This is a genomic window from Pseudomonas sp. SDO55104_S430, from assembly GCF_054070595.1.
The window spans coordinates 1-43,368 of the sequence record NZ_JBSVXG010000030.1; the positions used below are offsets into that span (position 1 = coordinate 1).

32 protein-coding genes and 1 riboswitch are annotated in these 43,368 nt (G+C 61.2%); of the genes, 21 read left to right on the top strand and 11 right to left on the bottom strand.

Annotation, left to right across the window (positions count from 1 at the left end; genetic code table 11):
* Window positions 1-45: 45 nt before the first annotated feature.
* The 5 genes from msrA to aceE all read right to left on the bottom strand — a co-directional run bounded on the left by msrA (window position 46) and on the right by aceE (window position 10,093).
* Window positions 46-696, bottom strand: a complete 651-nt coding sequence (gene msrA, locus ACW9JE_RS08290; RefSeq protein WP_457432478.1) for a peptide-methionine (S)-S-oxide reductase MsrA — start codon at window positions 694-696, stop codon at window positions 46-48.
* A gap of 205 nt (window positions 697-901) precedes the next feature.
* Window positions 902-3,595: a sensor domain-containing phosphodiesterase gene (locus ACW9JE_RS08295; protein ID WP_457432479.1), complete on the bottom strand. Its 2,694-nt coding sequence runs from the start codon at window positions 3,593-3,595 to the stop codon at window positions 902-904.
* A gap of 260 nt (window positions 3,596-3,855) precedes the next feature.
* The gene (locus tag ACW9JE_RS08300; protein WP_457432480.1) at window positions 3,856-5,235 is read right to left on the bottom strand and encodes an alkaline phosphatase D family protein; all 1,380 of its coding nucleotides are present in this window, start codon (window positions 5,233-5,235) and stop codon (window positions 3,856-3,858) included.
* A 239-nt stretch (window positions 5,236-5,474) separates the two neighbouring features.
* Complete coding sequence (gene aceF, locus ACW9JE_RS08305) at window positions 5,475-7,436, bottom strand: dihydrolipoyllysine-residue acetyltransferase (RefSeq protein ID WP_224533841.1); 1,962 nt, start codon at window positions 7,434-7,436, stop codon at window positions 5,475-5,477.
* A gap of 11 nt (window positions 7,437-7,447) precedes the next feature.
* The gene (gene aceE / locus ACW9JE_RS08310; protein ID WP_224533842.1) at window positions 7,448-10,093 is read right to left on the bottom strand and encodes a pyruvate dehydrogenase (acetyl-transferring), homodimeric type; all 2,646 of its coding nucleotides are present in this window, start codon (window positions 10,091-10,093) and stop codon (window positions 7,448-7,450) included.
* A 384-nt stretch (window positions 10,094-10,477) separates the two neighbouring features.
* On the opposite strand from aceE, the gene glnE reads away from it, so the two are divergent.
* The 16 genes from glnE (at window position 10,478) to ACW9JE_RS08390 (ending at window position 29,370) form a co-directional block, all read left to right on the top strand.
* Window positions 10,478-13,417 (top strand): bifunctional [glutamate--ammonia ligase]-adenylyl-L-tyrosine phosphorylase/[glutamate--ammonia-ligase] adenylyltransferase, encoded by a 2,940-nt coding sequence (gene glnE, locus ACW9JE_RS08315; RefSeq protein WP_457432481.1) that lies wholly within the window; start codon window positions 10,478-10,480, stop codon window positions 13,415-13,417.
* A 193-nt stretch (window positions 13,418-13,610) separates the two neighbouring features.
* Window positions 13,611-14,645 carry a lipopolysaccharide heptosyltransferase II gene (waaF, locus tag ACW9JE_RS08320; RefSeq protein WP_457432482.1) on the top strand — a complete coding sequence of 345 codons (1,035 nt, stop codon included), beginning with the start codon at window positions 13,611-13,613 and terminating at the stop codon, window positions 14,643-14,645.
* Between the two features lies 1 nt (window position 14,646).
* Window positions 14,647-15,708 (top strand): lipopolysaccharide heptosyltransferase I, encoded by a 1,062-nt coding sequence (waaC, locus tag ACW9JE_RS08325; protein WP_175375400.1) that lies wholly within the window; start codon window positions 14,647-14,649, stop codon window positions 15,706-15,708.
* Window positions 15,708-16,829: a glycosyltransferase family 4 protein gene (locus ACW9JE_RS08330; protein ID WP_457432483.1), complete on the top strand. Its 1,122-nt coding sequence runs from the start codon at window positions 15,708-15,710 to the stop codon at window positions 16,827-16,829. The genes waaC and ACW9JE_RS08330 overlap by 1 nt, the downstream gene beginning before the upstream one ends.
* Window positions 16,830-17,636, top strand: coding sequence for a lipopolysaccharide core heptose(I) kinase RfaP (gene rfaP / locus ACW9JE_RS08335; protein ID WP_457432484.1), 807 nt, complete (start codon window positions 16,830-16,832; stop codon window positions 17,634-17,636).
* The gene (locus tag ACW9JE_RS08340) at window positions 17,636-18,370 is read left to right on the top strand and encodes a lipopolysaccharide kinase InaA family protein (protein ID WP_175375403.1); all 735 of its coding nucleotides are present in this window, start codon (window positions 17,636-17,638) and stop codon (window positions 18,368-18,370) included. Before rfaP ends, ACW9JE_RS08340 begins: the two co-directional genes overlap by 1 nt.
* A complete protein-coding gene (locus ACW9JE_RS08345; RefSeq protein WP_224533847.1) occupies window positions 18,367-19,119 on the top strand; it encodes a lipopolysaccharide kinase InaA family protein in 753 nt (250 codons plus the stop codon). Before ACW9JE_RS08340 ends, ACW9JE_RS08345 begins: the two co-directional genes overlap by 4 nt.
* The gene (locus ACW9JE_RS08350) at window positions 19,119-20,570 is read left to right on the top strand and encodes a lipopolysaccharide kinase InaA family protein (RefSeq protein ID WP_457432485.1); all 1,452 of its coding nucleotides are present in this window, start codon (window positions 19,119-19,121) and stop codon (window positions 20,568-20,570) included. The genes ACW9JE_RS08345 and ACW9JE_RS08350 overlap by 1 nt, the downstream gene beginning before the upstream one ends.
* A gap of 170 nt (window positions 20,571-20,740) precedes the next feature.
* Window positions 20,741-21,076 (top strand): YceK/YidQ family lipoprotein, encoded by a 336-nt coding sequence (locus ACW9JE_RS08355; RefSeq protein WP_457432486.1) that lies wholly within the window; start codon window positions 20,741-20,743, stop codon window positions 21,074-21,076.
* A 165-nt stretch (window positions 21,077-21,241) separates the two neighbouring features.
* Window positions 21,242-22,999, top strand: coding sequence for a carbamoyltransferase family protein (locus ACW9JE_RS08360; RefSeq protein ID WP_224533850.1), 1,758 nt, complete (start codon window positions 21,242-21,244; stop codon window positions 22,997-22,999).
* Window positions 22,983-24,113, top strand: coding sequence for a glycosyltransferase (locus ACW9JE_RS08365; RefSeq protein ID WP_457432487.1), 1,131 nt, complete (start codon window positions 22,983-22,985; stop codon window positions 24,111-24,113). Before ACW9JE_RS08360 ends, ACW9JE_RS08365 begins: the two co-directional genes overlap by 17 nt.
* Window positions 24,113-25,009, top strand: a complete 897-nt coding sequence (locus ACW9JE_RS08370; RefSeq protein ID WP_457432488.1) for an antimicrobial resistance protein Mig-14 — start codon at window positions 24,113-24,115, stop codon at window positions 25,007-25,009. Before ACW9JE_RS08365 ends, ACW9JE_RS08370 begins: the two co-directional genes overlap by 1 nt.
* 8 nt (window positions 25,010-25,017) lie before the next feature.
* Window positions 25,018-26,448, top strand: a complete 1,431-nt coding sequence (locus tag ACW9JE_RS08375) for a PIG-L deacetylase family protein (RefSeq protein ID WP_457432489.1) — start codon at window positions 25,018-25,020, stop codon at window positions 26,446-26,448.
* Window positions 26,445-27,401 (top strand): glycosyltransferase family protein, encoded by a 957-nt coding sequence (locus tag ACW9JE_RS08380; protein ID WP_457432490.1) that lies wholly within the window; start codon window positions 26,445-26,447, stop codon window positions 27,399-27,401. Before ACW9JE_RS08375 ends, ACW9JE_RS08380 begins: the two co-directional genes overlap by 4 nt.
* A gap of 39 nt (window positions 27,402-27,440) precedes the next feature.
* On the top strand, window positions 27,441-28,208 hold the full coding sequence (locus ACW9JE_RS08385; protein ID WP_457432491.1) for a glycosyltransferase family 2 protein: 768 nt from the start codon (window positions 27,441-27,443) through the stop codon (window positions 28,206-28,208).
* Between the two features lie 4 nt (window positions 28,209-28,212).
* Window positions 28,213-29,370: an O-antigen ligase family protein gene (locus ACW9JE_RS08390; protein ID WP_457432492.1), complete on the top strand. Its 1,158-nt coding sequence runs from the start codon at window positions 28,213-28,215 to the stop codon at window positions 29,368-29,370.
* 35 nt (window positions 29,371-29,405) lie between these two features.
* On the opposite strand, the gene ACW9JE_RS08395 is transcribed toward ACW9JE_RS08390, so the two are convergent.
* Window positions 29,406-30,047, bottom strand: a complete 642-nt coding sequence (locus ACW9JE_RS08395; RefSeq protein WP_457432493.1) for a toluene tolerance protein — start codon at window positions 30,045-30,047, stop codon at window positions 29,406-29,408.
* A 116-nt stretch (window positions 30,048-30,163) separates the two neighbouring features.
* Here ACW9JE_RS08395 and msbA point away from each other — a divergent pair, with 116 nt between their 5' ends.
* Window positions 30,164-31,963 (top strand): lipid A export permease/ATP-binding protein MsbA, encoded by a 1,800-nt coding sequence (gene msbA, locus ACW9JE_RS08400; RefSeq protein ID WP_457432494.1) that lies wholly within the window; start codon window positions 30,164-30,166, stop codon window positions 31,961-31,963.
* Between the two features lie 174 nt (window positions 31,964-32,137).
* Window positions 32,138-33,562 (top strand): bifunctional D-glycero-beta-D-manno-heptose-7-phosphate kinase/D-glycero-beta-D-manno-heptose 1-phosphate adenylyltransferase HldE, encoded by a 1,425-nt coding sequence (gene hldE, locus ACW9JE_RS08405; protein WP_224533859.1) that lies wholly within the window; start codon window positions 32,138-32,140, stop codon window positions 33,560-33,562.
* A gap of 98 nt (window positions 33,563-33,660) precedes the next feature.
* On the opposite strand, the gene ACW9JE_RS08410 is transcribed toward hldE, so the two are convergent.
* The 4 genes from ACW9JE_RS08410 to ACW9JE_RS08425 form a co-directional block, all read right to left on the bottom strand.
* A complete protein-coding gene (locus tag ACW9JE_RS08410; protein WP_224533860.1) occupies window positions 33,661-34,629 on the bottom strand; it encodes a metal ABC transporter ATPase in 969 nt (322 codons plus the stop codon).
* Between the two features lie 33 nt (window positions 34,630-34,662).
* The gene (locus ACW9JE_RS08415) at window positions 34,663-35,475 is read right to left on the bottom strand and encodes an aldo/keto reductase (RefSeq protein ID WP_224533861.1); all 813 of its coding nucleotides are present in this window, start codon (window positions 35,473-35,475) and stop codon (window positions 34,663-34,665) included.
* Window positions 35,472-36,647 (bottom strand): NAD(P)/FAD-dependent oxidoreductase, encoded by a 1,176-nt coding sequence (locus ACW9JE_RS08420; RefSeq protein ID WP_224533862.1) that lies wholly within the window; start codon window positions 36,645-36,647, stop codon window positions 35,472-35,474. Before ACW9JE_RS08420 ends, ACW9JE_RS08415 begins: the two co-directional genes overlap by 4 nt.
* Window positions 36,648-36,773: 126 nt before the next feature.
* On the bottom strand, window positions 36,774-37,106 hold the full coding sequence (locus ACW9JE_RS08425; protein ID WP_224533863.1) for a DMT family transporter: 333 nt from the start codon (window positions 37,104-37,106) through the stop codon (window positions 36,774-36,776).
* A 101-nt stretch (window positions 37,107-37,207) separates the two neighbouring features.
* Between ACW9JE_RS08425 and ACW9JE_RS08430 the strand changes: the two genes are divergently transcribed.
* Together ACW9JE_RS08430 and waaA are read left to right on the top strand one after the other, a co-directional pair.
* Window positions 37,208-38,128 (top strand): LysR family transcriptional regulator, encoded by a 921-nt coding sequence (locus tag ACW9JE_RS08430; RefSeq protein ID WP_224533864.1) that lies wholly within the window; start codon window positions 37,208-37,210, stop codon window positions 38,126-38,128.
* Window positions 38,121-39,398: a lipid IV(A) 3-deoxy-D-manno-octulosonic acid transferase gene (gene waaA, locus ACW9JE_RS08435; protein WP_224533865.1), complete on the top strand. Its 1,278-nt coding sequence runs from the start codon at window positions 38,121-38,123 to the stop codon at window positions 39,396-39,398. The genes ACW9JE_RS08430 and waaA overlap by 8 nt, the downstream gene beginning before the upstream one ends.
* A gap of 114 nt (window positions 39,399-39,512) precedes the next feature.
* Here the strand turns inward: waaA and ACW9JE_RS08440 are convergent, their stop codons facing one another.
* Window positions 39,513-40,946: a TolC family outer membrane protein gene (locus tag ACW9JE_RS08440; protein ID WP_457432495.1), complete on the bottom strand. Its 1,434-nt coding sequence runs from the start codon at window positions 40,944-40,946 to the stop codon at window positions 39,513-39,515.
* A gap of 193 nt (window positions 40,947-41,139) precedes the next feature.
* A riboswitch (TPP riboswitch) is annotated at window positions 41,140-41,245 on the top strand.
* Window positions 41,246-41,406: 161 nt separating this feature from the next.
* On the opposite strand from ACW9JE_RS08440, the gene thiC reads away from it, so the two are divergent.
* A complete protein-coding gene (gene thiC, locus ACW9JE_RS08445; RefSeq protein WP_224533867.1) occupies window positions 41,407-43,296 on the top strand; it encodes a phosphomethylpyrimidine synthase ThiC in 1,890 nt (629 codons plus the stop codon).
* Window positions 43,297-43,368: the final 72 nt, after the last annotated feature.

The following is a 43,368-nucleotide window of genomic DNA, read 5'->3' on the forward strand; positions in this document are numbered from 1 at the left end:
TACGTGTAGGAGCTGCCGCAGGCTGCGATCTTTTGCTTTGGGCGATTAAATCGGGCAGGTCACGCCGGTGCCGCCGATCCCGCAGTAGCCTTCCGGGTTCTTGGCCAGATACTGCTGGTGATAGGTCTCGGCAAAGTACACGGTCGGTGCCTGTTCGACTTCGGTGGTGATTTCACCGAAACCGGACTTGTTCAGTTCGGCCTGGAACGCCTGCTTGCTGGCCAGGGCTTTATCCAGATGCTCAGGGCTGGTGCAGTAGATGGTCGAACGGTACTGGGTGCCGATGTCGTTGCCCTGGCGCATGCCCTGGGTCGGGTTGTGCAGTTCCCAGAACATCTTCAGCAGCTCGTCGTAGCTGACCTTGTCCTTGTCATACACCACCAGCACCACCTCGGCGTGGCCGGTCAGGCCCGAGCAGACTTCTTCGTAGGTCGGGTTCGGGGTAAAGCCGCCGGCGTAACCGACCACGGTGCTCACCACGCCTTCACGCTGCCAGAACTTGCGTTCGGCGCCCCAGAAGCAGCCCAGGCCGAAAATCGCGAAATCGACGTCCTGAAAGAACGGGCCCAGCAGCGGGGTGTCTTCGAAAACGAAGTGTTTCTCGGGCAGAACCATCGGGGTTTCGCGGCCAGGCAGAGCTTGTTCTTTGGTAGGGAGCACGTTTTTGTTCACCAGAATTTCCGAGCGCAGAACCATTATCAGTCCTCAGTCAGGATGGGATTTAAGTAAGCAGGTCGTCAGTGTGCCCAATGCCCGCGAGTTACGCACTACCCATTGTGGGAGCGGGCTTGCTCGCGAAGGCGGTGTGTCAGTCAGCGATGATGTCGACTGATACGACGCTTTCGCGAGCAAGCCCGCTCCCACAGGGTTTGTGCAGTCAGGCAATCAGGCAATCAGGCAATCAGGCAATCGGGCCGCGCGGGTAGCGCTTGAGTTTCTCGATCAGGTCGGCGCCCGGGATCGGCTGGTCGAACAGGTAGCCCTGGCCGACGTCGCAGCGGTGGCGGCGCAGGAAGGACAGCTGCTCGGCGGTCTCGATGCCTTCAGCCACGACCTTGAGTTTCAGGTTGTGGGCCATGGCGATCACCGCGGAGGTGATTTCCATGTCGTCCTGGTTGTCCGGGATTTCGTGGATGAAGCTTCGGTCGATCTTGATGATGTCGATGGGGAATTTTTTCAAGTAACTGAGCGACGAGTAACCGGTGCCGAAGTCGTCCATCGCCAGAGTCAGGCCCAGGCGCTTGAGCTGGTCGAGTTGCAGGTGGGTGTCTTCGGTGGCTTCCAGCAGCAGGCCTTCGGTCAGTTCCAGCTCCAGCAGGTGTGCCGGCAGGGCTTCTTCCTTGAGGATGTTGGTGATCGAGGCGACCAGGTCCGGGTCGGAGAACTGTTTGGGCGACAGGTTGATCGCCACCTGCAGATTGCCTAGCCCGGCGGCGGTCAGCGCCTTGCTCATGCGGCAGGCCTGGCGGGCGATCCATTTGCCGATCGGAATGATCAGGCCGGTTTCCTCGGCGACGCTGATGAACTGGTCCGGGCGGATCATGCCTTTTTCCGGATGATCCCAGCGCAGCAAGGCCTCCATGCCCAGCAGGCGACCGCTGCGCAGGCAGAGCTTGGGCTGATAGAACACGTCCAGCTCGTTCTGGGTCAGGGCGCGGCGCAGGTTGTTCTCGACGAACAGCTTGTAGCTGGCCTCGGCGTTCAACGCTTCGGTGAAGACCTGCACCTGATGTTTGCCGTTGGCCTTGGCCTTGTGCAGCGCCAGACCTGCGTTGCGCATCAGAGTCTGCGGGTCGCGGCCATGCAGCGGCGCGCAGGCCAGGCCCACCGAGCCGGTCACGCTGATCAACTGGTTGTCGACGAACATCGGCTTGTCGAGGGTGGTCAGCAGCTGGCTGGCGATCTGCTGGCCGGTGTGCAGGTCGGTATTGTCCAGCAGCACCGCGAACTCGTTACTGGCGAATCGCGCCAGGCTGCCGCTCGGGCTCAGGCTGTTGCGCAGGCGCCGAGCCAGGCTGATCAGCAACTTGTCGCCGGTCTGGTGGCCGAGGCTGTCGTTGATCCGCTTGAAGTTGTCGATGTCCACCAGCAGCAGGCTGATCGGCGCATCGCTGTCCCGGGCAAAGCGCTCGTCGAGGTTGCGGATGAACGCCGGGCGGTTGCCCAGGTTGGTCAGGTTGTCGGTGTACGCCAGGCGCTCGATACGTTGCTGAGCGAGCTTGGTATGGGTGATGTCTTCGTAGATGCCGATGTAATGGGTCAGTTCGCGGTTATCGCCATAGACCTTGGAGATCGACAACTGGCCCCAGTAGGGTTCGAGGTTCTTGCGGCGGCTCTTGAATTCGCCCTGCCAGCTGTTGCTCTTGGCCAGCGCCGAGGGCGCATCGAACAGCAGCTCGCTGAGGTTTTCCAGGGCCGGCAGCTCAGACAGGCGCTGGCCGTGAACTTCTTCGGTGCTGTACTGGGTGATCGCGGTGAAGCTCGGGTTGACGTATTCCACCACGCCATCGCAATTGACCAGCAGAAAGGCGTTGGCGCTTTGCTCGACCGCACGCTGGAACAGGTGCAGGGCGCTGGTGGCGGTGCGGCGGTTGTGGTTGCTGATGACCTGGGCGAACTGGTCCGCCAGCTCGCCGGCAAAGGCGATTTCATCCGACTGCCAGGCGCGGGTGGCGCCGGTCTGCTCAAGGCACAGCACACCGACCACCTGGCCATCGACGCGGATACTGGCGTCGAGCATGGCGTTGACGTCGCGCGGGCGCAGGGCTTCGGCGATTTCCCGGGTCCGTGGATCGCGCATGGCATTGTGCGCATCGATGGCGCGACCGGTGTGCAGGGCGTCGAGATAGTCGGGAAAGCTGCTCGCGTCGATCGGTTGCGGCAGCACGTATTCCTGGCTGGCGCGGTGGAAGGCCGAGATCGGCACCAGCGTCGAGCCTTCAAGGTTCCACAGGCTGGCGCAGTCGATTTCGTAGATCTCGCAGGCGCTGCGGGTAATCAGTTCGGCCGCTTCTTGCAGGGAGTTGCCGCTGCTATAGCGCTGGCGGGTCAGCAACAGGATCAGATCCTGCTGCGCGCGCACACGGTCCAGATGCTGCAGTTGTTCCTGCTGGGCGCGCTGGTTGAGCTCCAGGGCGATTTGCAGGCGCGAGTTCTGGGTTTCCAGATCGAGGGCGGGCAGCAGCGGGTCATCCTCGAACAGGCCGTCGATGACCAGCAAGTAGCCGCGCAACAGGTGCCGATTGTGCTGTTTGTAGGCTTCGCCCAGCTCCAGCAGGTTCAAGGAGCCGGTGGCGGTGTGCAGGGTGTAGCGGATCAGGTAATGCGAGCCTTCGCTCAGTTGCAACTGAATCGCGTCGTGCAGCTCATAGCGCGCTTCAGGCTCCATCAGGCTGGCGTAGGGCGAGCCGACCAGGGCGCAGAGCTCCACGGCCGGCAAGCCGAACTGTCGTTCGCAATTGGGATCGAGAAACAGCAGCGCCCAGCTTGGTTCATTCAGCCGCTCGAAACGCAGCATGCCGAGCCGCGAGGGCACAGGCAACTGCGTCACTACCTCGGCCACCATTCGGCTGGCGGCATCGGGTTGGCTTTTCATATGAAGGAAAACTCGCTTCGAATTTGCTGAACGCGCCGGGCTTACGCCCTCTTACTGTTGCCTGCGGCAAGGTTGCATCATTGCGCTACCGACTGACAAGAGAGATGAAGGCCAAGTGCTATAAGAATATGTCGGCAGCAGACAAGTTTTCTGCAATTTTTAAACTGTAGGAGCGAGCATGCTCGCGATGGACTCAAAGACACCGCTGGGTGTCAGGCCGCCAGCGTCATCGTTGACGACCATCGCGAGCGTGCTCGCTCCTACAGGGTTAAAGCAATACTGGTCGATTGCAGCAGGGTGCCATCGCGATCATGAAAACGCACATGAATCTGTTCGGTATCGACGATGACGTGGGCGAAATTGTCCTGGCTGATCACGCCGCTGGTGAGTTCATGCCGGTAGTCCCCGGCGGCGGTTCGCACCAGCGGTTGGTCGAGAATGAAGGTGGAGGCCTTGGCATAGGGCAGCAGCCTGCTGTTGCACAGGGGCGAGGAAACGATGGTGTGGACGTCGAAGTCCGGGGCTTCGCTGTGGGTCAGGCGGCTGGTCAATGAGCCGTGGACGTCGCCCGAGACAAAGACCACGTTTTTGATCCTGTGAGTCCGGATGGTTTCCAGCAGTCGCAATCGCTGCTCCGGAAAAGCCTTCCAGGCGTCATCCGGCAGGCTTTTGCGGTCGGGATAGAACATCACGCTGGTGACCACGAATTTGACCCTGGCGGGGCTTTGGACCAGCCAGTCGCGCAATGCCTGTTCCTGCTCGAGATCGAGCATGCGCGGTTCAGGCGATGCCAGGTCGCGTCGAGTGCGACTGTCGGTGACGAACCATTCGATATCGCCATGGCTGAATTGATACCAGTATCGATCCAGCGGTTGCCCGAGGCTTTTCCCCACGCCGGTGGGTCCATGGCTTGCCTGATACAGCTCGTAGGCGCGCATGGCGTTGTCATAGAGGTGCTCGTCGCCCCGGCTCTTGTTGACCGGCCAGTTGTCCTCGATTTCATGGTCGTCGAGGATCATGTAGGTCGGTGTGCCGGACATCAGGGCTGCGATATGCGGCTGGGAAAACGCCGTGCGGTATTTGGCGAGGATGTCCTCGTACTCCCGGTCGGGAGCGATGAAATTCAGATCATCGATGTAAACCTGGTCACCGGTCATCAGCAGGGCGCTGATCGGCGGATTGGCATTTCGGGCCAGCGTGTTGATCGAGGCGAAGATCCGGTCGCCCAACTGTGGAGCCCAGGGCACGCCGGCGGTCATCTGCAAGTAGCGGCACGAGCCGACGATGTAGGCCCGCGGGGAAGTGACATCACTGGATTGCGTGCGAAAGCGGTATAGGGGCTCGGGCCATTGCAGCGGCAATTCGCGCAATGTTTCCAGGCCGAGCGTCGAGCTGAACCAGCCTGCCTGATATTCGTATTCGGCATCGGCGACAAGGCCCTGAAGGTCAATCACTGCAGCCCCGTCATTCGCCTCCGACAGCGGGGTGAAAATCGCTTTGTTCCAGTGTTCCTCACCGGCTCTTCGACAGCGAACAGCGGCGAATGCCTGAGTGCCTTTCTGCCAGCCGCCACGCAGAAACAGGCGGGTTTGGTGCGATGTCGTATGGCCGACGATCGGTCCTACAGTAGGTTTCAACATATTCTTCGATTCCGTGAAGGTTACGTGTGAGTCCTTTCGAATCGAGCCTACTGTTCTGGGCGGGAAAAAAAGCGCGGCAGAGTGCGACGCAGGTTGTGGGGGATATCAGCCACAAACGTAGGAAGGTTTTTCTTGCAGGCAAAAAAAGCCCCGCCAAATTGGCGGGGTTGAGGTACGAGCGTGGCGCTCGGAAACGTGAAACGCAAAAGGCCCTCCGGTGAGGGAGGGCCTTTCGGGAGTTACAGCAAGATGGTGCGGATGTCCGCCAGCAGATCGCTCAGACGCTTGGTGAAGCGTGCAGCAGCGGCGCCGTTGATCACACGGTGATCGTAGGACAGCGACAGAGGCAGCATCAGCTTCGGCTGGAAGGCTTTGCCGTCCCAGACTGGCTGCATGGTTGCCTTGGAAACACCGAGGATCGCCACTTCCGGCGCGTTGACGATCGGCGTGAAGCCGGTGCCGCCAATGTGGCCGAGGCTGGAAATGGTGAAGCAGGCGCCCTGCATCTCGTCCGACGAGAGCTTCTTGGTTCGGGCTTTTTCGGCCAGGGAAGCGGCCTCGGCGGCCAGTTGCAGCAGGCTCTTCTGGTCGACGTTCTTGATGACCGGTACCAGCAGGCCATCCGGAGTGTCGACGGCGAAGCCGATGTTCACGTATTTCTTGCGGATGATCGCCTTGCCGCTTGGTGCCAGCGAGCTGTTGAAGTCCGGCAGTTCCTTGAGCAGGTGCGCGCAGGACTTGAGCAGCAGCGGCAGGATGGTCAGCTTGACGCCGGCCTTCTCTGCGACGGCTTTCTGGGCGTTACGGAACGCTTCGAGTTCGGTGATATCCGCCGAGTCGAATTGCGTCACGTGCGGCACGTTCAGCCAGCTGCGGTGCAGGTTGGCGGCGCCGACCTGCATCAGGCGGGTCATCGGCACTTCTTCGATTTCACCGAAGCGGCTGAAGTCCACGACCGGAATCGGCGGGATGCCTGCGCCACCGGTTGCACCGGCCGCAGCGGCTGGAGCTTCCTTGGCCTTCTGCATCATCGCCTTGACGTAAGCCTGCACGTCTTCCTTGAGGATGCGACCGTGCGGGCCGCTGGCGCCGACAGCGCTCAGCTCGACGCCGAACTCGCGGGCCAGTTGGCGCACGGCTGGGCCGGCGTGAACTTTCGCGCCTGGCTTGGCTGGTGCAGCAACCGGAGCAGCGGCAGGCGCGGCAGCCGGAGCGGCAGCAGGTGCAGCAGCGGCAGCAGGAGCGCTCGCAGCAGCAGCCGGTGCAGGGGCTGCAGCAGGCGCTGCGCCTTTGACTTTCAGCTTGAGGATCAGGTCGCCGGTGCCGACTTCATCGTCGAGCTTGATGGAAACGCTTTCCACCACGCCAGCGGCAGGCGATGGAATCTCCATGCTCGCCTTGTCGGATTCCAGGGTGATCAGCGACTGGTCGGCTTCGACGCTGTCGCCGGCCTTGACCAGCACTTCGATGATCTTGGCCTTGCCCGCCGAACCGATGTCCGGAACGTGGATGTCCTGAACGCTGTCGGCAACCGGAGCTGCCGGTGCGGCGGCCGCAGCTGGCGCCGCGGCTGGTGCAGGGGCTGCAGCCTGGGCTGGCGCGGCAGCGGCAGGCGCCGCGGCACCCGCCACTTCCAGGTCCAGAATCAGGTCGCCGGTGCCGACTTCGTCGTTGAGCTTGACGCTGATGGCCTTGACCACGCCAGCGGCAGGCGACGGGATTTCCATGCTCGCCTTGTCGGATTCCAGGGTGATCAGCGATTGATCAGCCTCGACGGTGTCGCCGACCTTGACCTGGATTTCGATGATCTGGGCCTTGCCCGACGAACCGATGTCCGGCACGTGCACTTGCTGAACCGAAGCGGCTGCTGGGGCAGCGGCTGGCGCGGCGGCAGCAGGTGCGGCGGCCGGAGCCGGCGCAGCTTTGGCCTGCGGAGCAGCGGCAGGCGCAGGAGCCGCAGCTGCGGCGCCCTCGACTTCCAGCTCCAGCAGTTCGTCGCCTTCTTTCAGGCGATCGCCCAGCTTCACTTTCAGGCTCTTGATGATACCGGCCTTCGGCGCAGGCACTTCCATGCTCGCCTTGTCCGATTCCAGGGTCAGGATGCTCTGGTCGGCTTCGATGCGGTCGCCGACCTTCACAAACAGTTCAATTACTTCACCTTCACCGCTGCCGATGTCAGGTACTCGAATGAGTTCGCTCACAGAAACTCTCCTCAGCAGTCCAGTGGGTTGCGTTTTTCCGGGTCGATCCCGAACTTGGCGATGGCTTCGGACACCACCTTAGGTTCGATATCACCACGGTCAGCCAGTGCTTCAAGGGCTGCCAACACCACGAAATGACGGTCGACTTCGAAGAAATGACGCAGTTTCTTGCGGCTGTCGCTGCGGCCGAAACCGTCGGTGCCCAGGACTTTGAATTCCTTGGATGGTACCCACTGACGGATCTGCTCGGCGAACAGTTTCATGTAGTCGGTAGAGGCGATGACCGGACCCTTACGGCCGTTCAGGCACTCTTCAACATAGCTGCGCTGAGGCTTCTGGCCTGGGTGCAGACGGTTGCTGCGCTCTACGGCCAGGCCGTCGCGACGCAGTTCGTTGAAGCTGGTAACGCTCCACACGTCAGCGCCGACGTTGAATTGCTCGCGCAGGATCTTCGCCGCTTCACGGACTTCACGCAGGATGGTGCCGGAGCCCATCAGCTGAACGTGGTGCGCCGCTTCGCGGGTGTCTTCCTCAAGCAGGTACATGCCTTTCTTGATGCCTTCCTCGGCACCGGCCGGCATGGCTGGCTGCTGGTAGGACTCGTTCATCACGGTGATGTAGTAGAAGACGTCCTGTTGCTCTTCGGTCATCTTCTTCATGCCGTCCTGAATGATCACCGCCAGCTCGTAGCCGTAGGTTGGATCGTAGGTGCGGCAGTTCGGGATGGTGGCAGCCAGCAGGTGGCTGTGACCGTCTTCGTGCTGCAGGCCTTCACCGTTGAGGGTGGTACGGCCGGCGGTGCCGCCGATCAGGAAGCCACGGGTACGGCTGTCGCCAGCGGCCCAGGCCAGGTCGCCGATACGCTGGAAGCCGAACATCGAGTAGAAGATGTAGAACGGCAGCATTGGCTGGTTGTGGCTGGAGTACGAAGTACCGGCAGCGATGAAGGAGCTCATGGCGCCTGCTTCGTTGATGCCTTCTTCGAGAATCTGGCCTTTCTTGTCTTCCTTGTAGAACATCACCTGGTCTTTATCGACTGGCTCGTAGAGCTGGCCGACGGACGAGTAGATGCCCAACTGACGGAACATGCCTTCCATACCGAAGGTACGGGCTTCGTCCGGGATGATCGGAACGATGCGCGGGCCGATTTCCTTGTCCTTGACCAGTTGCGCGAGGATCCGCACGAACGCCATGGTGGTGGAAATTTCACGGTCGCCCGAACCGTCCAGGATAGCCTTGAGGGTATCGAGTGGCGGAGTCGGGATGTTGAAGCTTTGCGCGCGGCGCTGAGGCACGAAACCGCCCAGTGCATTGCGACGCTCGCTCAGGTAGCGGGCTTCGGCGCTGTTCGGCTCCGGCTTGAAGAACGGCAGGTTCTCCAGGTCTTCATCCTTGACCGGGATGTCGAAGCGGTCACGGAACAACTTCAGGCTGTCGACGTCGACTTTCTTGGTGTTGTGCGCGGTGTTCTTCGCTTCGCCGGCACCGGTGCCATAACCCTTGATGGTCTTGGCCAGGATGACGGTAGGCTGGTCTTTGTGGTTGACCGCCTGGTGGTAGGCCGCATAGACCTTGTACGGGTCGTGGCCGCCACGGTTGAGTTTCCAGATCTCGTCGTCGGACAGGTCTGCAACCATCGCCTTGAGTTCTGGCGAGTTGAAGAAGTGTTCACGTACGAACGCGCCGTCTTTGGCCTTGTAGTTCTGGTATTCGCCGTCGATGACTTCGTCCATGCGACGTTGCAGGATGCCGTCGACGTCCTTGGCCAGCAGCGGGTCCCAGAAACGGCCCCAGATGACTTTGGATACGTTCCACTGAGCACCGCGGAACACGCCTTCGAGTTCCTGGATGATCTTGCCGTTGCCGCGAACCGGGCCGTCGAGGCGCTGCAGGTTGCAGTTGATGACGAAGATCAGGTTGTCGAGCTTCTCGCGGCCAGCCAGCGAGATCGCGCCCAGGGATTCCGGCTCGTCGCACTCGCCGTCGCCCAGGAAGCACCAGACTTTCTGCTTGCCTTCCGGAATGAAACCACGGGCTTCCAGGTACTTCATAAAGCGTGCCTGGTAAATCGCCTGGATCGGACCCAGACCCATGGATACGGTCGGGAACTGCCAGAAATCAGGCATCAGCCAAGGGTGCGGGTAGGACGACAGGCCCTGACCGTCCACTTCCTGGCGGAAGTTGTTCATCTGGTCTTCGCTGATGCGGCCTTCCATGAACGCACGGGCATAAACGCCTGGGGAGGTGTGGCCCTGGAAGTAGATCAGGTCGCCGCCGTGTTCGTCGGTCGGAGCCTGGAAGAAATAGTTGAAGCCGATGTCATACAGGGTCGCACTGGAAGCGAAGCTGGAGATGTGACCACCCAGGTCAGAATCTTTCAGGTTCGTACGCATTACCATGGCCATCGCGTTCCAACGCACGAGCGAGCGGATGCGGCGTTCCATGAACAGGTCGCCTGGCATGCGTGCTTCGTGGGTAACAGGGATGGTGTTGCGGTAAGGCGTGGTGATGGCGTAAGGCAGTTGCGAGCCGCTGCGGGTCGCGAGTTCGCCCATACGGGTCATCAGATAGTGAGCACGGTCTTCGCCTTCTTTGTCGAGAACCGATTCCAGGGCGTCCAGCCATTCCTGGGTTTCGACGGGATCGAGGTCTTGCATGGCTTGCTCCAGGGCGGAAAGGCTACCAGAATCGGTTGCCTGAGTTAGCGACTGGCCTTGTGGGCAGACGTTATGAATTCTTGGATTGCCGAGAGGTAGGTTCCGGCGGCGTGTAGTTTTACTACAAATCATCGGGCATTTCAGCTATCCGAATGTATATACGAGTAGTAAAACTACAGATGATTGGCTTATAGCCTCCAACTGGGTTGTGAGAATAATCGTTAAGGTTGGTCTTTTTCCAATAAGGAAAGGTGAAACTTTGATGTTGGCTGCCAAAAATAAAGAAATTTCAGCTATTTCTAACTTTTGTTCGACAGTCCTTTTGGTAGTGCATTCGTACAAATCACTACATTTGGCTGATAACTCGCCGATCAAGGATAGACCATGAGCCTTCCTTTGCTTGCCCAGCTCCCCACTGTCCTGCTGCCGTTTGTCACCCGCGCCGAGCAGTCGTTCCGCGCCGCGGTGGAGGCATTGGATGACGATCATGGGCTGTCTGCGTGGACGCCCGAGCGCTGGGGACAATTTGCCCGGGTGACCGCCGCCAGCGACTTCGTGACCGAACAATGTGTGCGTGATCCGGTGATGCTGCTGGAGCTGGTGCGCTCAGGCGAACTGGATCGCGCTTATGCCCCCGGCGAGCTGTGCGCCCAGATCGCCGCCGCGGCGAGCGTCGCCGAAACCGACGATCTGCTGGGCCGTGCCCTGCGCCGGCAGCGCGCGCGTCATCAAGTGCGGATCATCTGGCGTGACCTGACGCGCCAGGCCGATCTGATCCAGACTTGCCGCGATCTTTCCGACATGGCCGATGCCAGCATCGATCAGGCCTATCAATGGTTGTACGCGCGGCATTGCCAGCAATTCGGCGTGCCCACCGGCCACCGCAGCGGCGAGCCGCAGCAGATGGTCGTGCTCGGCATGGGCAAGCTCGGCGCGGTGGAGCTCAATCTGTCGTCCGACATCGATCTGATCTTCGCCTACCCCGAAGGCGGCGAAACCGTGGGGGTGAAACGGGCGCTGGATAACCAGGAGTTCTTCATCCGTCTCGGCCAGCGCCTGATCAAGGCCCTGGACCCGATGACCGTTGACGGTTTCGTGTTCCGCGTCGACATGCGCCTGCGGCCTTATGGCTCGTCCGGCGCGCTGGTCCTGAGTTTCAACGCGCTGGAGCAGTACTACCAGGATCAGGGCCGCGACTGGGAACGCTACGCGATGATCAAGTCGCGGGTGGTCGCTGGCGATCAGGTGGCTGGCGCGCAACTGCAAGAGATGTTGCGGCCCTTCGTTTACCGGCGTTACCTGGACTTCTCCGCCATCGAAGCGCTGCGCACCATGAAGCAGCTGATCCAGCAGGAAGTGCGGCGCAAGGGCATGGCCGACAACATCAAGCTGGGCTCCGGCGGCATCCGCGAGGTGGAGTTCATCGCCCAGGCCTTCCAGCTGATACACGGCGGTCGTGATCTGAGCCTGCAGCAGCGTCCTCTATTGAAAGTGCTGAGCACTCTGGAAGGTCAGGGCTACCTGCCGCCGGCGGTGGTCAGCGAGCTGCGCGAAGGCTATGAATTTTTGCGTTACACCGAACATGCGATCCAGGCGATTGCCGACCGCCAAACCCAGATGCTGCCGGTTGGCGCTGAGGATCAGGCGCGTATTGCCTTTATGCTGGGCTTCGACGACTGGGCGTCCTTCCATGAAAAACTGATGTTCTGGCGCGGTCGTATCGCCTGGCACTTCGCCCAGGTCATTGCCGATCCTGATGAAGAGCAAGGCGCTGAAAGCGAAGTGGTGGTCGGCGGTGAATGGCTGCCGTTGTGGGAAGAAGCTCAGGATGAAGAAGCGGCCTGCCGGCAATTGCAGGAAGGCGGTTTCACCGACGCGCCGAAAGCCCTGAGGGCACTGGCCGGCCTGCGCAGCAGCCCGCAGTTGCGCGCGATGCAGCGTCTGGGGCGCGAGCGTCTCGATGCCTTTATTCCACGTTTGTTGGCGCAGGCGGTGGAACACGCCAACCCGGATCTGGTGCTGGAGCGGGTGCTGCCACTGGTGGAAGCCGTGGCGCGTCGTTCGGCTTATCTGGTGTTGCTGACCGAAAACCCGGGTGCGCTGCGCCGCCTGCTGACCTTGTGCGCGGCCAGCCCGTGGATCGCCGAACAGATCACTCGTTTCCCGCTGCTGCTTGATGAGCTGCTTAACGAAGGACGGCTGTTCAAGCCGCCGCTGGCGCCGGAGTTGGCCGCCGAGTTGCGCGAACGCCTGACGCGGATTCCCGAGGACGACCTCGAACAGCAGATGGAAGCGCTGCGCCATTTCAAGCTGGCGCACCGCCTGCGGGTTGCCGCATCGGAAATCGCCGGGCACCTGCCGCTGATGAAAGTCAGCGACTACCTGACCTGGCTCGCCGAGGCGATTCTGGAGCAAGTGCTGGCCCTGGCCTGGCGCCAGACCGTGGCCAAGTACGGCACGCCGCTGCGCACCGACGGCACCTTGTGCGATCCCGGCTTCATCATTGTCGGTTATGGGAAAGTCGGCGGCCTGGAACTGGGGCATGGTTCGGACCTGGATCTGGTGTTCATCCATGATGGCGACCCGCAGGCGGAAACCGACGGGCCGAAATCCATCGATGGCGCGCAATTTTTCACCCGTCTTGGGCAGCGAATCATTCATTTGCTAACGGCACAGACCAATTCCGGGCAATTGTATGAAGTGGACATGCGCCTGCGGCCGTCCGGTGCGGCGGGGTTGCTGGTGAGTTCGCTGGGGGCGTTTTCCCGTTATCAGGAGGGCGAAGCCTGGACCTGGGAGCATCAGGCGCTGGTGCGGGCGCGGGTGCTGGTGGGCAGCGAAGATGTGGGGCGTGCGTTCGAGCAGGTGCGGGCGGCGATCCTGGGCAAGGCGCGGGATCTGTCGAAGCTGCGCCAGGAAGTCAGCGAGATGCGCGCCAAGATGCGCGATAACCTGGGCAGCAAGAGCACGGCGGCCGGCACCGGGGCAAATGCCTTTGAGGCCACGGCGCCGTTCGATCTCAAGCAGGATGCCGGTGGTATCGTCGATATTGAATTTATGGTGCAATACGCGGCTCTGGCGTGGTCGGAAACACATCCGCCATTGCTGCGCTGGACCGACAATATCCGCATTCTGGAAGAGCTGGAACACGAAGGGCTGATGCCCGCCGAAGATGCCAGCCTGCTGCGCGAAGCCTATAAAGCTTACCGCTCCGCCGCTCACCGACAGGCCTTGCAGAAGGATCCGGGAGTGATACCGGGCGATCAGTTTGCGGACGAACGGCGACAGGTCATGCGGATCTGGCGAGAGCTGGGGCTAAGCTGAACGGGGTATCGGCTACACCCGAACCCCTGTGTGGGAGCGAGCCTGCTCGCGATGAGGACGTCACATCCAGCCTATATGCTGACTGTCACGCCGCTATCGCGAGCAGGCTCGCTCCCACAGTAGATCTGCAGTGTTTTGTAGAATTATCGAGGCGGGGAGGCGTATGCCTCCCCGGTTCGTTTATGGAAGCCACATGAATATTCTGATCGTTGGGCCCAGTTGGGTCGGTGACATGGTGATGGCGCAGACACTGTTTCAGTGCCTCAAACAGCGCCACCCGCAATGCGAAATCGACGTGCTGGCCCCCGAGTGGAGCCGGCCGATTCTTGAGCGCATGCCCGAAGTCCGCCAGGCCTTGAGCTTTCCGCTCGGCCACGGCGCGCTGGAGCTGGCGACGCGTCGGCGCATCGGCAAATCCCTGGCCGGCCAGTACGACCAGGCGATCCTCCTGCCCAACTCCCTGAAGTCGGCGCTGGTGCCGTTCTTCGCCGGCATCCCCAAGCGCACCGGTTGGCGTGGCGAGTTCCGCTACGGCCTGCTCAACGATGTGCGCACGCTGGACAAAGAACGTTACCCGCTGATGATCGAGCGTTTCATGGCCTTGGCCTACGAGCCGGGCGCGGAGCTGCCCAAGCCTTATCCTCGCCCGAGTTTGCAGATCGACCCGGTGACCCGCGAAGCGACACTGGCCAAATTCGGCCTGGAACTCGACCGTCCGGTGCTGGCGCTGTGTCCCGGTGCCGAGTTCGGCGAGGCCAAGCGCTGGCCGTCCGAGCATTACGCCAAGGTCGCCGAGGCGAAGATCCGCGAAGGCTGGCAAGTCTGGCTGTTCGGCTCGAAAAACGATCATGCGGTGGGCGAAGACATCCGCTCGCGGCTGATCCCCGGGCTGCGTGAAGAATCGATGAACCTCAGTGGCGGCACCTCCCTGGCCGAGGCGATCGACCTGCTGTCCTGCGCCGATTCGGTGGTGTCCAACGATTCGGGCCTGATGCACGTCGCCGCCGCATTGAATCGCCCGCTGGTGGCGATCTACGGTTCGACATCGCCGGGCTTCACGCCGCCGCTGGCCGAGCAGGTGGAGATCGTGCGCCTGGGCATCGAATGCAGCCCGTGCTTCGATCGCACGTGCCGCTTCGGTCATTACAACTGCCTGCGCCAATTGATGCCGCAAGCGGTGAACGAAGCCTTGCAGCGGTTGCAGGGCACTGTGGTCGAGGTTCAATAGTTTGCGGGTACTGCTGATCAAGACTTCATCGCTGGGCGACGTGATTCACGCGTTGCCGGCGTTGACCGACGCGGCGCGGGCGATTCCCGGCATCACCTTCGACTGGGTGGTGGAAGAAGGTTTCGCCGAAATTCCCACCTGGCATCCGGCCGTTGGCAAGGTGATCCCGGTGGCGATCCGCCGCTGGCGCAAGAACATCTGGCAAACCATCAAGAGCGGCGAGTGGAAGCGCTTCAAGCAAAGTCTGCGCGCCACGAAATACGATCTGGTCATCGATGCCCAAGGCCTTTTGAAAAGCGCCCTGCTGACGCGCTACGTCAAAGCCCCGGTCGCCGGGCTCGACAAGGATTCCGCCCGCGAGCCGATCGCCGCGCGCTTCTATTCCCGTCGCCTGGCCGTGGCCCGTGGGCAGCATGCGGTGGAGCGGGTGCGCCAACTGTTCGCCGTGGCCCTGGGTTACGACTTGCCCAAAGGCCTGGGCGACTACGGCCTGAACGTCGAGCGCCTGGTGGAATTGCCGCGCAAGAACCCGTACGTGCTGTTCCTGCACGGCACCACCTGGGACACCAAGCACTGGCCCGAAGCCTATTGGCGCGAACTGGCCGAGCGTGTCGGTTACCTGGGGGTCGGGGTGAAGCTGCCTTGGGGCAATGCGGTCGAGAAGGCCCGTGCCGAACGCATCGCCAAGGACATGAAGCACGTTGAAGTGCTACCCAAGCTGAATCTGGCCGGTGTCGGCAAGGTGCTGGCCGGCGCTCAGGCCTGCGTGGCGGTGGATACCGGCCTCGGCCATCTGGCCGCGGCGCTGGACGTGCCGACCCTGTCGCTGTTCGGCCCGACCAACCCCGGGCTGACCGGTGCCTACGGCAAGTCGCAGATCCATCTGGCCAGCGATTTCCCTTGCGCGCCCTGCATGTCGAAGAAATGCACCTATCAACCGACGGCCGAAGACGCCCGCCGGTTCGACCTCAAACGCGAGTGGCCGTTGTGCTTCACCCGCGTGAATCCCGAACGCGTCGCCAGCCGGCTGAGCACGTTGTTACTCACCGAGGAGCTGCGCTGATGCAATTGGCATTTGTCCTTTACAAGTATTTTCCCTTCGGCGGTTTGCAGCGTGACTTCATGCGCATTGCCCTGGAGTGCCAGAAGCGCGGCCACCAGATTCGCGTATACACGCTGATCTGGGAAGGCGATGTGCCGCCGGGCTTCGAAGTGCTGGTGGCGCCGGTCAAGGCATTCTTCAATCATCGGCGCAATGAAAAACTCAGCGAATGGATGGAGGCGGACCTGGCCAAGCGCCCGGTGGACCGCCTGATCGGCTTCAACAAGATGCCGGGGCTGGACGTCTACTACGCCGCCGACGGCTGTTTCGAAGACAAGGCGCAGAACCTGCGCAACTCGCTGTACCGTCGCTGGGGCCGCTATCGCCACTTCGCCGAGTACGAGCGGGCGGTGTTCGCCAAAGACGCCAAGACCGAAGTGCTGATGATTTCCGAAGTGCAGCAGCCGCTGTTCATCAAGCATTACGACACACCGCTCAAGCGCTTCCACCTGCTGCCGCCGGGCATCGCCCAAGACCGCCGCCGGCCTGCGGATGCCGAGCAGATTCGCGCCGGCTTTCGCGCCGAATTCAACCTCAAGGACGACGAACTGCTGTTGGTGCAGATCGGCTCCGGGTTCAAGACCAAGGGCGTGGATCGCAGTCTGAAGGCGCTGGCGGCGTTGCCCGCCGATCTGAAGAAACGCACCCGGCTATTTGTAATCGGCCAGGATGACCCCAAATTGTTCCAGATGCAGAGCGCCACACTGGGCCTGGGCGATAACGTGACCTTCCTCAAGGGGCGTAGCGATATCCCGCGTTTCCTGCTTGGCGCCGATCTGTTGATCCACCCGGCTTACAACGAAAACACCGGCACCGTGCTGCTTGAAGCGCTGGTGGCCGGTCTGCCGGTGCTGGTCAGCGCGGTCTGCGGTTACGCCCATTACATTGCCGAGGCCGATGCCGGCCTGGTGCTGGACGAGCCGTTCGATCAGGGGCAGTTGACCCAATACCTGACCGGCATGTTGAACGACGATCAAGCACGGGCGGCCTGGAGCCGCAACGGTCTGGCCTTTGCCGAAACGGCCGACCTCTACAGCATGCCGCAGCACGCGGCCGATGTGATTCTGGCGGAGCACGCTTAAATGAAGTTGATGCTGGCTGAACCGTTCAAGAGCCTTTGGGCCGGACGCGATGCGTTCACCGAAGTCGAAGGCTTGCAGGGCGAGGTTTACCGCGAACTGGAAGCGCGCCGGACCCTGCGCACCGAAGTGGACGGCAATGGTTTTTTCGTGAAAATCCACCGTGGCATCGGTTGGGGCGAGATCTTCAAGAACCTGCTGACCGCCAAGTTGCCGGTGCTCGGCGCAGGCCAGGAATGGAAAGCCATCCAGCGCCTGCAGGAAGTCGGTGTGCCGACCATGACCGCCGTGGCTTACGGCGAGAAGGGCAGCAATCCGGCGGACCAGCATTCGTTCATCGTCACCGAAGAGCTGGCGCCGACCGTCAGCCTTGAAGACTTCAGCATCAACTGGCTCAAGCAGCCGCCGGAGCCGAGGCTCAAACGCGCGCTGATCGCCGAAGTGGCGCGCATGACCGGCATGATGCACCGCGCCGGGGTCAACCATCGTGACTGCTACATCTGCCATTTCCTGCTGCACACCGACAAACCGGTGACGGCAGACGATTTCAAACTCTCGGTGATCGACCTGCACCGCGCCCAGACACGCCCGGCCATTACCTCGCGCTGGCGCAACAAGGATCTGGCGGCGCTGTACTTTTCGGCCCTGGATATCGGCCTGACCCGTCGCGACAAACTGCGCTTTCTCAAGGGCTACTTCCAGCGGCCGCTGCGGCAGATCCTCAGTGAAGAAGCCGGTTTGCTGAGCTGGCTCGAAGGCAAGGCCGACAAGCTTTACGACCGCAAGCAGCGCTACGGGGATGCGCTCTGATGGCGGGTTGGACACTGGAGCCGGCCTACAGCGATCTGGCAGAAGATTTCGGCAGCCTCGATGCGGTGTTTGCGCTGCAGGGCGAGCGCCTGACCCGCGACCCGCTGTCCGAGGTCATCCGCGTGCAGCGCAACGGCGTCAACTATTACGTCAAGCGCTACTCGGGGGCCGGCAAGGGCTTGCGTCGTTATCTGGGCAAACCCCGGGTAAAAATGGAATGGCAGAACCTCAAGCGCTTCGCCAAGTGGGGCATTCCCACGGCCGAGGTGGTGGCCTGGGGTCTGGAGCGGCGCGGGGCGGCCTATGATCGCGGGGCGATGATCACCCGCGAGCTGCCGCATACCGAGGATCTGTCCGCGCTGGCCGAGCGGCACGACCCGAAACTGGCGGATCGCGCCTGGGTCGACCAGGTCAGCCGTCAGTTGGCCAGCCACACCCGGACCATGCACGAGCATCGTTTTACCCATAACGATCTGAAGTGGCGCAACCTGCTGATCGACGATCAGGCCAAACTGTTCCTGATCGATTGCCCCAACGGTGATTTCTGGAGCGGTTTCTGGCTCAAGTACCGCATCACCAAGGACCTGGCCTGCCTGGACAAGGTCGCCAAGTATCAATTGTCGGCCACCCAGCGCCTGCGCTTTTACCTGCAATACCGCCAACGGGACCGGCTCAACGACGCCGACAAGAAACGGATCCGGCACGTGGTGAGATTTTTCGAGGGACGCGAATGACTGATTTTCTGGCTGCCGAAGACCGTGCGCTGCTCGAGCGCCACGGCTTGGGCACTTTCGACGCACTCTGGGCCCGGCAACTCGACGCCGTGGATGAACCCAACACCATTCGTGGTGGCTGGAGCAGCGTGTTTCGACTGGATCTGGAGGGTCAGGGCTTCTACCTCAAGCGTCAGAGCAACTACATGATGCACACGTTGCACGCGCCCTTTGGCGAGCCGAGCTTCGCCCGTGAATTCCGCAACATCAGCCGCTATGAAAAACTCGGTATTCCGGCGCTGAAAGCGGCGTTCTTTGGTGAACGCAAGGTCGACGGCGAAGTCCGGGCGATTCTGCTGACCCGCGCCCTGGACGGCTGGGATGACCTGGATTCGCTGCTGCAGCGCTGGTCTGACCTGGGCGAGGCGCAACATGTCGCGATTCTTCAAGCCTGTGGAAAACTGGCGCGGCGCCTGCACGGCGTGCGTCAGGTGCACGGCTGCTTTTACCCCAAGCATATTTTCCTCTGCGCCACCGGTGACGGCTACCAGGCGCAGTTGATCGATCTGGAAAAGACCCGGCCGCTGCTGTTAGGTCAACGTGATCGGGTCAAGGATCTGGAGCCGCTGTTGCGCCGGGCGCCGGAGTGGAGTGACGCGCAGTTGCGCATTCTGCTGGGCGCCTATCTGGACCAGCCTCAAAACAGCACGCTGATCGACAGCTGGCTGACGCGCCTGACCGCGCGACGCAGCCATAAGGAGAAGCGCTGATGCGTTTGTCCGAACTGAAAAATGCCGGTCGCAGCCCGACCTTGCCGCTGAGTGTTTCGTTGGCCGATGCCGCCGGTCCCGCGGACTTGCAGCTGCTGAGTCTGTTGCGGGTTTTGCCGGGGCAGCGCTACGTCGGCGCTGGCATCTGGCGCGGTCGTCCGGTGCTGGCCAAGTTGCTGGTCGGCGGCAAGGCGGCGCGGCATTTCCAGCGTGAGCTGGACGGTGTGCGCCTGCTGGCGGCGCAAGGCTTGACCACGCCACTGCTGTTGGCCGACGGACTCAAGGACGGCGAGGGCGGCTGGTTGCTGTTCGAGTTTCTCGAAGAGTCCGCGAGCCTGGGCGATGCCTGGAAGCAGGTCGAACACCTGCCGGCGCTGGCCGATGAACAATCGGCGGTGCTGGCCGAAGCCCTGGGCGCGATCGGGCAGATGCACCGCAAAGGCCTGTGGCAGGAAGATCTGCACCTGGACAACCTGCTGCGCCAGGGCAGTCGCCTGTATTTGATCGACGGCGCCGGGATTCGCGCCGAAACCCCGGGCCAGCCGCTGTCGCGGCAGAAAGTCCTGGAAAACCTCGGGGTGTTTTTCGCCCAGTTGCCCCAGGCGCTGGAGCCGTTCACCGAAGAGTTGCTGGTGTACTACCTGCTGAGCAACGGCGAGCATGCCTTGCCGATGGAAGCCTTGCAGAAGCAGATCGACAAGGTGCGCAGCTGGCGCCTCAAGGATTACCTGATCAAGGTCGGGCGCGAGTGCACGCTGTTCAGCGTCCAGCGCGGTGCGTTCGGCTTGCGCGCGATCCGGCGTGAAGAAGAGGCTTCGATGCTGCCGGTTCTGGATCGGGCCGATGCGTTGCTCGATCAAGGTCACCTTTATAAAACCGGTGGCGCGGCGAGCGTCGGCAAGGTCGAGGTAGATGGCCGCACGCTGGTGATCAAGCGCTACAACATCAAAGGTTTTGCCCACTGGCTCAAGCGCTTCTGGCGTCCGAGTCGCGCCTGGCGCTCGTGGCACGAAGGCAATCGCCTGGCGTTTCTCGGCATTGCCACGCCCAAACCCCTGGCGCTGCTGGAAAAGCGTTTTCTCTGGCTGCGCGGTCGGGCTTACCTGATCACCGAGCATCTGGCGGGGCCGGACATCATCGAGCGCTTTGCGCCTTACGTGGAAAGCGGCGATGCCCCCGAGGCGGAACTGGCGGCGCTGGACCGGTTGTTCGCCGAACTGATTCGCCTGCGCATCAGCCATGGCGACTTCAAGGGGCACAACCTGTTCTGGCAGGAGGATCGCTGGGCGCTGATCGATCTGGATTCGATGTGTCAGCATCGCTCTCTCGGCAACTTTGCTCCGGCTTATGCCAAGGATCGTGCGCGGTTCATGCGTAACTGGCCTGAGAGCAGTGCTCTGCATCAGGTGATTGATCAGCGGTTGCCCAAGGATATTTCCGGCGCTGCTTGAGCCCTATCGCGAGCAGGCTCGCTCCCACATTGGATTTGTGTTTCGCAGCAATTCCATTGTGGGCTTGCCCGCGATGAGGCCAGAATGGTCCTACACAATCTTGGGAAACCATGAACTGTGGCCTGACCAACCGCGATGCTAGCTTGGCTGTCCTTCATGGAGGACAGACCTTGACCATCAAAATGGCCGTCGCAGCAGGCGTCATCTCGCTGGCTTTGACCGGATGCGGCACCTTCGCAACGGTGTTTCAGGACGAAGCCGAAGCAGCTCAGGGGCTGCGCAAGCAAAAAACCTATTGCCAGTCCATTCCCAGGACCTACAGCGGCCTGGCCTACGATTTCTGCGTATTGAACGCGCCGCCCGACCCTACGGGCATGTTTCTTCCCTTCATTCTGGCCGACATGGCCCTCTCCGGCGCCCTGGACACCGTGGCCTTGCCCTACACCCTCTACCGCCAAACCACCGACGGCAACATCTCCATTTACTGGCGCCCATCCCCTGGATGAGCCTCTCAAAGACACCACCCAAAACCCTTGCAGCTCGCAGCTAGCGGCTTGCAACTGCTTTTAAGCTATAATCCCGCCCTTTAGCTGCCCCACGCTCCCGGCGAGGGCAGATCATTTTTGAGGCGCTTCGGCGCCTGACATGCAGACTAAAGAGGCTAGACCCCTGTGGCATTGACGATTCTTGGCCTGTCCGGCGCCCTTAGCCATGATCCTTCAGCAGCCTTGTACATCGACGGCAAGCTGGTCGCGGCGGCTGAAGAAGAGCGCTTCGTACGCGATAAACATGCAAAGAACCGCATGCCCTACGAATCGGCGAAGTTCTGCCTGGAACAGGCCGGCATCAAGCCTTCGGACGTTGATGTGGTGGCGATTCCGTTCGCCCCGATCAGTCTTTTCGGCAAGGCCCGCTGGCACTACGCAAAACGTTACTGGTACGCCCCGGACCGCGCCCTCGACGCGATCCTGATGGGCAACCGTCGCTACAAGCGCTATCGCAACAAGATCGTCTGGTGCCTGGAGCAACTGGGCTTCGATCCGAAGAAAATCAAGATCGAGCCGGTCGAACACCACTTGGCCCACGCCTCCAGCGCCTACCACTGCTCCGGTTTCAAAGAGAAAACCGCGATCCTCGGTATCGACGGCAAGGGCGAGTACGCCACGACCTTCTTCGGCTACGGTCAGAACGGCAAGATCCACAAGATCAAGGAATTCTTCGATCCGGACTCCCTGGGCGGCCTGTATGGCGCGATCACCGAGTTCCTCGGTTTCGAAATGCTCGACGGCGAGTTCAAGGTCATGGGCATGGCGCCGTACGGCGACGCCAGCAAATACGATTTCTCGCGCCTGGCCTCGTTCGAGAACGGCGAACTGGTGATCAACACCGAATACGCCAACGTGATCGGCCTGCGTCGCTATAAAGAGAAGGGCAAGGGTTTCTACTTCTCGCCGAAACTCATCGAGTGGCTGGGTCCGAAGCGCGAAGGCGACATCGCCGACGAGCCTTACATCCACTACGCCGCGAGCATGCAAGCGCTGTTCGAGAAACTGGCGTTGCAGATGATCGACCACTACCTGGGTGACGTACTCAAGGAAACCGGCAAGCTGGCCTTCGCCGGCGGCTGCGCCTTGAACGTCAAGCTGAACCAGAAAATCATCGCCCGCGACGACGTCAAGGAACTGTTCGTGCAGCCTGCGTCCGGCGACGCCGGTACCGCGGTGGGTGCTGCGGCCTATGTGTCCCACGCCCGTGGCGTGCCGGTCGAGAAGATGGAACACGTCTACCTCGGCCCGTCGTACAGCAACGAAGACGTGATCGCCGCCTGCGCCCGCCACGAGAACAAGCCGACCTGGCGCAAGCTCGACAACATGCCGGAGCAGATCGCCAAAATCATGGTCGACGGCAACCCGGTGGCCTGGTTCCAGGGCCGCATGGAGTTCGGTCCGCGCGCACTGGGCGGTCGTTCGATCATCGGTTGCCCGAGCGTGGCCGGCGTGGCCGACCGCATCAACCATCAGATCAAGTTCCGCGAGCGCTGGAGGCCTTTCTGCCCGTCGATGCTCGACACCGTCGCGCCGCAGATGATCAAGATCGACCACCCGGCGCCTTTCATGACCTTCACTTTCGAAGTGGCGGAAGAGTGGAAGACCCGCGTACCGGAAGTCGTTCACGAAGACGGCACCTCCCGCGCCCAGGTGCTCAAGCGCGAATACAATCCGCGCTACTACGACATGATGAAGGCGCTCGAGAACCTGACCGGCAACGGCGTGTCTCTGAACACCTCGCTCAACCGTCGTGGCGAACCGATGATCTGCTCGCCGACCGACGCCCTGAACATGTTCTTCGGCTCCGATCTGCAGTACCTGATCATGGAAGACATCCTGGTGGTCAAAGAGGGCGCGAACGCCTATGACACGCTCGGCTGAACGCCATGTGCTGCAGTTCTGCCACGGCTATGACGGGCCGTTCCTGGACTGCGCCCGGCAGTACGCCAGCCTGTTCGCGGGGACCGGCTATCGCGTGACCACGGTGTTTCTCACCGGGGTCGCCGATGCCGAAGTCGCCGCGGGTTGCGCCTCCGACGAAGTGTTGTTCATGGAATACAGCTCCAAGGCCATTCGTGGCCTGAAGCTGGGTGCCATCGGCGATCTGCGCAAGATCGCCGCCTCACGCAATTTCAGTTTCTGCATCGCCCATCGCTTCAAGCCGATCTACATCGCCTTGCTCGGCACTTCGCTGCCGGTGATTGGCGTGCACCACGCGTTTGACGATTACAAACGCGGTTCGCGCAAACTGTTCGCCCACATTTTCCGCAAGCGCCTGAGCCTGCTCGGTGTCTCCGATGCCGTGCGCGACGACATGCGCCGTTGCCTGCCGAAGTGGCCGGCGACGCGAATCCAGACGCTGTACAACCGTATCGACGTGCCGGCATTGCAGCAAAGCCAGGTATCGGCTGACGAAGCCCGGGAATCCCTCGGCCTGGCCAGCGACGCCTGGATTGTCGGCAATGTCGGACGCCTGCATCCGGACAAGGATCAGGCCACGCTGCTGGACGGTTTTGCCCAGGCATTGCCGGGCCTGTCGGCCAACAGTCAGCTGGTGATTCTCGGCAAAGGCCGACTGGAAGAGGACCTCAAGGCCCAGGCTCGCGAGCTGGGCATTGGCGACCGCGTGCTGTTCCTCGGTCAGGTGCCCGATGCGCGACGCTACTTCCGTGCCTTCGACGTGTTTGCCCTGAGCTCCGACCACGAGCCGTTCGGCATGGTGCTGCTCGAAGCCATGGCCGCCGGCGTGCCGTTGCTGGCCACCGCGTGCGGTGGGGCGAAGGAAGTGGTCGAAGGCGTCGGCATTCTGTTCCCGCTGGGGGACGCCGAACATCTGGCCCAGGGGCTGCAACATCTGGCCGCGATGGACGCCCGGCAACGTCAGCAATGCGCCGAGCTGATGCTCGATCGCCTGCACGAGCGTTTCTCCGACCGCGCGGTTCGCGATGCTTTCTGGCATCTGCCGCACGTTATCGAACTGGCACCGAGGGGCTGATGCTCAACCGATTTCAAGGCTGGCGCGAACGCGGCTGGTCCGTAACTGATGCCTCGACCTACGCCGAAACCTGGCAGCGTTATGGCGGCAGCGTCGCGACTCACCCGCTCGTGGTCGAGCGACTGGCGCAGTTGGCCGGCATCCCCGTCCGCTATCTGGTCTGGGAACAGGGCGGCGACATCAAGGCGGCAATCCCAACCTGGGGCCGCGATCTGGCGCTGTCCAAGGACGTGCTCAAACGCAACGGCAAAAAGGGCCTGTTCGATCTGGGCAATGCCGAGATCATCCTGCCCGCCGCCGAAAATGCCCAGGCGCCGTTGCGCCATCGTGGTCGTTACCTGTCGGCGTTGAACGAAAACCGCTTCAGCGGCATTAAGTTGCAAGCCGAGCAACTGGCCATGGCGCGCACGCCGGAAGAACTGTCGAAGAAGTTTCGCTACAACCAGCGCCGCGAGCTGAGGTTGCTGGAAGAGGCGGGGGGCGTGGTTCGACCGGTCTCCGATTTCTCCGCTGCCGAACTGGCGGCGATCTACTGCGATCTGTTCCAGCGCCGCTGGGGCTTCCCGGCCACGGGCGCTGCGCGCATGGCCGACGTCGTCGAGTTGTTGCGCGAACTGCTGATCGGCTCTGTGATTTTCCTCAACGATGCACCGATCGCGATCCAGCTGGTGTACCGCGTCGAGGCACCGCAGTGGATCAGCGTCGAATACATCAATGGCGGCGTCGACCCTGAAACCCGCGAGTTCAGCCCCGGCAGCGTGCTGAGTTTCCTCAACACCCAAAGTGCCTGGGAACATGCCCGGGCCCTGGACAAACCCTTGCGCTTCTCCTTCGGCCGCGCCGATCGCGAATACAAGGACCGTTGGTGCAATCCCGTGCCGGTCTACACCGTATGAGTCAGCCCATGAGCCGCAAACAACAATTGCTCAAGCGCCATCGACGCAACAAACGCCTCGCGCTGCTGGTTGCCCTGGCACTGTTGATCGTCTGCGGCATCTGGGTGGCTTGGTGGTTGCCGCTGCTGCTGGCGGTGCTGGGCTGGATCGCCCACGAAGCCTGGTTTGCCGATCATCTGTTCTATTCGCCGAAAGACGATTACCAGTACAACTTTCCTCCCTTCACACCTCAGCCCAAGGTTCATCTGAACGGCGAGCACCTGCGGCTGGACGAAGGCGTGATGCTGGTCGACGACGCGACGCTGGTGCTGGCGCTGCGAATCAAGAGCACCTGGCTGGGGCGCTTCCTCGATCCGGCGGTCGAGCTGCTCGGTGGCGAAAACCCGGACCGTCAGACTTTCGAGCGCGGCGTCAATGGCCTGCGTTTTCTTAACCTCAGCGGTCAGGCGCAGGTGTTGTCAAAGGGTGAACTGCGTTTGCGCGGACGTCACTGCCGGTTGGTCGGCGAGCCGGTGCTCTGGGCGATCGAGCATCCCGATTACCGTCGGCAGCGGGTAATGGTCATCGCTCCCCATGCCGATGATGCCGAGCTGGCAGCCTACGGTTTGTACAGCCAGGCCGATGAAGCCTGGATCGTCACGCTTACCGCGGGTGAAATCGAGGCCGAGCACTATCAGCAGATGGGACTTGAAGGTGTAGAAGCGTCTCGTTTGAAGGGTTCGCTGCGTGCCTGGGACAGTGTCAGCGTTCCATTGTGGGGTGGAGTACCTCAGGAGCGTTGCATTCAACTGGGGTATTTCTGCCTGCAATTGCCTGCCATGCAGAGCGCGCCACGCGAAGCGGTGGCATCCCGCGAGGCGCAGCTTGGCGATACGCGTTATTTCCGCCGTTTCAATCCATTCACTCTGGTCAGTGATGCCGACGGTGTGCCGTCCTGGAACAATTTGCTGGCCGACCTGAGTGAACTGATCGAGCGCATTCAGCCTCAGGTCATTGTTTTGCCACACCCGACGTTTGACCCGCACCCGGACCATCTATGCTCCCAGCAGGCGGTGATGCAGGCATTGGGCGGCACAGTCTGGCAACCAACGACTCTGTTGCATTATGCCAACCATTTGCATGACAACGATCGCTGGCCCATGGGCGATGCGGGTACAGGGGTGGCGCTGCCTCCGCAGATCAATGCAAATGGGCCGCTTCGTCCATGGACACCTTGTCTGTCAACTGAAATACAGTGGCGCAAGGCAATGTCGTTGGGCATGATGCACGACCTTCAGCCTCGGATGCCGTTCAAGCGACTGCTTCGCCGAGGGATTCAACGCTGCCTCGCAGCACGGCATTGGCCGGCTTTCGGGGAGAATGAGTTTTATCGTAAAACAGTGCGTCGCCACGAGTTGTTCTGGGTCCAAGAGCTGGCTGGCAAGAGAGAGACCAATTGAAAGTTCTGTTTCTGGTGCAGAAAGAGCAGCGAGCGATCCTTGATCGCCTGTATGACGGGATCGCCGAGTGCTGCGACTGCGACAAGCGTGAGCTGACCAGCGCGGAGCAGGACGACTTGCGTGGGTACTTCCGCAAGCATGTCGATGTGACTCTCTACGACCGTATCGTGTTTTTTCTGCGATTCAAAAAAGAGATCAGGCAGGTCCGGTTCATACAAACCCTGCCCAATCTGGTTATTCTGGAGCACGATGCGTATCAGAATTACATTCCGTGCAAATACACCGGAAAGTTCAGCGCGCATTACCGCAAGTTGCCATGGGCACGGGTAATCAGCTCGGGGTACATGGTTAGCCAACGTTTGAGTGATGAAGGCTTTGATGCCCATTTCGTGCCCAAGGGATACGACCAGGGGCTGCTGCAGAACTGCCAGCGTGAACGTGATATCGAGTTGGGTTTCGTCGGTAGCCTCAATAGTGTTGCCTACGCCGGGCGCAAAGCCATGCTCGAGTCGGTGGCCGAGGTCGAAAACCTGTTGATCACCCGTACCAAGTCGGGTGAGGAATACAGCGAAACATTAAGCCGGATCCGTTATTTCGTCAGTGCCGACGTTGGCATGGGCGAGTACATGATCAAGAATTTCGAGGCCATGGCCTGCGGTTGTGTGCTCTTTGCCTTCGATCAGGGAGACGAAGAAAATCGCGCTTTGGGCTTTGTCGATATGCAGAACATTGTGCTGTATCGAACACGTGACGAGCTCCAGAGGAAGCTGGCTGTGCTACGTGAGTCCCCACAGCTGACCGAGTCCATTTCCGTGGCAGGTCAGGCTCTTGTCGAAGAACGTTACACCTTCCGTGCCGTGGGGCACGCGATTGTCGATGCGATGCGCGCGCCGCTACGCGAAAGGGCTCCATTGAGCTGGAAAGAAAAATTACGCTTGTCGCTGGGGCTGTAAGGGCCGGTGACTTCACAACCAAGGGTGCGGTGTAGATAGATGCAGTTCAGCGAGACTAGCGACATTTCGGTCGTCATCACCAGTTGCGGTCGCTTCGACCTGTTGAAGCGAACCCTGGAGACATTCGACCGGTTCAACACGGCCCCCATCCGTAAAGTGTTCATTACCGAGGACTCCGGCGACAGCGCCGTAGAGGACTGTATTCCTGAGCACTGGAGGGCGCATACCCAGTTTTTCATCAACAACCCGCGCCTGGGTCAGTTGAAGTCTATTGATGCCGCCTACGCTCAGGTGCAGACATCGTGGATTTTCCACTGCGAAGATGACTGGAGCTTCTACCGTGAAGGATTCATCGAAGAATCCCAGCTCCTGCTGGAGGAAGATCCTCAGGCCCTGCAGGTATGGCTGCGCAGTTTCAATCACGACCTGATGGTTCACAGTCCATATGTGTTCCAGGGCGAGCGCAAGATCAGTCACGGCATACCTTTTTATGTGCTGGGCTCACACAAGGCGGACTGGCAGGGTTTCTCATTCAATCCCGGCTTGCGCCGTCGTGCAGATTATCTGGTTCATGCGCCGTATTCTGCGTTCTCCGGAGAGAAGGACCTGTCGCGTCTGTACGCGGCGAAAAACCGTTACGCACTGATTCTGGAAAACGATGCGGTGCTGCACACAGGCTTTGGTGAGCATGTAATCGTTCCCGAGGAGCGTCTGAGCAAGAATCGACGCAAGCGTCTCGATCGGATCAAGTTGATTGTGGCAGTTGTTCTGGGTCTGGCAGCGGGTTGGGTGCTTCATGGTCTCTAGTGGCATGAAGCCCGGAAAGATCACCGTCACTTCGTATTTCGGGACAGTCCTCTGCCTGTTCCTTTTGAGCTTTGTGGTGGGTTGGTCGTCGAAATGGACCAACAATATCTTCTACGGCCTGATGGTAGTACCCGGTCTTGTATACCTGATCAAGGAGCGAGGAGCAGGCCTATTCAGGCTGCCCTTGGCCCTTGGCTGGCTGGCATTCATCCTGTGGTTCCTCGTGCCGGCGACGATCGCCGCAGAGCCCCAGTTTTTCAAGCATGTCTTTTACGTGCTGATGTTCGTCATGGTGGTTGGCGCTTTCAGCGATCCGCAGTTTTTCCGAAGTCCGCATTTCGTCCGGCTGCAATTCTGGGTTCTGGCGTTGTACATCTTCAGCTGTGCGCTCTATAGCTGGATGACCGGCGAGTATGCCGTCGGCTCTCGGGTGGCGTTGCTGCCGGCGCGCTTGCAGAACGTGATCTATGCCAGTATCTGGCTGCTGTGTTCGCTGGCGCTTGCCCTGCCATTCTGGATCAGGGACCGACGCTGGATTGAAGCCGGGCTGGGCATCGTCCTGTCGATCCTTGCGGTGAGCTTCGTACTCCAGACGCGTACGGCATTGGTCGGGGTCGCATTCCTGTTGGGGATGTGGGTTCTTTACGGCCTTTGCTACAGGCCGCGACTGGTTGGCGGCGTGATGTTGATCTGTCTGGTCGTTCTGGGCGGGCTTTATCTGATCGTCCATAACGAGGCCTGGTATCAGTCGCTTTGGACTCGTGGGGACTCTTATCGCATCGAAATTTTCCACATCATGGTGGGAGAGTGGGGCAACTGTGGCTGGGCACTGGGGTGCGGTATCAAGTTTCACACCGCCCAGTTGCTCGATGGCTGGATGCCAATTCAGCATCCGCACAACATCTATGTGGCACTGGGGCTTTACAGCGGTGCGGTAGGGCTGGTGCTTTTTGTCGGCTTGATGCTGGCCACACTTTGGCAGGCCTGGCGTCTTAAAGACGCGTGGGGCATGTACCTGGCTTGTGCGCTGGTCATGTTGAACTTCGATGGCAGCTTGCTGATCGGCAACCCTGATGAACTGTGGCCTATGGTATTGCTGCCAGCGGCATTGATTCTCGGGCGAGCGCTACAGGCTCAGCGCGCCGAGCTGGCATTACGCTGAACTTCGCCTCCTCCCTGGAGGCGAAGATAGCCGGATCATTTCTGCAGTGCGCTGTTCAGTTCTTCCGGGGAACAGATGCTTTGGGTCCGGCCATAATTCTGCATGAAGAGCTCGCCGTTCCTGTCGAGCAGCCACTGTCGATCCTGCGGATAACGCACCATGTGCTTGAAGTTGCGCAATCGCAAGGACTTGCGCAGCGGGCGCCGATAAACCCGCAGATCGGCAATGTCGATCAGTCCTAACTGATGCTCGGGTGTCAGCACGATGTTGCCCAGATGCGCCGAGCGGAAGTAGATCCCTCTCTCATGCAATGTGGCGATGAACACCCCTAATTGACTGCGCAGCGGATCGGCATCGGTCTGGCTGTCGAGCAATTGGCGCAAGGTTTGCCCTGGCAATGGGTCGTAATGCACCGCGTCGCGTTCGATGCTCGGTATGCGGTAGACGTGACGGATTGTCGGGCAGGGAATCTGCCGCTCACGCAGTGCTGCGCAATTATCGGCAAAGCGTCTGGCGTATGGATACCATGCGGCCGAGGTCAACAAGCGCTTGCGGCGAAACAATTTAAGGATCGACCCATCCGTCAATCGCAAAACCTTGTCCCCCGAACCGTCCGCTTCAAGGACTTGTGCTCCCTCGCGAAGAGCGAGATATCGGGTGTGATCGAGCGCTTGCATCAATACTCCGCAGTTCTACGCCATGAGGCGGGGATAGCCGGCCATATTACCGCAGCTCAGCGACTAAAATAGCCTGTGTTACACTCGCGGGCTCTTTTCTCATACAACGGGTTCTCATGACCAGCCCTGAATCGCCTGCGCCGTCGAGCTTGAAGATTTACCTGCGCCTGCTGTCGTATGTGCGCCCGTACTGGGGCATGTTTGGGATCAGTATTGTCGGTTTTGTAATTTTCGCTTCGACACAGCCGATGCTCGCCGGAATCCTCAAGTATTTTGTGGACGGGTTGAGCAACCCCGAAGCGGTGCTGTTTCCGACTGTTCCTTATTTGCGCGATCTGCAACTGCTGCAGGCTGTTCCGCTGCTGATCGTATTGATCGCCGCGTGGCAGGGGTTGGGTTCTTTTCTGGGTAACTATTACCTGGCCAAGGTGTCCTTGGGGCTGGTCCATGACCTGCGCGTCGAGCTGTTCAACAAGTTGCTGGTGCTGCCGAACCGTTATTTCGATACACATAACTCCGGGCACCTGATTTCGCGCATCACCTTCAACGTGACCATGGTCACCGGTGCTGCAACGGATGCTATCAAAGTGGTCATTCGCGAAGGTCTGACCGTAGTATTCCTGTTCGGTTACTTGTTGTGGATGAACTGGAAGCTGACTCTGGTGATGCTGGCTATCCTGCCGTTGATTGCGCTCATGGTGAGTAGTGCCAGCAAAAAATTCCGCAAACAGAGCAAGAAGATCCAGGTGGCGATGGGCGATGTGACCCATGTCGCTTCCGAGACCATTCAGGGTTATCGCGTGGTGCGCAGCTTCGGTGGCGAGAGCTATGAAGAGCAGCGTTTTGCCGCCGCGAGCCAGGGCAACACCGACAAGCAACTGCGCATGACCAAGACCGGCGCGGTCTACACGCCGATGCTGCAGCTGGTGATCTACACCGCCATGGCCGTGTTGATGTTCCTAGTGCTGTTCCTGCGCGGTGATGCCACCGCCGGTGATCTGGTGGCCTACATCACCGCTGCGGGCCTGCTGCCCAAGCCGATCCGGCAACTGTCGGAAGTCAGTTCGACCATCCAGAAGGGCGTTGCCGGTGCCGAAAGCATTTTCGAGCAGCTGGACGTCGAGCCCGAGGTCGATAACGGCACCGTCGAGCGTGAGCGCATCAGCGGCCATCTGGAAGTGCGCAATCTCAGCTTCTCTTATCCTGGAACCGACCGTGAAGTGCTGAAAAACATCAACTTCACGGCATCGCCTGGACAGATGATTGCCCTGGTCGGCCGTTCCGGCAGCGGCAAGTCGACCTTGGCCAGCCTGATTCCGCGTTTCTATCATCACGATATTGGCGAAATCCTCCTTGATGACGTCGAAATCGAAGATTATCGACTGCGCAATCTGCGCCGGCATGTGGCACAGGTCACCCAGCACGTGACCCTGTTCAACGACACCATTGCCAATAACATCGCCTACGGTGACCTGGCTGGCGCTCCCCGCGCCGACATTGAAAAAGCCGCCACCGATGCCTTCGCGATGGACTTCATCTCGCAAATGCCTGATGGCCTGGACACCCAGGTCGGGGAAAACGGCGTGCTGCTTTCCGGCGGCCAGCGTCAGCGTCTGGCGATTGCCCGGGCTCTCCTGAAAAATGCTCCGCTGCTGATTCTCGATGAAGCGACTTCGGCGCTGGATACCGAGTCCGAGCGTCACATCCAGGCAGCGCTGGATCAGGTCATGAAGGGCCGTACCACGCTGGTCATCGCCCACCGCCTGTCGACGATCGAAAAGGCCGATCTGATTCTGGTGATGGACCAGGGCCAGATCGTCGAGCGCGGCACCCATGCAGAACTGCTCGCGCATAACGGCTACTACTCGCGCCTGCACGCGATGGGCCTTGACGCTCCGGCGGAAGACATCGCCTGATCCGCTGCAACAGGGTGAGCCTGGCTCGCCCTGTTGCAACCGGCTGTAACATTTTCCTGCTCAATAAATGAGCGAAAAATCCCCACCAAACCCTCCCTTTGCAGCCGCCACACAAGCCGACACCTACCCTGTGCTAATATCGCGCCCCTGTTCATTCTGTATGTGGGTTGCTCCATGAAGTTGTCCATGCCGCGATTCGATCAAGCCCCTGTCTTGGTGGTCGGCGATGTCATGCTCGACCGTTACTGGCATGGTGGTACCTCACGGATTTCCCCTGAGGCGCCGGTACCGGTAGTCAAGGTCGAGCACATCGAGGACCGCCCGGGCGGTGCCGCCAACGTTGCGTTGAACATTGCCGCCCTTGGCGCGCCGGCCTCGCTGGTCGGTGTCACCGGCGACGATGAAGCCGCCGACAGCCTGGTCAATAGCCTCAAGGGCGCAGGCGTGCGGGCGTTGTTCCAGCGCATTGCGCACCAGCCGACCATCGTCAAGTTGCGGGTCATGAGTCGTCACCAGCAATTGCTGCGAATCGACTTCGAAGAACCGTTCTCCACCGACGCCCTCGAGCTGGCCAATCAGGTCGACGATCTGCTCGAAGGCATCAAGGTGCTGGTGCTGTCCGACTACGGCAAAGGCGCGCTGAAAAATCACCAGGTGCTGATCCAGGCCGCCCGTGCCCGTGGCATTCCGGTCCTGGCCGACCCCAAGGGCAAGGATTTCTCGATCTATCGCGGTGCGAGCGTGATCACGCCGAACCTCAGCGAGTTCGAAACCATCGTCGGTGGTTGTGCCGACGAGCACGAACTGGTCAGCAAGGGCGCGAAGCTGATGCACGACCTGGAACTCGGCGCCTTGCTGGTGACCCGTGGCGAGCACGGCATGACCCTGCTGCGTCCGGATCACCCGGCACTGCACCTGCCGGCCCGTGCCCGTGAAGTGTTCGACGTCACCGGTGCCGGTGACACGGTGATTTCCACCCTGGCTGCGGCGATTGCCGCAGGCGAGGAACTGCCGCACGCGGTCGGCCTGGCCAACCTGGCTGCCGGCATCGTGGTCGGCAAGCTCGGTACTGCGGCCATCAGTGCGCCGGAATTGCGCCGCGCCATCCAGCGCGAAGAAGGTTCCGAGCGCGGTGTGCTGGGTCTCGAACAACTGCTGCTTGCGGTCGACGATGCTCGTGCGCACAACGAAAAGATCGTCTTCACCAACGGCTGCTTCGACATCCTCCACGCCGGCCACGTGACCTACCTCGAGCAGGCGCGGGCGCAAGGCGATCGTCTGATCGTAGCGATCAACGACGACGCCTCGGTCAGCCGCCTGAAAGGGCCGGGTCGACCGATCAACAGCGTCGACCGTCGCATGGCCGTGCTGGCTGGGCTGGGTGCGGTGGACTGGGTGATCAGCTTCCCTGAAGGCACTCCGGAAAACCTGCTGCGCGAGGTCAAGCCGGATGTGCTGGTCAAAGGCGGGGATTATGGGATCGACCAGGTGGTTGGCGCGGACATCGTGACGGCTTACGGCGGTACGGTGAAAGTGCTGGGGTTGGTGGAGAACAGCTCCACGACTGCGATTGTCGAGAAGATCCGCAAGTCCGAGTGACGTTTAAAAAAGATCGCAGCCAGCAGTTTTGGTTTAAGCCAGCTCCTACAGGGGATCGTGTAGGAGCTGGCTTAAACCACACTGCAGGCTGCGATCTTTCACGAATTCACTTTCTTGCGCGGCACCATCTTCTTCAACAACTGCTTCGCCTTCCCACCCAACACCGCCAGCCCCGAATTCTTCCCGGGCTCCGTCAAGCCCTGCTGCCGCACCCAATCCTTCCAGCGAATCCGCTCCTCCTTCACCAGCCAGCCTTCCTGTCGGGCAAAGCTTTCGGCCAGGTACAGCCCGCGGGTGCTCGCCGGGGATAGCTGGTCCTTCTTCAAGGTGTAGAGCTCGGCCAGCGGGTGGCCGTCCTTCAAGGGCATCAGGTACAGGTCGGGGCGCTTGCGGTCCAGTCGAGCCACCAGTTGATCGCCCTCAAGGCGTTCGTCGACGTGGAACAGGCTCAGGGACTTGGCTTCCTTGGGCACGTCCAGGCGCAAATCGTAGATCAGCTGCAGCGAAGCCGTGGGCAAATGCACGTAGGCCCGCGGGCGTTCGATCAATTGCAGGTTGGCGCAGCGCACCGGCCGCGCCGATCCCGACAGCGGCGACAGGCGAAAGGGTAGTGCTTCGCGATAGTGCAGCGCCGAGGCGTAGGGCGCCGGCAGCCAGGTATCGTTGAAGCGGCCATTGAGCCAGCCTTCCGGGGTTTCCAGCAGGCATTCCTCGGCGATCTCCTGAATCGCCGTGTGCAGCGGCAGATTCAGTTCGTGAGCCGGCACATAGCCGGAGATCAGCTTGAGCACCACATCGCCACGGTCCTGCCGACGTTGGCGAACCAGCACCCAGTAATCGCGGTTTTGCCAATGCAGGGTCAGTCGCACCGACACCCCGAGGTTGGCCAGTTCAAGGGCGAAACGCTGGCTGTCGGCGACCGTCACCGGGCGGCGGCGCTGCAGGATCTGGGAGAAGTTCAGCGGCCTCCCGACGCTCTGATAAGTCAGACCTTCGGGAGTCGCTTCGACGAATAACGGCAGGGTCTTGAAGTTGCTCGGGTTCTTTCTGATGAGCGTACGCGGCATGTCGGCTCCTGCTTTAGGCCGCGTAGGGCGGCGTCAGTTGCTACGTAGGACCTGGGCAACGGTCGAGACGTTGTGGGCGAGGTGCAGCGGATTGATGGTCCCGACAATAGCACTGGCGACGCCCGGATGTTCGAACAGCAATTGGAAACTCGCGCGCACCGGGTCCACCCCTGGACTGAGGCAGACATGACCGCTGGCCAGTGCTTTTTTCACCAGAATGGCTTTGCCGTGAGCAGCAGCATAGTCAATGACCGGCTTTTCGCTTTGTTCGTTCAGATTGTAGGTGACCATCGCGCAGTCACCTTGCTCCAGCGCCTTCAAGCCACCGTCGACGGTTTTGCCGGAAAAGCCGAAACCGCGAATCTTGCCTTCGACCTTGAGCGCCGCGAGGGTCTGATAAACCTCACAGTCGTTGAGGATCGCCATGTCGTTGCCGTCGGAATGCACCAGCACCAGATCGATGAAGTCCGTCTCCAGGCGTTGCAGGCTGCGCTCCACAGACAGCCGGGTGTGGGCGGCGCTGAAATCGTGGTGCGACACACCGTCGGCAAATTCTTCGCCGACCTTGCTGACGATCACCCAGTCCTTGCGCTGCCCGCGCAGCAGCGGGCCGAGGCGTTCCTCGCTGCGACCATAGGCCGGGGCGGTGTCGATCAGGTTGATGCCCAGGTCACGGGTGAGCTTGAGCAACATGCGTGCTTCGTCGTCATCGGGAATCTGGAAACCGTTGGGGTATTTCACGCCTTGATCGCGGCCGAGCTTCACGGTGCCCAGGCCCAGGGGCGAGACGAGCAGGCCGGTGCTGCCCAAGGGGCGATGCAGGTCGTGCAGGGTCGCTTGGCTCATGGCAGCAATTGCTCCCAGGCAGGGACGCCCATGGGCGGCTTTGGCAGTTCCGGCAGCGGTGCCGCCGCACTTGGCTGGATGCCGTCACGGGCGAGGCTGTCGATGACGCGGTCGGCGAAGTCCGGTGCCAGCGCCAGTTTGGTCGGCCAGCCCACCAGCAGGCGGCCTTCTTCGGCGAGGAAGGCGTTGTCGGGGCGGGTCAGGCCCGTTTGCAGCGGCTCGGCGCGATCCACTCGCAGGGTCGCCCATTGCGCTGAGTTCAGGTCGATCCAGGGCAGCAGTTGGCCGAGTTCTTTCTGCGCTGTGGCGATCTGCTCGGCGGGCTCGCGGGCCACACCGTCGGTTTCGGCGATATCGCCACCCATGTACCAGACCCACTGGCCGTCGGCGGCCGGGTGAGTGGTGATGGTCAGGCGCGGTTTGCTACCGCCACCCAGGCAGTGGGCGTACAGCGGTTTGAGGCCCGGGCCCTTGGCGATGATCATGTGCAGCGGCCGACGTTGCATGGCCGGCTTGCTCAGGCCCAGTGCTTCGAGCAGCGATGCAGTGCCGCCGCCGGCGCTGAGGACGATGCGTTGCGCGCGAATCTCGCGCTCATCCACCTTGAGGCCGACCAGCACGCCGCCTTCCAGCAGAGGCTCGATTTTCTGCCCTGCGAGCAGGCCGTCACCGGCCAGGTCGGCCAGGCGCTGGACCAGGCTTGGCACGTCGATCACCAGTTCGGCCAGGCGATAGACCTTGCCTTTGAAGCGCTTGTCTTGCAGGGCGGGGGGCAGTTGATCGCCCTTGACCTGATCGACGCGTCCGCGCACGGCCTTGCTGGCGAAGAAGCTGGTGAGATTGCCGGCGATCGTGCCCGGGGACCACAGGTAATGGGCTTCGGACAACAGGCGCACGCCGGACAGGTCCAGCTCGCCATTGCCGGCCAGGGCCTCGCGCCAGCGGCGGGGCATGTCGGCGATGGCTTCCGAGGCGCCGGTCAGGGCCCCATGCAACGCGTATTTGGCGCCGCCGTGGATGATGCCCTGGGATTTCACGGTCTGCCCGCCGCCGAGGGTGGCGCTTTCCACCAGCACGGTCGAAAAACCCTGGCGGCGCAGGCGCGCATTCAGCCAGAGGCCGGCGACACCAGCGCCGACAATCAGAACGTCGGTGGAAATAACGGATGGCATGCAGCGACCTCGAGTGTTCAGGACAAGGGCGCAGTATACAGACTCAATGTGCAGAGGACTCTGTGGTGAGGGGGCAAGCCCCCTCGCCACAGGTAATCGGATGTCAGGGAAACGAAGGTGTGGTGGTTAATGCCCGGCCGTTTTCGAGAACAGCTGAATAACCACAACCCCCAACACAATCAACCCCATCCCCAGCATCGCCGGCAGGTCCAGCTTCTGCCCGTACAGAAACAGCGCAGCCACACTGACCATCACGATACCCATGCCGGCCCACACCGCGTAAGCCACGCCCACGGGCACGCTGCGCACCACCAGGGTCAACATCCAGAAGGCGATGCCGTAACCGACGATCACCAGAATCAGCGGCAGCGGGGTGCTGAAGCCTTTGACCGCTTTCATCGAAACAGTGGCAATCACTTCGGCGCAGATGGCTATGGCCAGGTAGTAGTAAGCGGTCATGGTTCAATCCTCGTATGAAGTGTTGCTCTCTGAGGCGACATTCTAGAGATTCGCCAGATGCGGTAAAGTCATTACCTATCTGTTCTGAAGATGGGTTGGTCATGAACATTCAATGGAATCTGGAGCAGCTGCGCCTGTTCGTCAGCGTAGCGGAGCAGCGTTCGTTTTCCGCTGTGGCGCGGGACCAGCGCAAAGCGCAGTCGGCGGTCAGCAGTTCTATTGCGCTGCTCGAAGAAGATCTCGGCGTCAGCCTGTTCGATCGCAGCAGCGGCCGTCAGCCGAAACTCACCGAAGCCGGTACAGCTTTGCTCGAAGAGGCTCGGGAAGTTCTACGCCAATGCGAGCGTCTCAACGGTCGGGCGCTGGCGTTGATGCGCGGGCAGGAGGCTCGCCTGCGGCTGGCTCAGGATGAAGCGATGCCTTATCAACCGGTCATCGAAAGCCTCGAGGCATTGGCCGAGCGCTTTCCCAGTCTTGAGGTGCAATTGACCAGCGCTGCCCAGGGTGAAGTGGCGCGCAAACTGGTGGAGCGCCGAGCCGACCTGGGCTTGCTGTTCTTCCACGACCAGATCCCCGAGGCCCTCGAGCGGCGGGTGCTCGGCAGCGTGGAAATGGTCACCGTCTGTGGCGTCGGTCATCCGCTGGCGAAACAGACGCAGGTCAATTGCCAGCAACTGGCGCAACATCGCCAGTTGTTGATGTCGACCCAGTCGAGCATTTATCCCGGCAGTGAGCCGGCCAGCCCGCAAGTCTGGCGGGCGGACAGTTTCTACGTCATGGCCGAATGGCTGGTGCGCGGACTGGGCTGGGCCTGGCTACCGCGCCATGTGGTGCAGTACCCGACCTATCAGGATCAGATGGTCGAGCTGGACAGCGAATGGACCCCGCCGGCACTGGTGGTGGAACTGGTCTGGCGTCGCGACGAACCCCTGGGCCCGGCGGCGCGCTGGCTGGCCGAACGTTTTGCCGTGCATTTGCAGGCGATCGGCGAAAAAACCGATAAACTCCGCCGCCATGAATAGAACTCTCTACACCGCGTTGTTTTACCTGGGGCTGCCATTGGTGGCGATTCGGTTGTGGCTGCGTTCGCGCAAGGCGCCGGCTTACGCCAAGCGCATCGGCGAGCGCTTCTCCTTTGGCCTGCCGGCGATGAAGCCCGGCGGTATCTGGGTGCACGCGGTGTCGGTGGGCGAGAGCATTGCCGCCGCACCGATGATTCGCGCCTTGCTGCAGCGTTATCCACAGCTGCCGATCACCGTGACCTGTATGACCCCGACTGGTTCGGAGCGCATTCAGGCACTGTTCGCCAATGAACCGCGCATCCAGCACTGCTATCTGCCCTATGACCTGCCGTGCGCCGCCAGGCGTTTCCTCGACCGGGTCCAGCCGAAACTGGCGGTGATCATGGAAACCGAGCTGTGGCCCAACCATATCCACCAATGCGCGAAGCGCGGCATTCCCGTGGCCCTGGCCAACGCACGACTCTCCGAACGCTCGGCCAGAGGCTATGGTCGTTTCGGCAAATTGACCGGGCCGATGCTCGCCGAGATGAGCCTGTTCGCGGTGCAGACCGAAGCCGAGGCGCAGCGCTTCCGTGAGTTGGGTGCGCGCGCGGAAACCGTCGAAGTCACCGGCTCGATCAAATTCGACCTGACCATCGATCCGCAACTGTTGCAGCATGCCGCCGAATTGCGCGGGCAATGGCAGGCGCAGGAGCGCCCTGTGTGGATCGCTGCCAGTACCCACGACGGTGAAGACGAGGTGGTGCTCGCGGCCCATCGCCGGTTGCTGGCGAGCCACCCGGATGCGTTGCTGATTCTGGTGCCGCGTCATCCCGAGCGTTTCAATCCGGTGTTCGAACTGTGCCGTCAGCAGGGGTTCGCCACGGTTCGGCGTTCCAGTGGCGAGGCGGTCACTGCGGCCACGTCGGTGTTGCTCGGCGATACCATGGGCGAGTTGCTGTTCCTCTATGCGCTGGCCGACAGCGCTTTCGTCGGCGGCAGCTTGGTGCCCAATGGCGGGCATAACCTGTTGGAGCCGGCGGCACTGGCCAAGCCGGTACTCAGCGGCCCGCATCTGTTCAACTTCCTCGAAATCGCTGCGCAACTGCGCAGTGCCGGAGCGTTGCAGGAAGTGGAAGATGCCGACGGTTTGGCGTTGGCGGTGCAGCGCCTGTTCGAACTGCCACGGGACGCGCAGCGCATGGCGGAGGCGGGGTTGACCGTGATGCGCCGCAATCAGGGCGCGTTGCAGCGATTGCTGGATGGGTTGGGGCGGTTGATCAAACGCTGATCACCTGTAGGAGCGAGCATGCTCGCGATGGTCGTCAACGGAGACGCGGGCAGTCTGAATGCCCGCGGTGACTGGGCCTCCATCGCGAGCATGCTCGCTCCTACAGGAGGCTTCTCACGGCCGGGCTTTGAGCTGCTCGGCAGCCGCCTTGGCCAGATCCGGCGGCAGGAAATCTTTGTCCGGGTTGTAATCGGGCTTGAGCCAGCGCGCCAGATCCTGCAGATCACCCGGGTTCAACGTACCGGCCTGTTGCTTGAGCTTCAGGTTGTCGAGGATGTAGTCGTAGCGGGTGTTGTTGTAGTCGCGGACCGAGGAGTACAGCGAACGCTGTGCATCCAGTACGTCGACGATATTGCGCGTCCCCACCTGATAGCCGATCTCGGTCGCTTCCACCGCACTCTGGTTGGAAATGATCGACTGCTTGCGCGCCTGGACCTGCTCGACGTCGGTGTTTACCGCACGGTGCAGGTCACGGGTGTTTTCGACGATGGAGCGCAGCAGCGATTCGCGTTGCTGCTCGGTCTGGTCCAGCTGGGCGTAGGACTGACGCACCTGGGAATTGATCAGGCCACCGCTGTAGATCGGGATATTCAGTTGCAGGCCGACCGACGTCTGCTCCACATCACCCTTGTAGGGCTGGCCGAAAGCATTCGGGTTGCTGAAGCCCAACGCATCGTTATCGCCTTTCTCATACTTCGCCACGGCATCGAGGGTCGGCGCATGGCCTGCCTTGCGCTGCTTGAGGGTCTGTTCGGCGGCGCTGACGGCGTAGTTGCTGGCCAGCAGATTGAGGTTCTGCCGGGCCGCGGTTTCGACCCAGGCCTTGGCGTCGTTTGGCGCCGGCGGCAGGATCGGCAGGTTGTGGCTGATGCCCTGGATCGAGTTGTATCGACGGTTGGTCAGGGTCACCAGTGCTTCGAAGGCATCATCCACCTGACGCTGGGCAACGATGCGGTTGGCCCGTGCGGTGTCGTAGCTGGCCTGCGAGTTGAGCACGTCGGTCTTGTCCGACAGGCCGACATCGAAGCGCTCGTTGGACTGGTCGAGCTGACGCTTGAACGCGGCTTCCTCGGCCTTGGTCGAGGCCAGGTTGTCCTGGGTGCGCAGCACGTTGAAATAGCTGTCGGCGGTTTGCAGAATCAGGTTCTGCTGGGTCGCCGAGAGTTGCAGCGCCGCCTGTTCGTTCACGTCCTTGGCCGCCTGGAACTGGAACCAGCGATCGGCGCGGAACAGCGGTTGCGCCAAGGTCGCCTGATACGAGTGGGCGTTGTGGTTGGCGGTGGCCGAAGGCTGGTCGATCGAAGTGCGCACGCTGGTGACATCGGCACCGCCGGAAAGGTTGGGCAGCAACCCGGCGCGGGCTTGGGGCACGACTTCTTTCTGCGCGCCATATTGAGCTACGGCAGCCGCGAGGTCGGCGTTATTGTCCGCCGCTTCCTGATAAACGCTGACCAGGTCGGTTTTGGTAGATAAGGGCGCTTCTGCTGCCCAGGCCATTCCATTGGACGCACAAGACACGGCAACGGCCAGTGAGAGTTTGCGCAGCATTCGGCGATCCCTACAAAAATTACGCTGATAATTTGAGCGCCAAGGCTACGTTTCGACACCTCTAGCGTCAATGCGCAGCTTGGCGTAGCGAGTGTAGTTGCGCGTCGGCCGCGCAACAATCCTGCAATTGCGCCATTCATCACGGTGTTTATCGCGGTGTTGGCGTTCCTGGCCAGTTGTGTCTAGACTGGCCACGTTCTTGTCGGGGTGCCTTGCTATGAGGCTGAGATCGAATAATTTCGGATCCCGTTGAACCTGATCAGGTTAGCGCCTGCGTAGGGAACAAGATTTCTCGTCACCCGGCGAGTCCTCTTGTGCTTCGTCCGGGATGTGGTTCGACCATCGAACTCCCCTCGAGCACTGAGCACAGCACAGCTGGTTTTCCCAGCGCACGTGCGTCCATTCGTTACAGGTTCGCTCCGACAAAATTCCATTGCCTGGATTGTCTTGAGAGCCCGTGATGACCATAAAAGAAAAAATCGCCACCAACCTGAGTGACTCGGCCAAGGTCGATCAACAATCGGTTCAGCCGTTTACCCGGTCGAAGAAAATCTACGTTCAGGGCACTCGTCCCGACATCCTAGTGCCGATGCGTGAAATCAGCCTCGATGTGACGCCGACCGACTTCGGCGGCGAGGTCAACGCACCGGTCACGGTCTATGACACCTCCGGCCCATACACCGACCCCAACGTCATCATCGACGTGCGCAAAGGCCTGGCCGACGTGCGCTCGCCGTGGATCGAAGCCCGTGGCGACACCGAGCGCCTGAGCGGCCTGAGCTCGAACTTCGGCCAGGAACGCCTCGCCGATCCGGAGCTGACCAAGCTGCGTTTCGCCCACGTCAACAACCCGCGCCGCGCCAAGGCCGGGGCCAACGTCACCCAGATGCACTACGCCCGCCAGGGCATCATCACCGCCGAGATGGAATACGTCGCCATCCGCGAAAACATGAAGCTGGAAGTGGCCCGCGCCGCCGGCCTGCTGGACCAGCAGCACGCCGGTCACAGTTTTGGCGCCAGCGTGCCGAAAATCATCACCCCCGAATTCGTCCGTGACGAGATCGCCCGCGGTCGCGCAATCATTCCGGCCAACATCAACCACACCGAACTGGAACCGATGATCATCGGCCGTAACTTCCTGGTGAAGATCAACGGCAACATCGGCAACAGCGCCCTGGGTTCGTCCATCGAAGAAGAAGTGGCGAAACTGACCTGGGGCATTCGCTGGGGTTCGGACACGGTCATGGACCTGTCCACCGGCAAGCACATTCACGAAACCCGCGAGTGGATCATCCGCAACTCGCCGGTGCCGATCGGTACCGTGCCGATCTACCAGGCCCTGGAAAAAGTCGGCGGCGTGGCCGAGGACCTGACCTGGGAGCTGTTCCGCGACACGCTGATCGAACAGGCCGAGCAGGGCGTCGACTACTTCACCATTCACGCCGGCGTGCTGCTGCGCTACGTGCCGATGACCGCCAAGCGCGTGACCGGCATCGTGTCCCGAGGCGGTTCGATCATGGCCAAGTGGTGCCTGGCGCATCACAAGGAAAACTTCCTCTACACCCATTTCGAAGACATCTGCGAAATCATGAAGGCCTACGACGTCAGCTTCTCGCTGGGCGATGGCCTGCGTCCGGGCTCGATCGCCGACGCTAACGACGAAGCGCAGTTCGGCGAACTGGAAACCCTCGGCGAGCTGACCAAGATCGCGTGGAAGCATGACGTGCAGTGCATGATCGAAGGCCCGGGCCACGTGCCGATGCAGTTGATCAAGGAGAACATGGACAAGCAACTCGAGTGCTGCGACGAGGCGCCCTTCTACACCCTCGGCCCGCTGACCACCGACATTGCGCCGGGCTACGACCACATCACCTCCGGCATCGGTGCGGCGATGATCGGCTGGTTCGGTTGCGCGATGCTCTGCTACGTGACGCCGAAGGAGCACCTGGGCCTGCCGAACAAGGATGATGTGAAGACCGGGATCATCACCTACAAGATTGCGGCCCATGCCGCCGATCTGGCCAAGGGACATCCGGGCGCACAGATCCGCGACAATGCCCTGAGCAAGGCGCGTTTCGAATTCCGTTGGGAAGACCAGTTCAACCTGGGCCTGGATCCGGACACCGCTCGTTCGTATCACGACGAGACCCTGCCGAAGGATTCGGCCAAGGTCGCGCACTTCTGCTCCATGTGCGGGCCGAAATTCTGCTCGATGAAAATCACCCAGGAAGTGCGCGAGTACGCGGCCAACCAGCGGATCGAAGCGGTCGACGTGGACGTCGCCCAAGGCATGGCCGAACAGGCCGAGCGCTTCAAGCAGGAAGGCAGTCAGCTTTACCAGAAAGTTTGATCCAGCACTGAACCCTGTGGCGAGGGGGCTTGCCCCCGTTGGACTGCGTAGCAGTCCCATTTTTGGGGCCGC

What these genes read in the sequence shown, in the direction of transcription:
- ACW9JE_RS08385 (WP_457432491.1), top strand. Translation starts at nt 27,441, where the DNA reads ATGCAGTTCAGCGAGACTAGCGACATTTCGGTCGTCATCACCAGTTGC.
- ACW9JE_RS08300 (WP_457432480.1), bottom strand. Translation starts at nt 5,235, where the DNA reads ATGTTGAAACCTACTGTAGGACCGATCGTCGGCCATACGACATCGCAC.
- ACW9JE_RS08440 (WP_457432495.1), bottom strand. Translation starts at nt 40,946, where the DNA reads ATGCTGCGCAAACTCTCACTGGCCGTTGCCGTGTCTTGTGCGTCCAAT.
- thiC (WP_224533867.1), top strand. Translation starts at nt 41,407, where the DNA reads ATGACCATAAAAGAAAAAATCGCCACCAACCTGAGTGACTCGGCCAAG.
- ACW9JE_RS08430 (WP_224533864.1), top strand. Translation starts at nt 37,208, where the DNA reads ATGAACATTCAATGGAATCTGGAGCAGCTGCGCCTGTTCGTCAGCGTA.
- ACW9JE_RS08340 (WP_175375403.1), top strand. Translation starts at nt 17,636, where the DNA reads ATGGCGGGTTGGACACTGGAGCCGGCCTACAGCGATCTGGCAGAAGAT.
- ACW9JE_RS08390 (WP_457432492.1), top strand. Translation starts at nt 28,213, where the DNA reads ATGAAGCCCGGAAAGATCACCGTCACTTCGTATTTCGGGACAGTCCTC.
- msbA (WP_457432494.1), top strand. Translation starts at nt 30,164, where the DNA reads ATGACCAGCCCTGAATCGCCTGCGCCGTCGAGCTTGAAGATTTACCTG.
- ACW9JE_RS08410 (WP_224533860.1), bottom strand. Translation starts at nt 34,629, where the DNA reads ATGCCGCGTACGCTCATCAGAAAGAACCCGAGCAACTTCAAGACCCTG.
- glnE (WP_457432481.1), top strand. Translation starts at nt 10,478, where the DNA reads ATGAGCCTTCCTTTGCTTGCCCAGCTCCCCACTGTCCTGCTGCCGTTT.
- aceE (WP_224533842.1), bottom strand. Translation starts at nt 10,093, where the DNA reads ATGCAAGACCTCGATCCCGTCGAAACCCAGGAATGGCTGGACGCCCTG.
- ACW9JE_RS08295 (WP_457432479.1), bottom strand. Translation starts at nt 3,595, where the DNA reads ATGAAAAGCCAACCCGATGCCGCCAGCCGAATGGTGGCCGAGGTAGTG.
- ACW9JE_RS08330 (WP_457432483.1), top strand. Translation starts at nt 15,708, where the DNA reads ATGCAATTGGCATTTGTCCTTTACAAGTATTTTCCCTTCGGCGGTTTG.
- waaF (WP_457432482.1), top strand. Translation starts at nt 13,611, where the DNA reads ATGAATATTCTGATCGTTGGGCCCAGTTGGGTCGGTGACATGGTGATG.
- ACW9JE_RS08415 (WP_224533861.1), bottom strand. Translation starts at nt 35,475, where the DNA reads ATGAGCCAAGCGACCCTGCACGACCTGCATCGCCCCTTGGGCAGCACC.
- ACW9JE_RS08350 (WP_457432485.1), top strand. Translation starts at nt 19,119, where the DNA reads ATGCGTTTGTCCGAACTGAAAAATGCCGGTCGCAGCCCGACCTTGCCG.
- ACW9JE_RS08420 (WP_224533862.1), bottom strand. Translation starts at nt 36,647, where the DNA reads ATGCCATCCGTTATTTCCACCGACGTTCTGATTGTCGGCGCTGGTGTC.
- ACW9JE_RS08395 (WP_457432493.1), bottom strand. Translation starts at nt 30,047, where the DNA reads ATGCAAGCGCTCGATCACACCCGATATCTCGCTCTTCGCGAGGGAGCA.
- waaA (WP_224533865.1), top strand. Translation starts at nt 38,121, where the DNA reads ATGAATAGAACTCTCTACACCGCGTTGTTTTACCTGGGGCTGCCATTG.
- ACW9JE_RS08365 (WP_457432487.1), top strand. Translation starts at nt 22,983, where the DNA reads ATGACACGCTCGGCTGAACGCCATGTGCTGCAGTTCTGCCACGGCTAT.
- ACW9JE_RS08375 (WP_457432489.1), top strand. Translation starts at nt 25,018, where the DNA reads ATGAGCCGCAAACAACAATTGCTCAAGCGCCATCGACGCAACAAACGC.
- rfaP (WP_457432484.1), top strand. Translation starts at nt 16,830, where the DNA reads ATGAAGTTGATGCTGGCTGAACCGTTCAAGAGCCTTTGGGCCGGACGC.
- ACW9JE_RS08370 (WP_457432488.1), top strand. Translation starts at nt 24,113, where the DNA reads ATGCTCAACCGATTTCAAGGCTGGCGCGAACGCGGCTGGTCCGTAACT.
- hldE (WP_224533859.1), top strand. Translation starts at nt 32,138, where the DNA reads ATGAAGTTGTCCATGCCGCGATTCGATCAAGCCCCTGTCTTGGTGGTC.
- msrA (WP_457432478.1), bottom strand. Translation starts at nt 696, where the DNA reads ATGGTTCTGCGCTCGGAAATTCTGGTGAACAAAAACGTGCTCCCTACC.
- ACW9JE_RS08425 (WP_224533863.1), bottom strand. Translation starts at nt 37,106, where the DNA reads ATGACCGCTTACTACTACCTGGCCATAGCCATCTGCGCCGAAGTGATT.
- ACW9JE_RS08345 (WP_224533847.1), top strand. Translation starts at nt 18,367, where the DNA reads ATGACTGATTTTCTGGCTGCCGAAGACCGTGCGCTGCTCGAGCGCCAC.